Below are 55,690 nucleotides of genomic sequence, written 5' to 3'. Positions count from 1 at the left end.
CCTCCGCGCTGGTCGCGGTGGTGCTGGTGGCGGTGCTCGCCGGGCTCGCGGCGGCCGGGTACGCGCTGCTGGGCGACGACCACCCGCGGCGGATCCTCGGCGCCGCGCTGCTCGGCGCGCCCAACGGGGTGTGGCTGGCGATCCCGCTCGGCCTGCTCGTGCCGTGGAACGGGCATGCCACCGGGGCGCTGCTCAAGGTGCTCCCGGACCCCCTGGACAAGCTGCTCGCCGTCGACCGGGACCGGAGCGTGTCGCTCGGACGGCTGGCGGAGCTGGACGGGCGCGTGTGGCTGCTCGTGGTCGCGGGCGTGCTGATGATGCTGTACGCGGGGGTGCTCGCGGCGGCCCGCACGCCGGTGCGGGAGCTGACGCCGGGCGCCTTCGCCGCGCGCTGCGCGCTGGCGCTGGGCGCGGTGACGGCGCTCGCGCTGCCGCTGCTGGTGTGGCTGACGGGGGTGTCCGCCGACGCCTCGCTGTCGGTGCTCGGCTTCGACGCGTTCGGCGCGGGGATCGAGCTGCACGGGAACGGCGGGCTCGCGCTGGTCCTGGGCGCGCTGTGGGGTGCCGGGGCGGGCGGCCTCGGCGCGCTCCTCGCGTATGTGATGGGCGCGGCCGGGTGGCGGGCGGCGCCGCTCGCCGCCGCCTCCGCGCTGCCGCTCCGCTCCCGCGTCCCGGCCCCGGCGGCCCCCGGCGCGGAAGAGGTGTACCGGCGGCCCGGCCCGTACACCCCGTCCCCGGTCTACCGGCCCTCGCACGACGAGACCAACCCGTATCTGCGCCTCCCGGAGCAGCCCGAACGGCCGGGGCGGGCGGGTCCGACGGGGCGGGCGGGCGAGCGAGGGGCCGACGGCGAGCGGGGCGACCAGGGCCGGCAGGGCTACCAGGGGCCGCAAGGGGCGCCCGGGACACAAGGGGCGCCGGGTGTGCACGGGGCTCCCACGGTGGCGGGGCCGATGGCCCCTCCCCCGTACCGCCGGGGGCGCCCGGGTCCCCCGCCGCCGCCCGGGGAGCAGCCGCCGCCACCGCCGCCGGGGACGCCGCGCGGCAGGCGGTGAGCGGCGCACCGCCCACCCCTGGGTGACCGGGAGGTTGCGGTCCGCTGTCATCTTGCCGCGGGGCGGGGAAACGCTGTCCGGTGGGCGGGACGGGGCACCGGAGGCGTGGGCGCGGCCTATACGGTGGGATCACCATGAGCGCATCACAGCCCCCTCGCCCCGCTGGTCAGAACCCTGACGCGCCCCTCGGTGCGGCCACCGGCGCGGCCCGCCCCCCGGTCGACGCCGACGTCCCCACCCCCGACGCCGCCTCGGCCATGGACGCCGCGGTCGAGGCCGCCGATGTCCCCACTCTGCTCGTCAAGATCTTCGGGAAGGACCGGCCGGGCATCACGGCCGGCCTCTTCGACACCCTGGCCGCCTTCGACGTCGACGTCGTCGACATCGAGCAGGTCGTCACCCGTGGCCGCATCGTCCTGTGCGCCCTGGTCACCGAGCCCACCGTGAGCACCGAGGGCGAGCTGCGGGCGACCGTGCACAGCTGGGCCGACTCGCTGAAGCTCCAGGCCGAGATCATCTCCGGCATCGGCGACAACCGGCCGCGCGGCAGCGGCCGTTCGCACGTCACGGTGCTCGGGCATCCGCTCACCGCGGAGTCCACGGCGGCCATAGCGGCCCGGATCACCGCCACCGGCGGCAACATCGACCGGATCTTCCGGCTCGCCAAGTACCCGGTGACGGCGGTCGAGTTCGCGGTCTCCGGCGCCGAGACCGAGCCGCTGCGCACCGCGCTGGCCACCGAGGCGGCGGCCCTCGGCGTGGACGTCGCGGTCGTCTCGGCCGGGCTGCACCGGCGGGCCCAGCGGCTGGTCGTCATGGACGTGGACTCCACGCTCATCCAGGACGAGGTGATCGAGCTCTTCGCGGCGCACGCCGGATGCGAGGACCAGGTCGCCGAGGTCACCGCCCAGGCGATGCGCGGCGAGCTGGACTTCGAGCAGTCGCTCCACGCGCGCGTGGCGCTGCTCGCCGGGCTCGACGCGTCCGTGGTGGACAAGGTCCGCGCCGAGGTGCGGCTCACCCCCGGCGCCCGCACCCTGATCCGTACGCTCAAGCGGCTCGGCTACCAGGTCGGGGTGGTGTCCGGCGGGTTCACCCAGGTCACCGACGACCTGCAAGAGCGCCTCGGGCTCGACTTCGCCTCGGCCAACACCCTGGAGATCGCCGACGGGAAGTTCACCGGGCGGGTCACCGGGGCGGTCGTCGACCGGGCCGGGAAGGCGCGGCTGCTGCGGGAGTTCGCGGCGCAGGCGGGCGTCCCGCTCGACCAGACCGTGGCGATCGGTGACGGCGCCAACGACCTCGACATGCTCAACGCGGCCGGTCTGGGCGTCGCGTTCAACGCCAAGCCGGTGGTGCGCCGGGCCGCCGACACGGCGGTGAACGTACCGTTCCTGGACACCGTGCTCTACCTCCTGGGCATCACCCGGGAGGAAGTCGAGGCCGCCGACGGTCTGGTGGACGAGCCGCACTAGACGTACGGCGGACGGCTCCCCGGCGGATCCGCGGGCGGACCTTCCGGGGCGCTCCCCCGGGCCGGACTCCGTAGGGCCCGCCCCCGTGACGGCCCGCGGGAAACGGCGGAAGGCCCCGGCAGCGTCCATGCCGGGGCCCTTCTTGACGGATGGTCAGTCGTGCGGCGCCCAGAAGGCGGTCAGGGTGGCGGAGCCGAGCTCCAGCGACTTCCACGAGCCGTTGAAGGCGAGGACCGCGAAGGCGGCGGTCGGGAAGCCGCTCCGGTTCATCCGCACCAGCGCGTCGCCCTCGGTCCCGCCCGCGAGGCCGTCGGCCAGCCCGTGCGTCCCCGGGTTGTGGCCCACCACGAGGAGATCGGCGACGTCGTCCGGCGTCTCGTTCAGTACGGCGATGAGCTCGCCGACCGACGCCTCGTACAGCCGCTCCTCGTACACCGTCCTGGGGCGGTGGGGCAGTTCCGGCACCGCGAGCTTCCAGGTCTCGCGCGTACGGACCGCGGTCGAGCAGAGGGTCAGGTCGAAGGCGATCCCGGTGTCGGCGAGCCTGCGCCCGGCCACCTGGGCGTCCATGCGGCCCCGGTCGGCGAGCGGCCGGTCGTGGTCGGACACCTGGGGCCAGTCGGCTTTCGCATGCCGGAGGAGGACGATCCTGCGGGGTGTGTCGACGCTCATGCCCCACAGCTTCGCACGGATCCCGCCAAGGGGCGCAGGCTGTCGGGGAGCTCTCGCGCCAGGGTTGACAAGGGTGTTCACCGCGACAGGGAGTGCTGGATCCGGTCCATGAGGTGGCTGAGAGCGGGGCCTCCACCGGCGGCCTCGGCGTCGTGCGAGCCCGTGATGAGCACCAGCAGCACGACGAAGGCGACGGTGGGGAGCGCGATGCCCCACCAGGGGAGCCGGAAGTCGGCACCGGCGGTGGTCGGCCGGGAGGACCGGGTGTGCGTACGGGCCGACATGGCCGCCTCCGTAAATCCGTAAAGGTGAAGTACGCCGTCTCGCTGACGTACGTCGAACCTACGGACCGGGGCGTCCCGGGCCCATCCGGTGACCCACCCACTTCCCCCGGGGCTTTTCCCCCTAGGGGACAGGGGGGCCAGCACCACCATGGGGCACGTCGGGGCAGGTCAGGGGGTGGGCGCGGGGCCGCACATCAGGGGGCGCGGGGCCCTGGACGGGGGTGGGGTCAGGGGGAGGCGAGGGTCGCGATCACGGCGATGACCGCGGTGATCGCCAGCATCGCACCGAGCACGTAGAGGAGCTTCTTCTGACCGTTCTGGGGGTTCGGGTCGAGCACAGGCATGTGCTCAGTCTCGCATCCCCGCCTCGTCCTCCACCGTCCGGTCCCGGCCCGCCAGCGAACCGACCAGGATCTGCGGCACCATCAGGCCCGCCATCAGCGCGATCGGCAGGCCCCAGCCGCCGCTGCTGTCGTAGAGGGCGCCGACCAGGGTGGGGCCGGGGATGGAGATCAGATAGCCGGTGGACTGGGCGAAGGCGGAGAGCCGCACCACGCCCGAGCCGGTCCGGGTGCGCATGCCGATCATGGTGAGGGCCAGCGGGAAGGCGCAGTTGGAGATGCCGAGCAGCAGCGCCCAGGCCCAGGCGCCGGCGGCGGGGGCGAAGTAGAGGCCGGCGTATCCGGCCAGTCCGCAGGCGCCGAGGACCGCGACGATCGGGCCCTGGTTGCGCATCCGGGTCGCGACCCGGGGGATGACGAACGCCAGCGGCACGCCCATGACCATGGTCACCGCGAGCAGGACGCCCGCGGTGCCCGCGGAGACCCCGGCGTCCCGGAAGATCTGCGGCATCCAGCCCATGGTGATGTAGGCGGCGGTGGCCTGGAGGCCGAAGAAGCAGGCGAGCGCCCAGGCCGTACGGCTGCGGGTGATCTTGAAGGTGCCCTCGTCGTCGGCCTCGGCGCCCGCCCCGGCCGCGGCCCCGCGCACGGCGCCGGGCCGGGCGGAGCGGTCGCGGGCCAGCAGCAGCCACGGCAGTACGGCGACGGCCGCGAGCAGCGCCCAGACGCTGAGGCCGGTGCGCCAGCTGCCGCCGAGCCCGTGGGTGACCGGGACGGTCGCGGCGGCGGCCAGCGCGGTGCCGAGCGCGAGGGCCATGGAGTACAGACCGGTCATGGTGCCGACCCGGTCGGGGAAGTACCGCTTGACGATCACCGGCATCAGGACGTTGCTGACCGCGATGCCCATCAGCGCGAGCGCGCTGGCGGCGAGGAAGCCGGGGGTGCCGCCCGCGAACGGCCGCAGGGCCAGGCCCGCGGCTATCGCGGCCATGCCCGCGCAGACGACGACGGCGGGGCCGAAGCGGCGGGCGAGGCGGGGGGCGGTGATGCCGAAGACGGCGAAGCAGAGCGGCGGCACGGAGGTAAGGACGCCGGCGACGCTGCCGTTCATGTGCAGCCCGTCCCGCACCTCTTCGAAGAGGGCGCCGAGGCTGGTGATGGCGGGGCGCAGGTTCAGCGCGGCGAGGACCAGGCCGACGAGGACGAGGCGGGTGGTCCACTTCCCGGCCGCGGCGAGCGCACCCGTCTCGGTGGCCGGTTCGGCTGTCGGGGCGGGGGTGGGGGTGATCTGTGAGGTGTCGGCCATGGCACCATCATAGAATCATGGGATGATTGGTTGTCCAATCGCCCACTGGACCACTTGGTGAACAATGCCCGGGTGCCCGAGTCGAAGAACGTTGATGAACAAGGAGCGGCATGACGCTGAGCTCTCCCCGGCGGTCCCCCCTCGCCGACCAGGTGATCGCGCAGCTGCGCAACCAGATCACCTCCGGCGAGTGGCCGGTGGGATCGCGCATCCCCACCGAACCCGAACTGGTCGACCAGCTCGGGGTGGCGCGCAACACGGTCCGCGAAGCGGTCCGGGCGCTCGCGCACAACGGGCTGCTCGACATCCGCCAGGGCTCCGGCACCTATGTCGTGGCGACCAGTGAGCTGGCGGGCGTGATGCACCGGCGGTTCGCCGGGGCCGACCCCCGCCATGTGGCCGAACTGCGCTCCACCCTGGAGTCGTCGGCGGCCCGGCTCGCGGCGGAGCGGCGCACCGGGCGCGACCTGGCCCAGCTCGACGCGCTGCTCGCCCGGCGCGAGGAGGCGTGGGAGTCGGGCGACGCGGAGGCGTTCGTCGCCGTCGACTCGACGCTGCACCTGGCGATCGTCGCGGCCTCGCACAACGACGTGCTGACCGAGCTCTACGCCGACCTCGGCGATCTGCTGCGCGACTGGCTCCGCGACGACGTGGGCCGCGTGCTGCGGCCGGAGAACCACATGGACCACTCCCGGCTGGTCGAGGCGATCCGGGCGGGCGACGCGGAGACGGCGGCCACGGAGGCGGCCGGGTACGCGTTCTCCTGCCTGGCCGAACGGATCCAGGGCCCGGCCTAGGGCGTGGCCGCCCGGGGCGTGCCGTTCGGGGCCGGGCTCGCGTCCGCCCGCTCATGGGTGACCCAGACCGCCCGCACCTCTTTCCAGCAGCGGTCGGTCAGCCGTACCGTCTGCGCCGGGCCGACCTCCACGGGGGCCGCGTCCGCGTCGATGTCCCACCAGCGGGCGCACTCCGTGTGGAGCCGTACGCGGTCGACGCCGGGGTAGAGGTTGTGGCAGTACGCGATGACGTGCGAGCCGCGGACCAGGGTGCGGCAGTCGGCCCCGAAGGGCTCGGGCCGCGGGGACGGGGCGGGGTCGTCGGCGGTGGCGGACCGCACCACCGAGGGCAGGGCGAGCCCGCCGAGGGCCACCAGGAGCAGCGCCGCCAGGGCGACCGCCCGGCGCTGCGCCGTACGCAAGGGCCGCACCGCCCCACCTCCTCCCCGGCCGACTGCCCGACTTGTCCGCTTCGCTCAGTCTGCGGGGAAGTGGCCGGACACGCACGACGGCCGCCCTCCGTCCGCGCGGGGCGGACCGGAGGACGGCCGTCGGGGCAGGCTCAGCGGCCCGGAAGAGCGCGCTCAGGCACCCATCATGTGCACGCCGCCGTCGACGTGGACGATCTCGCCCGTCGTCTTCGGGAACCAGTCCGAGAGCAGCGCCACGACGCCGCGGCCGGCCGGCTCCGGGTCGGCCATGTTCCACTCCAGCGGGGAGCGGTGGTTCCACACGTCGGCCAGGTCCGAGAAGCCCGGGATGGACTTGGCGGCCATCGAGCCGAGCGGGCCGGCCGAGACCAGGTTGCAGCGGATGTTCTCCTTGCCCAGGTCGCGGGCGAGGTAGCGGCTGGTGGCCTCCAGGGCGGCCTTGGCCGGGCCCATCCAGTCGTACTGCGGCCAGGCGAACTGCGCGTCGAAGGTGAGGCCGACGACGGCCGCGCCCTCCGCCGGGAACAGCGGCTTGCAGGCCATGGTCAGCGACTTCAGCGAGAACGCCGAGACGTGCATGGCCGTCGAGACCGACTCGAACGGGGTGTTCAGGAAGTTGCCGCCGAGGGCGTCCTGCGGGGCGAAGCCGATCGAGTGGACGACGCCGTCGAGGCCGCCCAGCTCGTCGCGGACGAGCTGCTCCAGGCGGCCCAGGTGCTCGTCGTTGGTGACGTCGAGCTCAATCACCTTGACGGGCTTCGGCAGCTTCTTGGCGATGCGCTCGGTCAGGGTCGGCCGCGGCCAGGCGGTCAGGATGACCTCGGCGCCCTGCTCCTGGGCCAGCTTGGCGGCGTGGAAGGCGATGGAGGACTCCATCAGCACACCCGTGATCAGGATGCGCTTGCCGTCGAGAATTCCGCTCATGTGATCAGTGACCCATGCCCAATCCGCCGTCAACCGGGATGACGGCACCAGTGATGTACGAGGCGTCGTCCGAGGCGAGGAAGCGGACCGCGGCGGCGATCTCCTCGGGCTGCGCGTAGCGGCCCAGCGGCACCCCGGAGAGGATGGAGGTGCGCTGCTCGTCGGTGAGCACCTTGGTCATGTCGGTGTCGACAAAACCGGGCGCGACGACGTTGAACGTGATGTTGCGGGAGCCCAGCTCACGCGCGAGGGAGCGGGCGAAGCCGACGAGACCGGCCTTGGACGCGGCGTAGTTGGCCTGGCCGGGCGAGCCCATCAGGCCGACCACCGAGGAGATCAGCACGACGCGGCCCTTCTTGGCGCGCAGCATGCCGCGGTTGGCGCGCTTGACGACCCGGAAGGTGCCGGTGAGGTTGGTGTCCAGGACGGAGGTGAAGTCCTCCTCGGACATCCGCATCAGGAGCTGGTCCTTGGTGACTCCGGCGTTGGCGACGAGCACCTCGACGGGCCCGTGGGCCTCCTCGATCTGCTTGTACGCCTGCTCCACCTGCTCGGCGTCGGTGATGTCGCACTTGACGGCGAGGAACCCTTCCTGCGCCAAGGCGTCGGGGTCCCCGGAGCGGTAGGTGATCGCGACCTTGTCCCCCGTGGAGACGAAAGCGCGGGCGATGGCGAGGCCGATGCCCCGGTTTCCTCCGGTGACGAGAACCGAGCGGCTCAACGGATCACCCTTTCGATAGCGGTTTCGTACTTCCGCAAACTATCGGTCCCGGCCGTTGTACGGGGAATCGACCTGTGACAGTGGCTCACGGAATGCGCTGTCGGGTCCCTACAGAAAGGTGTAGGCAGGCGACCCCGAAGCGCGACATGATCGGGGCGACCGGTCTCACACGACAGGAGACATCCGTGCCTCATTCCCTCGACGCGGCCTTCACCGCCCTGCCGCTGCGGGCCCTCGCCGACGCGGCGCTCGCGCGGGCCCGCGCGCTCGGCGCCACCCATGCCGACTTCCGCCTGGAGCGGGTGCGCAGCGCGGCCTGGCGGCTGCGCGACGCCCGGCCCGCCGGCTCGTCCGACACCACGGACCTCGGTTACGCGGTCCGGGTGGTGCACGGCGGCGCCTGGGGCTTCGCCTCCGGCGTGGACCTCACCATGGACGCCGCCGCCAAGGTCGCCTCGCAGGCGGTCGCGATGGCGAAGCTGTCGGCGCGGGTGATCGCGGCGGCGGGCTCCGACGAGCGCGTGGAGCTGGCGCCGGAGCCCGTGCACGCCGACCGGACGTGGATCTCCTCGTACGAGATCGACCCCTTCTCCGTACCGGACGAGGAGAAGGGCGCGCTGCTCGCCGAGTGGAGCGGGCGGCTGCTGGCCGCGGACGGGGTGGCGCACGTGGACGCCTCGCTGCTGACCGTCCACGAGAACAAGTTCTACGCGGACACCGCGGGCACCGTCACCACCCAGCAGCGGGTGCGGCTGCACCCGCAGCTCACGGCGGTGGCGGTGGACGGCAAGAGCGGCGAGTTCGACTCGATGCGCACGATCGCGCCCCCGGCCGGGCGCGGCTGGGAGTACCTGACGGGCACCGGCTGGGACTGGGACTCCGAGCTGGAGCAGATCCCGGAGCTGCTGGCCGAGAAGATGCGCGCGCCGAGCGTGCGGGCCGGGTCCTACGACCTGGTGGTGGACCCGTCGAACCTGTGGCTGACCATCCACGAGTCGATCGGCCACGCCACCGAGCTGGACCGGGCGCTGGGCTACGAGGCGGCGTACGCGGGCACCTCGTTCGCCACCTTCGACCAGCTGGGGAAGCTGGCGTACGGCTCCTCGATCATGAACGTGACGGGCGACCGCACCGCCGAGCACGGGCTCGCCACCATCGGGTACGACGACGAGGGCGTCGAGGCGCAGTCCTGGGACCTGGTGAAGGACGGCACGCTGGTCGGCTACCAACTGGACCGCCGCATCGCCCACTTGACGGGCCTGGGCCGCTCCAACGGCTGCGCCTTCGCGGACTCCCCCGGGCACGTCCCGGTCCAGCGCATGGCCAACGTCTCGCTCCAGCCGGACCCGGGCGGGCTCTCCACCGAGGACCTGATCGGGGGCGTGGAGCGCGGCATCTACGTGGTCGGCGACCGCTCCTGGTCGATCGACATGCAGCGCTACAACTTCCAGTTCACCGGCCAGCGGTTCTTCCGCATCGAGAACGGCCGGCTGGCGGGGCAGCTGCGCGACGTCGCCTACCAGGCGACCACCACGGACTTCTGGGGCTCGATGGAGAAGGTCGGCGGCCCGCAGACGTACGTCCTGGGCGGCGCCTTCAACTGCGGCAAGGCCCAGCCGGGCCAGGTGGCGGCGGTCTCCCACGGCTGCCCGTCTGCCCTGTTCCGGGGCGTCAACATTCTGAACACCACGCAGGAGGCCGGGCGATGAGCTCCCGTACGACCGTCAAGCCGCACGAGATCGTCGAGCGGGCGCTGGCGCTCTCGACCGCCGACGGGTGCGTCGTCATCGCGGACGAGCACTCCTCCGCCAATCTGCGCTGGGCCGGGAACGCGCTGACCACCAACGGGGTGACCCGCGGGCGCACCCTCACCGTGATCGCGACCGTCGACGGGGCCGAGGGCGCGGCCTCGGGCGTGGTGTCCCGGGCCGCGGTGACCGCCGACGACCTGGAGCCGCTGGTGCGGGCCGCGGAGGCGGCGGCGCGCGGCGCCGGGCCCGCCGAGGACGCCCAGCCGCTGGTCGAGGGCGTACCGGTGGCGGCCGACTTCACCGACGCGCCCGCCGAGACCTCCTCGGCCGTCTTCACGGACTTCGCCCCGGCGCTGGGCGAGGCGTTCGCCCGGGCCCGCGCGGGCGGGCGCGAGCTGTACGGCTTCGCGCACCACGAGATGACCACCTCGTACCTGGGCACCTCGACGGGCCTGCGGCTCCGCCACGACCAGCCGACCGGCACGCTGGAGCTCAACGCCAAGTCGCCGGACCGGGCGCGCTCGGCCTGGGCGGGGCGCTCCACCCGGGACTTCAAGGACGTCGACCCGGGCGCCCTGGACGAGGAGCTCGCCGTACGGCTGGGCTGGGCCGAGCGCCGCATCGACCTGCCCGCGGGCCGCTACGAGACGCTGCTGCCGCCCACCGCCGTCGCCGACCTGCTGATCTACCAGCTGTGGTCGTCCAACGCGCGGGACGCCACCGAGGGCCGGACGGTGTTCTCCAAGCCCGGCGGCGGCACCCGGCTCGGCGAGCAGCTGGCCCGGCTGCCGCTGACGCTGCGCAGCGACCCGAACGAGCCGGGCCTGGAGTCCGCGCCGTTCCAGCTGGCGCACGCCTCCGGCGACGACGCGTCCGTCTTCGACAACGGTCTGGCGCTGGCCCCCACCGACTGGATGCGGGACGGGAAGCTGGAGCGGCTGATCACCACCCGGCACAGCGCGGCGCTCACCCGGTTGCCCGTGACGCCGTCGATCGGCAACCTGATCCTGGACGGCGGTGGCGAGCGCTCGCTGGCGGAGATGGTCGCCGCCACCGAGCGGGGCCTGCTGCTGACCTGCCTCTGGTACATCCGCGAGGTGGACCCGGCGACGCTGCTGCTGACCGGGCTCACCCGGGACGGCGTCTACCTGGTCGAGAACGGCGAGGTGGTCGGCGAGGTCAACAACTTCCGGTTCAACGAGTCCCCGGTCGACCTGCTGTCGCGGGCCACCGAGGCGGGCCGGACGGAGAAGACCCTGCCGCGCGAGTGGAGCGACTGGTTCACCCGTGCCGCCATGCCCGCCCTGCGGGTGCCGGACTTCAACATGAGCTCGGTCAGCCGGGGCGTCTGACCCCCATAGACTTGTCGCACACCGATACCCACAACCAAGGAGCTGTACGACCGTGACGGACATCGTCGATGAGCTGCAGTGGCGCGGGCTGATCGCCCTCTCCACTGACGAGGACGCACTGCGCAAGGCGTTCGCGGACGGCCCCGTCACGTTCTATTGCGGCTTCGACCCGACCGCGCCCAGCCTGCACCTGGGCAATCTGGTCCAGATCCTGACCATGCGCCGGATCCAGCAGGCGGGCAACCGTCCGCTGGGTCTGGTCGGCGGGGCCACCGGTCTGATCGGCGACCCCAAGCCGAACTCGGAGCGCACGCTGAACGCGCCCGAGGTCGTCGCGGGCTGGGTCGAGCGGCTGCGCGGCCAGATCGAGCGCTTCCTCGACTTCGAGGGCCCGTACGCCGCGACCATGGTCAACAACCTGGACTGGACGTCGGGCCTGTCGGCCATCGACTTCCTGCGGGACGTCGGCAAGTACTTCCGGGTCAACAAGATGATCGCCAAGGAGGCGGTCGCGCGCCGGCTGAACTCGGACGCGGGCATCAGCTACACCGAGTTCAGCTACCAGATCCTCCAGGGCATGGACTACCTGGAGCTGTACCGCCGGCACGGCTGCGTCCTGCAGACCGGCGGCAGCGACCAGTGGGGCAACCTCACCGCGGGCACCGACCTGATCCACCGGGTCGCCCCGGAGGCCGAGGTGCACGCGCTGGCCACCCCGCTGATCACCAAGGCGGACGGCACCAAGTTCGGCAAGACGGAGTCCGGCACGGTCTGGCTGGACCCCGAGCGCACCACGCCGTACGCGTTCTACCAGTTCTGGCTGAACGCGGACGACCGTGACGTCTCCAAGTTCCTGCGGATCTTCAGCTTCAAGTCCCGCGAGGAGATCGAGGAGCTGGAGAAGCTCACCGAGGAGCGTCCGCAGGCGCGGGCCGCGCAGCGCGCGCTGGCCGAGGAGCTGACCACGCTGGTGCACGGCGCCGACCAGTGCGCGGCGGTCGTCGCCGCGTCGAAGGCGCTGTTCGGCCAGGGCGAGCTGGCGGAGCTGGACGCTCCGACGCTGGCCGCGGCGCTCTCCGAGCTGCCGCGCGCCGAGGTCGCCGAGCTCGGCCTGGTGGTGGACCTGTTCGCCGAGGTGGAGCTGGTGGCGAGCAAGTCGGCGGCCCGGCGCACCGTGAAGGAGGGCGGGGCCTACGTGAACAACGCGAAGGTGACGTCCGAGGACGCGGTGGTCACGGCCGACGATCTGCTGCACGGCCGCTGGCTGGTGCTGCGCCGGGGCAAGAAGAACCTGGCGGCGATCGAGGTCAAGGGCGCCTGACCGGCGAGCACACGAGGGGCGGTCCCGTCAGGGGCCGCCCCTTCGCCGTGCCGCCCGGGCGCTCAGGCCCGCTGTTTGTTGCCGCGCAGCGCCATGTAGAGCATGTCGCCGAGGAAGACGATGACCACGGCCGCCGCGATCTGGAGGCCGTGGCGGCCCCAGTCGATGCCCTTGGTCTCGGCGATGCCGATCGCCCTGGCGATGGAGTTGCCGACCACACCGCCGATGATGCCGAAGATGGTGGTCAGCCAGAGGGGACTGTGCTGCTTGCCGGGCAGGATCGCCTTGGCGATCAGACCCAGCACGAACCCCACGATGATCGCCCACAACCAGCCCATGGCTGCCTCCTCTTCCGTCCGGCGGAGCATTCCGCCCGATATGAGCAGTCGCAGCCAGTGTTGACCCATCCGCCATACGGCGCATGTCGGACTCGCCCGTACGCGGTACGCACCGGGTCATTCACGCAGGCCGGACCCGACCCGGTCTCGAATGCGGCGGACCCCGGGCGTACCGTGTGAAGAGTCCGGACCGGGGAGAGTCCGGCATGGAGTCGGGTGGTGGAGCGTGATGCGGAAGCGGAGCGGAGCCGAGGTCTTCCGGATCACCGGGGCCCGGCAGGGACTCGCCGAGGACGTGCGGGGGCGCCAGCGGCGCTATGTGATCTCGATGTCGATCCGTACGCTGTCGGTCGTCCTGACGGCAGTCCTGTGGAACATCGAACGCCCTGTCGCAATCGTGACCCTGGTGTTGGGGGCCCTGCTCCCCTATGTGGCGGTGGTGATCGCCAACGCGGGCCGGGAGAACGTGCCCTCGCTGCCCTCGACGTACATCCCGGCACCGGCCCGGCCGATGCTCGGAGCGGCTCCGGTGGGCGGTCCGGCGGAACCCGCGGCGGGCCCCGGAGGCCCTGACCACGAACCGTGGTCACGCGAGCAGACCTGATCCGTCACAGTCTGCAAAGCTCAAGAAAAGCTCAGATCAATCATGAAGTTACGGTGCACCACACCGGGTCCCCCGTGACATACTGCGTAGGCGCTCCGCATCCCCCGTCGGAGCGACGGACCGACGCCGGGCAGCTCCCCCCGTGGCTGCTCGGCGTCGCCATGTCACCCCCCGCTCATGGCGCAGAATGTATCCGTGAGTGACGAGATCGCCGACGAGACGCCCACCTGCTCCGCCAAGGGCTGCCGCGCCGCGGCCATATGGGTGCTGGCCTGGAACAACCCGAAACTGCACACGCCGGAGCGGCGCAAGACGTGGCTCGCGTGCGACGAGCACCGCGAGCACCTCTCCCAGTTCCTCGGGGTGCGCGGCTTCCTGAAGGACGTGGTCCCGCTCGTGGAGTGGGAGTCAGCCGCCGATCGCTGACATCGGGCGGTCGGGCTGGAGGAAGGCCGGGTCGTCCAGACCGGATCCGGCCTTCTTTCCCCACATCGCCACCTGCCACAGCCGGGCGATCTCCTCGTCCGCCGCGCCCGAGCGCAGGGCCGCGCGCAGATCGGACTCCTCGCGGGCGAAGAGGCAGGTGCGCACCTGGCCGTCGGCGGTGAGCCGGGTCCGGTCGCAGGCCGCGCAGAACGGGCGGGTCACCGAGGCGATGACGCCGACCCGGTGCGGTCCGCCGTCCACCACCCAGCGCTCGGCGGGCGCGGAGCCGCGGGCGCCGTCGTCCTCGGGGGTGAGCGTGAACCTGGTGCGCAGCGAGGCCAGGATGTCGCCGGCGGTGATCATGCCGTCGCGCTTCCAGCCGTGCTGGGCGTCGAGCGGCATCTGCTCGATGAACCGCAGCTCATAGCCGTGCTCCACGGCCCAGGCCAGCAGGTCGGGGGCCTCGTCCTCGTTGAGCCCGGGCATCAGGACCGCGTTGACCTTGACCGGGGTGAGCCCGGCGGCGCGGGCCGCCTCCATGCCCTCGATGACGTCCTGGTGGCGGTCGCGGCGGGTGAGGGTCTTGAAGACCTCGGGCCGCAGGGTGTCGAGGGAGACGTTGACCCGGTCCAGACCGGCCGATTTCAGTGCGGCGGCGGTGCGCTTCAGGCCGATGCCGTTGGTGGTGATCGACATCCGGGGGCGGGGCTCCAGGGCCGCGCAGCGCTCCACGATGCCGACCAGGCCGGGCCGCAGCAGGGGCTCGCCGCCGGTGAAGCGGACCTCGGTGACCCCGAGGTCGCTCACGGCGATGCGGATCAGCCGGACGATCTCGTCGTCGGTGAGCAGATCCGGCTTGGCCAGCCACTGCAGGCCCTCTTCCGGCATGCAGTACGTACACCGCAGATTGCAGCGGTCCGTGAGTGAGACGCGCAGGTCAGTGGCCACACGGCCGTATGTGTCGATGAGCACTGTGGGCCCCCTCCCCCGATGAGCGGTTGGTGTATACGGCCGAGCCTACGCGAGAGGGGGGACAACAGCGGGGGCCGTTTGGCACGAGGTGCGGCGCGGTCGCGTCGTAGGGTCCTACGACGCGACCGCGGCCCGTACCGGTGCGGGGCGCCTAGTGGGCGCCGACTCCGGTGAGGGACTTGACCTCCAGTTCGGCGTACTTGCCGGCGTCCGGCTCCTCCTTGGACAGGAGCGATCCGATCACGCCGAGCAGGAAGCCGACGGGGATCGAGATCAGGCCGGGGTTCTCCAGCGGGAACCAGTGGAAGTCGACGCCCTTGAACATGGACGTCTTCGGGTTGCCGGAGACCACCGGCGAGAAGAGGACCAGGACGACGGCCGTGGTCAGCCCGCCGTAGATCGACCACAGCGCGCCCTGGGTGGTGAACCGCTTCCAGAAGAGGCTGTAGAGGATGGTCGGCAGGTTGGCGGAGGCGGCGACCGCGAAGGCGAGCGCCACCAGACCGGCGACGTTCAGATCGCGGGCGAAGGCGCCGAGCACGATGGCGACGGCGCCGATGAAGACGGTCGCCCAGCGCGCGGCCCGCACCTCCTCCTGCTCGGTGGCCTTCCCCTTGCGGATGACGTTGGCGTAGATGTCGTGCGCGAAGGAGGACGAGGAGGCGAGGGTGAGGCCCGCGACGACCGCGAGGATCGTGGCGAAGGCGACCGCCGAGATCACCGCGAGCAGGATCGCGCCCCCGTTGGAGCCGCTGCCGCCGCCGATCTCCAGGGCCGCGAGCGGCGCCGCCGTGTTGCCCGCCGGGTTGGAGGCGATGATGTCGGCGGGTTTCAGCAGGGCGGCGGCGCCGAAGCCGAGCACGATCGTCATCAGGTAGAAGGCGCCGATGATGCCGATGGCCCAGTTGACCGACTTCCGGGCGGCCTTGGCCGTGGGGACGGTGTAGAAGCGGATCAGGATGTGCGGCAGACCGGCGGTGCCCAGCACCAGCGCGATGCCGAGCGAGATGAAGTCCAGCTTGGAGGTACCGGTCTTGCCGTACTTGAGGCCGGGCTCCAGGAAGGCGCTGCCCTTGCCGCTGTTCTCGGCGGCCTTGCCGAGCAGGTCCGAGAGGTTGAAGTGGAACTTCAGCAGGATCAGGAAGGTGATCAGGATGGTGCCCGCGATCAGCAGGACCGCCTTGACCATCTGGACCCAGGTGGTGCCCTTCATCCCGCCGATCGTCACGTACACGATCATGAGCACACCCACCAGGGCGACGATCAGGATCTTGCCCGCGTCGCTGGTGATGCCGAGCAGCAGCGAGACCAGCACACCGGCGCCGGCCATCTGGGCCAGCAGGTAGAAGATCGAGACGACGATGGTGGAGGTGCCGGCCGCGGTCCGTACGGGCCGCTGGCGCATCCGGTAGGCGAGGACGTCGCCCATGGTGTAGCGGCCGGAGTTGCGCAGCGGTTCGGCGACCAGGAGCAGCGCCACCAGCCAGGCGACCAGGAAGCCGATGGAGTACAGGAAGCCGTCGTAGCCGAAGAGCGCGATGGCTCCCGCGATGCCGAGGAAGGACGCGGCGGACATGTAGTCGCCGGAGACCGCGAGTCCGTTCTGGAAGGCGGTGAACTGGCGCCCGCCCGCGTAGAAGTCGGCGGCGCTCCTGGTCTGGCGGCCCGCCCAGACGGTGATGACCAGGGTCGCGACGACGAACACCGCGAAGAGCGTGATGATCAGCGGCCGGTGCTCGCTGGTGGCGGTCGCCGCGAGCGGCAGCCGGGCGTACGGGGCGCTCATGCGTCGGCCTCCATGCGGGACTTGATCGCCTCGGAGCGCGGGTCGAGCTTGGTGGCCGCGTACCGCGAGTAGAACCAGGCGATGAGGAAGGTGGTGAGGAATTGGGCGAGGCCGAAGACGAGCGCCACGTTGATGTTGCCGAACAGCTTGTGGCCCATGAAGCCGTCCGCGTAGTTCGACAGCAGGACGTAGAGCAGGTACCAGCCGATGAAGGCGACGGTGAGCGGGAAGGCGAACCGGCGGTGGGTGCGGCGCAGTTCGGCGAACTCCTCGCTCGCCTGCACCTCGACGAACTTCTCGGTGGGGGGCTGGGCGGGGCGGGTGTCGATGCCGCCCTCGGGCGGTGGCGCGTCGGTGGCCACGGAGTCTCCTCGCGGTGCGGGTGCGGTGGGGATGGACGTCAAGGGGGACCTCACTGTCGGGGACGGGGTGATGGTGGTCCCCCTGACAACGGCACGGAGGGCGTCGCGTCTCGGTTCAGACCGGTCGTTTTTCTCCGCGCCCGCGCCCCGGGTTCCTTCACAGCGCTCGCACAACGTTCTCGGACCGAGACGTCCCAACTCGTTGATGAGCCAGCATGATCAGCGATAGCTTCGCTGGTCATGTACCCGTCCACCCGCGACCGCGGGCGGACGGCTCTGACGGATGATGTGGAGAACCCATGGCTCATCTGGGATCCGGACGGCGTCGGGCCCTCGCCCTCCCCGCCGGCCTCGCGCTCACGGCCTCGCTCGGCTTCCTGCCGGCGGGCACGGCCTCGGCCGCCCCGGCCGCCGCCGATGGCCCGAACCTGTCGTACGTGGTCAACACCACGGGCGGGCACGGCACTTCCGCACGGGTGCAGAAGGCGATAGCGAAGGCGGGCGGCACGGTCGTCGTCTCGTACGACCGGATAGGCGTGGTCGTGGCGCACTCCTCGAACCCCGCGTTCGCCCAGGAGATACGCCGGGCCAGGGGCGTCTCCTCGGCCGGCGCCACCCGCACCGCGCCCCTGAAGTCGCTGGCCACCACCGAGGAGGGCAGCACCCAGACCCTCACCCCGGCCGAGGCGGCCCGGGCCACGGCCGCCGCCGGGCCCGGCCAGGAGCCGCTGGAGGCCAACCAGTGGGACCTGCGGGCGATCGGCGCCGACAAGGCCGCCACGATCTATCCGGGCAGCCGCCGGGTCACCGTGGGCGTGATCGACACGGGTGTCGACGACACCCACCCGGACCTGGCGCCCAACTTCTCCGCCGCCCAGTCGGCCAACTGCGTGGGCGGCGTCGCGGACACCTCGCCGGGCGCCTGGCGGCCGTACGTGGGCGGCAGCGACCACGGCACGCACGTGGCGGGCGAGATCGCGGCGGCCCGCAACGGGATCGGCGTGGCCGGTGTCGCGCCGGGCGTCAAGGTGGCCGGGATCAAGGTCGCCGAGCAGGGCAGCGGGCTGTTCTTCACCGAGGCCGTGGTCTGCGGGTTCGTCTTCGCCGCCGAGCACCACATCGACGTCACCAACAACAGCTATTACGTGGACCCCTGGTACTTCAACTGCAAGAGCGACCCGGACCAGAAGGCGCTGCTCGACGCGGTGACCCGGGCCACCCGGTACGCCGAGCACAAGGGCGTCCTGAACGTGGCGGCGGCGGGCAACGAGAACTACGACCTGTCCAAGCACGCCATCACCGACACCAGCAGCCCGGACGACCAGCCCGCGCCGCACCCGCAGACCACCGTCGACCCGGCGCTCTGCCCCGACATCCCGGCCCAGCTGCCCGGGGTCGTCACGGTCTCCGCGACCGGCGTGCAGGGCATCAAGTCGTACTACTCCAGCTACGGCCTGGGGCAGGTCGACGTGGCGGCGCCCGGCGGCGACAAGTACCAGATCCCGGACACCCCGGACAAGAACGGCCGCATCCTCTCGACGCTCCCCGGCGGGCAGTACGGCTACAAGCAGGGCACCTCGATGGCCACCCCGCACGTGGTGGGCGTCGCCGCGCTGCTGAAGTCCAAGCACCCGTGGGCGTCCCCGGCCGAGCTGCGGCAGCTGCTCAAGGAGCAGGCCGTCAACCCGGGCTGCCCCACCGGCCTGTACGACCCGGACGGCAACGGGGTGCAGGACTCCACCTGTGAGGGCGGCAAGCGCGTCAACGGCTTCTACGGCCGGGGCGTGGTGAGCGCGCTCCACGCGGTCACCGAGTAGCGGCCCGCGGCCCCACCGCACGTTCCCGTACGTACCGAGACATCCGCCAACCACATGGAGCTTCCATGACGTTGCACTTCTCCCGTACGCACCGCGTGATCGCCGCATCCGTCGGCATGGCGACGATCACGGCCCTGGCCATCCTGCCGGGCGCGGCCTCGGCGGCGCCCGCCGCCGAGGCGGCCACCAGGGCGTCGGCCGCTCCGGCCGACGCGGCCACGCTCAGCTATGTCGTCAACCTCCGCGAGGGACAGGGGAATTCGTCCCGGGTCCGCAAAGCGATCGAGGCGGCCGGCGGGACGGTCGTGCAGGCGTACGACCGGATCGGGGTGGTCGTCGTCCACTCGGCCGACCCCGACTTCGCCAAGAAGCTGCGGGCGGTCCGGGGCGTGGCGTCGGCCGGGGCCACCAGGACCGCGCCGCTGCCCGCCCAGAGCACCACCGACGTGGGCGCGCCCAAGGAGCTCACCGCCGAGGAGGTGCGGGCCGCCTCCGCCGGGGCCGCCGCCGGTGAGGACCCGCTGGAGCCGCTCCAGTGGGACCTGAAGGCCATCAAGGCCGACAAGGCGCACGAGAAGACCCTGGGCAGCTCCAGGGTCACCGTGGGCGTGATCGACACGGGCGTGGACGACACCCACCCCGACATCGCGCCCAACTTCGACCGCGCCAAGTCGGTCAGCTGCATCGGCGGCAAGCCGGACACCAGCGACGGCGCCTGGCGGCCGTTCGCCACCGGCGGCTCCCCGCACGGCACGCACGTGGCGGGCGAGATAGCCGCGGCGAAGAACGGCGTCGGCGTGACCGGGGTGGCGCCCGGGGTGAAGGTCGCCGCCATCAAGGTCGCGACCCAGGGCGGCGGCTTCTTCTACACGGAGGCCGTCGTCTGCGGCTTCATGTGGGCCGCCGACCACGGCATCGACGTCACCAACAACAGCTATTACACCGACCCCTGGTACTTCAACTGCACGGCCGACCCGGACCAGAAGGCGCTGGTCGAGGCGATCACCCGGGCCAGCCGGTACGCCGAGTCCAAGGGCACGGTGAACGTGGCCGCGGCCGGCAACGAGAGCTACGACCTCGCGGCCGACTCGATCACCGACCCGGCCAGCCCCAACGACAGCACGCCCGGCGACCGCACGATCGACCCGAGCCGGTGCTTCGACATCCCGACCCAGCTGCCGGGGGTCGTCACGGTCGCCTCGACCGGGGCCAAGGGGCTGAAGTCCTCGTTCTCCAACTACGGCCTGGGCGTGATCGACGTGGCCGCGCCCGGCGGCGACTCCACCGCGTACCAGCCGCCGCAGGCCCCCGCCACCAGCGGGCTGATCCTGGGCCCGGTGCCCGGCGGCAAGTGGGCCTACATGGCGGGCACGTCGATGGCGACCCCGCACGTGGTGGGGGTGGCCGCGCTCCTGAAGTCGGCGCATCCGCACGCGCCCGCCTGGAAGATCAAGGCGCTGCTGGCGGCGGGCGCGGACCCGACCGCCTGCCCCGACCCGTACGACATCGACGGGGACGGCAAGGCGGACGCGGTCTGCGAGGGCGGCAGGCACCACAGCGGGTTCTACGGCGCGGGCGTCGTGAACGCCCTCAACGCCGTGCGCTGAACCGGCCGGACCCGGCCCGCCCACCGGGGCCGGGCGGACGGGGGCCGGGCGGATCACTCCGCCCGGCCCCACACCACGGGACCGCGGGCCCGGCCCGGCGGCCGTCCTACGGCTTGATCAGCACCTTCAGGGCGGTGCGCTCGTCCATCGCCTTGTATCCGGCGGGGACGCCGTCCAGGCCCGTCGTCAGGTCGAAGACCGGCGACGGGTCGACCGCGCCGGACAGCACGTCCGGGAGCAGCTCGGGGATGTAGGCGCGGACGGGGGCGACGCCGCCGCGCAGCGAGATGTTGCGGTCGAACATGAGGCCGAGGTCGAGACCGGTGCCGCTGCCGTGCGGGACGCCGACGTAGCCGATGGAGCCGCCGTCGCGGGTGATCTCCACGGCCGTGCGCATCGACTGCTCGGTGCCGACGGCCTCGATGACGGCGTGCGCGCCCTGGCCCCGGGTCAGCTCGCGCACCGCGTCCACGGCGGCCTCGCCGCGCTCGGCGACGACGTCGGTGGCGCCGAAGGTCCGCGCGATGTCGGTACGGACCTGGTGGCGCCCCAGCGCGATGATCCGCTCGGCGCCGAGCCGCTTGGCGGCCAGCACCCCGCAGAGCCCGACGGCCCCGTCGCCGACGACGGCGACCGTGGAGCCGCGCCCCACGCCCGCGCCGACGGCCGCGTGGTGGCCGGTGCCGAGCACGTCGGAGAGGGCGAGCAGGGCGGTCAGGAGGTGGTCGTCGGAGGCCGCCTCGGCGGGCAGCTTCACGAGCGTGCCGTCGGCGAACGGCACCCGCACCGCCTCGCCCTGGCCGCCGTCGAAGCCCACCGAGCCCCAGAACCCGCCCTGTGTGCAGGACGTCTGGAGGCCCTCGGCGCAGTACTCGCAGCTGCCGTCGGACCACATGAAGGGCGCGACCACCAGGTCACCGGCCCGGAAGCCGCTCACCTCGGAGCCCGCGTCCTCGACCACGCCGAGGAACTCGTGCCCGATCCGCTGCCCCGGCTGACGGGCGGCCTCGCCCCGGTAGGCCCACAGGTCGCTGCCGCAGATACAGGCCCGCAGCACCCGCACCACGGCGTCGGTGGGCAGCCGCACGGCGGCGTCGGCCACCTCCTCCACCCGGATGTCGTGCGGGGCGTGGATGACGGTGGCGCGCATGGGGCAGGTCCTTGCTGATCGATACGGGATGGTCCGGATCCGGCCGCACCGGTGTCCGGATCTCACCGTACGCCTGTGCCAGGAGCGGCTGCGCGCCGAGGACGGTCCGCCGTCCGCCGCGAGAGCGCCGGACCACCGGCGTAGGATTCCCCTCCTCCGGGGCCCTTGGAGGTCAACTGCCGTGTCAGGCATGGAAGTCGCACTCTTACGGCTGGCCGGCACGGTGGTCTCCACCGTCGCCAAGTCGCTGCTGAGCCCGAAGCCGGGGGCGGGCCTGGTGCCCGCCCCGGTCCGCCGGCTGCCGGGGCCCGCCTCGCCGGAACGGCTGGCGAAGGTGCTCGGGCGCCGCCTGGCGGCCGGGTACGGCCCGCTGCCGGAGCACGAGCGGACGGCGGCGGCGGACGCCGTGGCGGACGCGCTCGCGGCGGCGGGCGAGCTCACCCCGGAGTACCTGTTCTCGCTCGGCCTGGACCCCGAGCGGCTGCGGGACGCGCTGCGCCGCCCGCACCCGGGACCGGGCGGGGCCCTCTACGAGGAGCTGCTCGGGCTGTGCTGCGCCCATGTGGTGGAGCAGCTGACCGCGCACCCCGCGTTCGCCGCCCGGGCCGCGGTGGAGCAGGTGCGGGCGGCGGGGCGGACGTACGGGCTGGTGGCCGAGGTGCGCGACCGGCTCGGCCCGCGGCCGCAGGCCACGGCCCTGGGCTTCGAGGAGCGGTACGCGGCCTATGTGACCGAGACGCACGGACGCCTCGAACTCTTCGGGCTGACCCTCGGCCGCTCGCGCGGCGAGTGGGCGCTCGACACCGCCTACATCAGCCTCGCGGTGAGCGGCGAGCGCGGGGACTTCGGGCCCGCCCGCGGCGACCAGGTCGCCGTCAAGGCCGAGCAGGCGCTCGCGGGCGCCGACCGGCTGGTGCTGCGCGGCCCCGCGGGCTCCGGCAAGAGCACGCTGGTGCAGTGGCTCGCCCTGAACGCCGCCCGGCGCACCTTCACCGGGGAGCTGGCGGACTGGAACCGGTGCGTCCCCTTCGTGCTGCGGCTGCGCGCCTTCACCCACGCCGACGCGCTCCCGCTGCCCGACGACTTCCTCCGGGCGGGCGGGGTGCCGCTGCACGGGGCGGCGCCCGCCGGATGGGTCGAGCGGATGCTCGCCGACGGACGGGCGCTCGTCCTGGTGGACGGCGTCGACGAGGTCCCCACCCGGCTGCGCCACCGCACCGAGACCTGGCTGAAATCCCTGATCGCCGCCTACCCGAACGCCCGGTACGTCGTCACCACCCGCCCCTCGGCCGTCCCCGTGGACTGGCTCTCCCGGCAGGGCTTCGCCGCCCACTCGCTGCTGCCGATGGAGCGGGACGACATCCGCCGCTTCATCGGGCACTGGCACGACGCGGCGCGCGGCGAGTGCCTGGCCGACCCCGAGCGCGCCCAGCTCGCCACGTACGAGACCTCGCTGCGCCAGGCCGTCGGCAGCCGCCGCGATCTGGGCCGGCTCGCCACCAACCCGCTGATGTGCGCCCTGCTGTGCGCGCTCAACCGGGACCGCCGGATGCAGCTGCCGCGCGCCAGGAAGGAGCTGTACGACGCGGCCCTGGACATGCTGCTCGTACGGCGGGACACCGAACGCGAGATCACGGGCGTGGAGGGTGTCGAGCTCACCCGCGAGGAGCAGACCGCGCTCCTGCAGCGGCTCGCCTACTGGCTGATCCGCAACGCCCAGGTGGAGGCCGAGCACGGCGAGGCCAGGGAGATGATCGCCGACTGGCTCACGGCGATGCCGCAGGTGCGGGGCACCCCGGAGCAGGTCTTCGCCCACCTCCTGATCCGCAGCGGACTGCTGCGCGAACCGGCCCCGGGCACCGTGGGTTTCGTGCACCGCACCTTCCAGGACTACCTGGGCGCGAAGGCGGCGGTGGAGTCCCGCGACTTCGGCGTGCTCGCAGCCAACGCGCACGACGACACCTGGGACGACGTGGTCCAGATGGCGGTGGGCCACGCGCGCGCGGACGAACGGGCCCGGCTGCTCAAGCAGTTGCTCAGACGGGCCGACCGGGCCCCCAAGCTGCGGCACCGGCTGGTGCTGCTGGCGGCGGCCTGCCTGGAGCACGCGCCCGAGCTGGACCCGGCGATCCGCCAGTCCGTCCAGGCCCGCACCCGCGAACTGCTGCCGCCGCGCGGCCTGGACGACGCGGAGAAGCTGGCGAAGGTGGGCGAACTGGTCCTCGAACTGCTGCCGGGCCCGGACGGGCTGGACGAGTACGAGGCGGGGGCGGTGGTACGGACGGCCGCGGCGATCCGGGGGGACGCGGCGTTCGAGGTGATCTCGCGGTTCCGGGAGGACCGCCGGTGGCCCGTGGCCCTCCAGGTCTCGGCCGCCTGGGGAGCCTTCGACACCGAGGAGTACGCGCGCGAGGTGCTGGCGGCACGGTCGTGGGACATGGCGTTCCTGACCGCCACCACCGAGGAGCAGCTGTACGCCCTGCGGCTGGTGCCCCAGATCCGGCTGGTCCATGTGACCGGCAGCCACTCGGACCTCACCCCGCTGACCCTGGTCCCGGACGTGGAACGGGTCTCCCTCTACGGCAGTCTGGATCTCACCGACCTCACCCCGCTGGCCTCGCTCCGGCGGCTCAAACAGCTGGATCTGAACCGGTGTTCGGCACTGCGGGACCTGTCACCCGTCGCCAGGCCCGGTCTCGAACACATCTCCCTGCACATGCTCGATCCGGAGCTCTCGCTGGAGCCCCTGCGGGAGGCGACCGACATCAGGACCGTCGGGATCGGCCACCCCCTGCTCATCGAGAGCCTCGCCGAACTGCCCCTGGGGCCACGGCTGGCCGGGCTGCGGCTCGAACGCCAGATCCGGTACGCGAGCCTCGACGGGATCGACCGGTGGCCGCTCCTCACCGACCTCGCACTCTCCGGCCAGGCGCAGCTGCGGGAACTGAGCGAGCTGCCCGACCTGCTCGGACGGCTGACCCGGCTGGAGCTGCAAGAGATCGAATTCCTCGATCCGAGACTGTTCGCGGGCGCCACCGAGCTTCAGTCGCTGTCCCTGTCCGAGTGCGAACTCCCCTTTGGATTGGGGGCGTTGCGCGATTTCCCCCGGCTGACCAGAGTGTCGCTCTCCCGGTCGACGACGGCCGGGGGGCCGGTCGACCTGGCACCGCTGGGGGACCTGCCCGCGCTCACCGTCAGCGTGCCCGACGACCTCACCCTGACCGGCGCCGACCGCATCCCTCCGGAGCGGCTCAGGATCCAGCGGACCCGCCCCTGACCCTCACACCCCCGCCGCCCCCAGCAGCGCCCCCGCCGCATAGGTCACCCCCATGGCCACCGCGCCCCCGCCCACGTTCCGCAGCACCGCCGCCCCCACCGGGGCCGCGCCCAGGCGGGCGCTCCACCAGCCGGTGGCGGCCAGGGCGGCCAGGACCGAGCCGACCGTCACGTACAGGCGTGCCGAGGACGGCGGCAGGACGATGGCCAGCAGCGGCAGCAGGGCGCCCACCGTGAAGGCCAGGAAGCTGGCCGCCGCCGCGTGCCAGGGGTTGGCCAGCTCGTCGGGGTCGATGCCGAGCTCCACGCGCGCGTGGGCGCGCAGCGCGTCGCGCTCGGTGAGCTGTTCGGCCGCCTCGCGGGCCAGCTCGCCGCTGAGGCCGTGCCCCTGCAACAGCTCGGTCAGCTCGGCGAGTTCGGCCTCCGGGTCCTCGCGCAGCTCGCGCCGCTCCTGGGCGAGCGCGGCCTTCTCGGAGTCGCGCTGGGTGGAGACGGAGACGTACTCGCCGGCCGCCATCGACATCGAGCCGGCGAGCAGGCCCGCCAGGCCCGCCGTCAGCAGGGCCGAGCGGTCGTCGGTGGCGCCCGCCACGCCGACGACCAGGCCCGCCGTGGAGACGATGCCGTCGTTGGCGCCGAGGACGGCGGCCCGCAGCCAGTTCAGCCGGGCGCCGAGCGCGCCCCCGTGGGCCTCGTCGTGGCCCTCGGGGGAGCTCCCGGCGTCCGGCGTCCGTGCGTCCGTCATGCGGTGAAGGGTCTCACCCGCCGCGTCACCACACCCGTACCGACCCGCCCCGCGCGAAGACCGGGCTCGTGGCGTCCGCCGGGACCTCCTCCAGCGGTTCGGCGACCTCCTCGACGCCCGGGCCCACCCCGGCGGCGATCGTGTCCAGGAAGGGCAGGTCGAAGCCGTAGACGCGGGCCGCGTTGCCGCCCACCATCGCGGCCACCTCGTCCCGGGGCAGCCCGGCGTAGGCGATGCGCAGGCCCTCGCGGGAGTAGGGGGTGGTGCCCTCGTCGTGGGGGTAGTCGCTGCCCCACATGATCTTGTCCAGGCCGATCCGGTCGCGCAGCGGCACCTCGTGGGGGCGCATGAAGCTGGCGCCCACGTAGCAGTTGTCGCGCCAGACCTCGCCCGGTCCCCGGCCCATCGACTCGGCCAGGCCCGCGCCGAACTTGGACTCGGCCGTCGCCGCCCGGGTCGCCGCCGACACCAGCCGCTCGTGGTAGTAGTCGAGCATCTCGACGACGCCCGGGATCCAGCCCGAGCCCTGCTCGGTGAGGATGAGCCGCAGCGACGGATGGCGGTGGAAGGCGCCGCCGAAGATCAGGTGCCACAGGGCCCGGTGCGAGAACCAGGTCGTCTCCACCATGAAGACGGCCCGCGCGGCCGGCTCCTCCCCCAGCGGCGGGGAGGCGGATCCGCCGTGGTGGTTGACCGGGAGGCCGAGTTCGGCGCAGGCCGCCCAGATCGGGTCGTAGACCTCCGAGTACAGCTCGGGCACCCCCGAGCCGGGCGGGGCGCCGGGCAGCAGGACGCCGCCGGTCAGTCCCGCCTCCCGCACCCGGTGGATCTCCGCCACCGCCGCGTCGACGTCGTTCAGCAGGAGCTGCGCGACGCCCGCCCGACGGCCCGGCACCAGCGCGCAGAAGTCGGCCAGCCAGCGGTTGTGCGCCCGCAGCCCCGCCCAGCGCCGCTCCAGCTCCTCCCGGGTGGGGGTGGGGGCCAGCAGGGAGGCGGAGGGGAAGAACGGCGGGATGGTGTTGGGGAACACCACCTCCGCCACGATCCCGTCCGCCTCCAGCTCGGCCACCCGCCGGTCGGAGTTCCAGTTGCGGTCGGCGGTGTCGGCCAGCAGGTCCTCGTGCGGATTGACGTAGGTGGCGGCCCAGGCGTCGAAGTCGTCGTGGTACCGCTTCTCCAGGTACGGCTTGTAGTCGAGCAGGTCGGCGCCCGCGTGGCAGTCCGCCGAGATCACCGTGTAGCGGTCGCCGCTCATGACGCCCCCAGGACCGGGAAGTCGTGGTCGGTCAGCCAGTGGCGGCCCACGTCCCGCGAGCGCGCCCAGGACGCCTCCACGGCCCGCTGGTCCTCGCTCTGGCCCAGTTCGGCCGGGGTCGGTCCGATGCGCCGGGCCAGCGGGGCCAGCTTCGCGGTGTCGAAGCCGAACACCTCGGCCGCCGCGAGCCCCAGCATCCGGCGCGTCTCGGCGACCGGGATGTCGTGGAAGGTCTTGCGCAGCCACTCCCGGGTGTGCGGCCAGGTCCCCTCGGGGTGCGGGAAGTCGGAGCCCCACAGGATGTTGTCGACGCCGATCTCGTAGCGCTGGGCCAGCTCGCGGCGCTTGGTGTTGGTGGCGCAGACGAACAGCTGGCGGTCCAGGTACTCGCTGGGCGGGCGCTTCAGCTCGGCGAAGGGCGAGAGCTTCTTGCCGCCGTGCGCGCCGAGATAGAGCCGGTCCATGAACCACAGCAGGTTCGGCAGCCACCAGCAGCCCGACTCGGCGACCCCGAACCGCAGCCCGGGGTGGCGCTCGAAGACCCCGGACCAGAGCAGGAACCACAGCGGGCGGGCGGGCCACCAGGTGACCTCGCTGACGTAGATGCCGAGGTGGTCGCCGTACTCGTGGCGGGGGGCCGCGCCCGAGTGGGTGACCAGCGGCATCCCGGCCTCGGCCGCCGCCGCCCACACCGGGTCGTAGCGGCGGTCGTGGTACGGGGCCCGGTCCACCCACATCGAGGGGATCATCAGCGCGCCGAGACCGGACTCCCTGGCCCGGTGGATCTCCGCGACCACCCGGTCCACCTCGCCGGTGACCGGGAGCAGCGCGACCCCGCAGTGCCGTTCGGGGTGGTGGCCGACGAACTCGGCGAGCCAGCGGTTGTGCGCCTGCGCACCCGCCATGCCGAGGTCGGGGTCCTGGTCGCCGGAGAGGCCGAGTCCGACCCCGAAGGGCGCGGCGGTCCGGCTGTCGACGGCGTCCGCGTCGGGGAAGACGACCTCGGCCGCCACCCCGTCGCCGTCCAGCTCCTTGAGCCGCCGGTCTGGCTCCCAACCGCCCTTCAGGCCCTCTTCGTTGTCGGCGAACCACTGGTCGGCGAACGCCTCGTTGCGGATGCCCAGCCGGGTCATCTCCGCGCGGCGGCGGTCGCGCCCGTCGAGGAACTCGTCGAACTCCCGGTGGAAGCGGGAGTCCAGATAGGGCCGGTACCGCTCGGTCGGCAGCCCGGCGTGGCAGTCGGAGGAAACGATCAGGTACGGGTCGTTGTACGACATCGCTGAATCCCTCAGTCCAGAATGAAGTTCTCCAGGTACGACGGGGCGGCCCGGTCCAGCATCGACCGGGCCCTGGCCCTGATCTGGCGGTCGCTGTGCTCGCTCGGCGGGAGCATCCAGAAGCGGTCGGCGCGGATGCCGTCGACGACCTCCTCGGCGACCTCCTCGACCGGGGTGAACTCGATCTCCTGTCCCGCCGCGCGCATCGCCGCCTCCCACTGGCCGAGCGTGCGGTAGGGGGTGCGGCGCGGGCGTTCCTTCGCGTACTTGCCGGGCCGGTTGCGGTGCGACTCCCACAGTCCGGTGCGCAGCATGTGCGGGCCGGGGAAGAGCACGGACGCGCCCACGCGCGCGTGCTCCGCCTTCAGGTGCGCGTACAGCGACTCGGTCAGGGTGACGACGGCCGCCTTGGTGACCGCGTACACCGAGGCGGTCGGCAGGGGGGCGATGCCGCCGTCGGCGGAGGAGGTGTTGACGACGTGGCCGGGCTCGCCGGAGGCGATCATGCGGGGCACGAACGCCTGGACGCCGTGGAAGACGCCCCACACGTTGACCGCGAAGGCCCACTTCCAGTCGTTGACCTCGTGCTCCCACATGCGTCCCTCGGCGCCGGAGCCGACGCCCGCGTTGTTGCACAGGACGTGGACGGCCCCGAACCTCTCGTACGCCGCGTCGGCGAGCCCGCGCACCGAGGCGCGCTCGGTGACGTCGACCACGCGCGCGTGGACGTCGGCCCCGTCCTCGCGCAGCTCCCGCGCGGCCTTCTCCAGTGCCGCCTCCTCGACGTCGGCGAGGACCACCCGCAGCCCCTCGGCCGCGAACCGGCGGGCCATGGCGAGCCCGATGCCGCCCGCCGCGCCGGTGACGACGGCGACCTGCCCCTCGGTGAGCCGCATCACACGCTCCCGGCGGGCGGGGCGTCCAGGAGCTGGGCGGGGTCGTCGTACCGCTGGTGGATGTAGGGCAACAGGTCCCGCCCGCTGACCCGTTCGGCCACCCGGCCGCGCTGGTCGGAGGTCTTCTCGCCGATGGTGAGCTCCACCACACGGCGTACGGGCAGATCGGCGACCGGGTCGTACATCGACTCGCGCAGCACCACGTCGCCGGTGAGCCGCTCCAGCTTGCGGACCTTCTCGTTGCGGACGCAGTGCACCAGCACCGGGTCCGCGTCGAAGCCCGTACCGTCGACGGCGGGCAGGAACTTGAAGTAGAAGTCGACCTTCTCGCTCGGCTCCGGCGGCGTGAGCACGCTGTCGACGGCGCCGCGCACCTCGACGAAGGCGATGCCGTGCCGGGCCAGGGCCGCCCGGACGACCAGGCCGTCCCGCTCCACGGTGACCTCGCCGAGCTTCTTGGGCTCGCCGAACACCTCGCGCCCGCCGATCAGCGCCCGCTCGGTGGTCATCGGCATCACCAGCGGATACCAGCCGGGCACGCCGTCGTGGACGGCGGCCACCGAGACCGAGCCCGCGCCGAGCGGATGCCCGGGCAGGTCGACGCGGCTGATGTTCGCCCGTACGAGTGAATTCCCGGCGGGCATGAGGGGCGGTGGGAGCACCGCCGCCACCGCGTCGGGGTCGCTCTCCCAGACGGCCACCACTCCGGTGGACCAGATGTCGGGGAGGCGGGAGCTCGCGGTGCGCGCGGCCCGGATCTCCTCCTCGGTCCGTGCGCCGTACCGTACGCGTGCCATGGCGTACCACCCTTCCTGGGTCGTGCCTCGCAGTGCGTCCCCCGGGTCTGTAACACTGTTACACCGCGTTCCGATGAAGGTAAAGACCCGTGCGGGGAGGGGAGTCGAGGAGCCATGGCGCGTCCGTCGCTCAGCCGCGAGGAAGTCCTGGTCGCCGCCGCCGCGCTGGTCCGCGCCCACGGCCCGGCCGCGCTCACCATGCGCCGGCTGGCCGCCGAGCTCGGCACCGCCGTCACCTCGATCTACTGGCACGTCGGCAACCGCGAGTCGCTGCTGGACGCCCTGGTGGAGCGGACCGTGCGGGAGGTCGGCGAGATCGTGCCGCGCGGGGCGGAGCCCGCCGCCCGGATCGTCTCGGTGGCCCGCGCCCTGCGCCGCGAGCTGCGGGCCCGGCCGCACCTCGTCGCGATGGTCCACGAACGCGGGCTGACCGAGCGGATGTTCCTGCCCGCCCAGCGGGCGCTCGTCCACGAGATGCACGCGGCCGGGCTGCGCGGGGCGGGCGCGGCCGACGCCGTGCGGGCCGTCCAGTTCCATGTGGTCGGCCAGCTGCTGGTGGAGCGCAACCGGGAGCGCGCGCCGGTCCAGCACCCCGCCGAGGAGGAGCTGTGGCAGCCGGCCGGGCCGGAGTCCGCCGAGGGCGATCCGGCCCTGGCCCGGGCGCTGGCCCGGCCGGTGGACGAGGAGAGGCTGTTCACCCTCTCCGTACGGGCGCTCGTGGCGGGCCTGTTGGCACTCGGCGGGGACCCCGGCTGACCGGCCGCCGCCCACGCTGTCAGTGCGGCCCCGTATTCTCTGTGACCATGCTCGACGACCGTACGACAGCAGCGACGACGTGGCCGGCCGCCTACCCGCAGGGGTACGCGGTCGTCGACGTGGAGACCACCGGCCTCGCCCGCGACGACCGGATAGTGTCGGCTGCCGTCTACCGCCTGGACGCCCGGGGCAACGTCGAGGACCACTGGTACACGCTGGTCAACCCCGAGCGCGACCCCGGCCCGGTGTGGATCCACGGCCTGACGGCCGACGTGCTGGCGGACGCCCCGCTCTTCCCGGACATCGCCCAGGAGTTCGCCGAGCGCCTCGACGGCCGGGTCCTGGTCGCGCACAACGCGATCTTCGACTGGCAGATGATCGCCCGGGAGTACGCACGGGCCGAGCGGACCGCGCCGGTGCGCCAGCGGCTGTGCACCATCGCGCTCTCCAAGGAGCTCGCCCTGCCGCTGCCCAACCACAAGCTGGAGTCGCTGGCCGCGCACTTCGGGGTCGTCCAGCAGCGCGCGCACCACGCGCTCGACGACGCGCGCGTGCTGGCCGAGGCGTTCCGCCCGAGCCTGCACGAGGCGGCGCGGGTGGGGGCCCGGCTGCCGCTGCTCGAATGCCGCCCGCTCACCGAGTGGTCGGACCGGCCGGCCGCCCCGCGCATCGGCTACCAGGCGTCGGGGCCGTACGGCAGGGGCGCGTCGAGCTGGCGCCCCAGCCGCAAGCGCCCGGCGTGCCCGTACCCCAACCCCGGTCGTTACGAAGCGGACAAACCGCTCAAGCAGGGCATGCGGGTGGCGTTCTCCGGGGACACCTCCATAGACCGCGAACTCCTTGAGGACCGGGCGACCGAGGCCGGGCTGCACGTGGCGAGCAGCGTCTCCCGGCTGACCAGCCTGCTGGTCACCAACGACCCGGACTCGGCGACCTCCAAGACGGCCAAGGCCAGGTCCTTCGGCACCCCCGTCGTCGACGAGGCCGCCTTCACCCAGCTGCTGCGGGACGTGGCTCCGGCAGACGGGTGACCGCAGGGCGCGGCGCCCACCGATACCGTGCGGCGCGCCCCACCCTGTGGCGCATGGCACGTTGCGAGGTCTGCGGAAACGACTACGGGATGTCCTTCGAGGTGCACGCGCAGGGCGCGGTGCACGTCTTCGACTGCTTCTCCTGCGCCATCCACCGCATGGCGCCCATCTGCGAACACTGCCGGGTCCAGATCATCGGCCAGGGCGTCGAGGTCGAGGGCCACTGGTACTGCGGCGGGCACTGCGCCCGGGCGGAGGGCCGGGTGGGCATCGTCGACAAGGTCTGACCGCGCCAGTCCGCCCCCCTCCTGAACACCCCGCGACAGCGAGTTGTACCGTCGTGGGGTGTATCGCTTCCTGTTGTCCCGGCAGTGGGTGCTCGTCACCCTCCTGGCCCTCGTCCTCATCCCCACGATGATCGAGCTGGGCTTCTGGCAGCTGCACCGCCATCAGCACCGCGTCGCCCAGAACACCGTGATCGCGGACAATCTGAAGGCCGAGCCTGTCCCGGTGACCGAGCTCACCTCCCCCGGGCACACCGTCCCGCACGCCCAGTACTGGCGCCGGGTCACCGCGACCGGCAGCTACGACACGGCCCACGAGGTCGTGGTGCGCCGCCGGACCGCCGCCGACGGCCGCGTCGGCTACCACGTGCTCACGCCGTTCGACCTGAAGGGCGGGCCGACCGTACTGATCAACCGGGGCTGGGTGGCGGACAACGGCAGCCAGACCGAGTTCCCGAAGATCCCCGCCCCGCCCCGGGGCACGGTGACGGTGACCGGCCGGCTGATGGCCGACCAGACGACGGCGGCCAGCGGCATCAAGGACGTCAAGGGCCTGCCGCCGCGCCAGGTCATGCTGATCAGCAGCGCCCAGCAGGAGAAGGCGCTCGGCCGCCCGGTGCTCGGCGGCTACATCGAGCAGACCGCGCCCGAGGCGGACTCCCCCGAGCTGATCCCGGCCCCGGACCACTCCTCGATCGGCCCGCACATGGCGTACGCCGTGCAGTGGTGGCTGTTCACCGCCGGGGTGCCGGTGGGCTGGGTGATCCTGGTCCGGCGCGAGAAGCGGGACCGGGCCGAGGCCAAGGAGCAGGCCGAGACGGCCGAGCCCGCCCCCGCTGCCGCCTGACCGGGACCACCGCGCGAGCGCCCGACCGAACCCGCCCCGCGAGCGCCCGAACCCGCCCGCGCGACCGCCCGGCCGGGCCCGGACCCGGGCCGTCCGGATCCTGCGGGCACATCGGTCTGATTGACAAAACCGCCGGGCGGGAACACGCCTGAGCGTGACGCGACGTACCCAACGCATCGAGGACTACGCCCTCATCGGAGACCTCCAGACCGCCGCACTGGTCGGCCGGGACGGCTCCATCGACTGGCTGTGCCTGCCCCGCTTCGACTCGGCGGCCTGTTTCGCGGCGCTCCTCGGCGACGACGACAACGGGCACTGGCGGATCGCCCCGGCGGGCGCCGGCGACTGCACGCGCCGCGCCTACCTGGAGGACTCGCTCGTCCTGGAGTCCGTCTGGGAGACCAGGACCGGCACCGTCCGCGTCCTCGACTTCATGCCCCAGCGCGACACCGCCCCCGACCTGGTGCGGATCGTCGAAGGCGTCAGCGGCACCGTGGAGATGAACGCCGCACTGCGGCTGCGCTTCGACTACGGCCGGGTGGTGCCCTGGATAAGGCGCGCCGGGGACAGCCGCGTCGCGGTCGCGGGCCCCGACTCGGTGTGGCTGCGCAGCGAACCCCCCGTCAAGACCTGGGGCCAGCAGATGAGCACCCGCTCCTCGTTCACCGTCGGCGAGGGCGAGCGGGTCGCGTTCGTGATGACCTGGCACCCCTCGCACGAGTCCCGGCCCGCCCGGATCGACCCGTACGAGGCGCTGGAGCAGAGCCTGGCGGACTGGCGCGAGTGGGCGGGCAGGTGCCTGTGCCAGGGCCCCCACCGCGAAGCCGTGGTCCGCTCCCTGATCACCCTCAAGGCCCTGACCTACGCCCCCACCGGCGGCATCGTCGCGGCCCCCACCACCTCGCTGCCCGAGGAGATCGGCGGCGTGCGCAACTGGGACTACCGCTACTGCTGGCTGCGCGACTCGACGCTGACGCTGGAGGCCCTGGTCGCGGGCGGATACACGGAGGAGGCGGCGGCCTGGCGCGACTGGCTGCTCCGCGCGGTCGCGGGCGACCCGGCCGACCTCCAGATCATGTACGGCCTGGGCGGCGAGCGGCGGCTGCCGGAGACGGAACTGCCGTGGCTGAAGGGGTATCTGGACTCCAGCCCGGTCCGGATCGGCAACGAGGCCGTGACGCAGCTCCAGCTCGATGTGTACGGGGAGGTCATCGACTCGCTCCATCTGGCCCGCACCGAGGGCATGGCCGCCAAGCCGCACACCTGGAACGTCGAGCTCAGCCTGCTCGGCTTCCTGGAGGCCCGCTGGCGCGAGCCCGACGAGGGGCTGTGGGAGGTGCGCGGCCCCCGCCGCCACTTCGTCCACTCCAAGGTGATGGCCTGGGTCGCCGCCGACCGCGCGGTGCGCGCCCTGGAGTCCGACCCGCAGCGGCGCGGCGACGCGGAGCGCTGGCGGCGGATGCGGGACGAGGTGCACCGGGAGGTCTGCGAGAAGGGCTTCGACCCGGTCCGCAACACCTTCACCCAGTCGTACGGCTCGCGGCAGCTGGACGCGGCGACGCTGCTGATCCCCCGCGTCGGCTTCCTTCCGGGCGACGATCCCCGGGTGATCGGGACGGTCGACGCGGTCCGGGCGGAGCTGGGCCGCGACGGTTTCGTACGCCGCTACAGCATCGACGACAGCACGGTGGACGGGCTGCCCGGCGGCGAGGGGGCCTTCCTGGCCTGCTCGTTCTGGCTGGCCGACGCGCTGCGGCTGACCGGCCGCGAGAAGGAGGCGCGCGAGCTGTTCGAACGCCTGCTGGCGCTCCGCAACGACGTGGGGCTGCTGGCCGAGGAGTACGACCCGTCGAGCGGCCGTCAGCTGGGCAACTTCCCGCAGGCGTTCAGCCACATCGGCCTGGTGGCCACCGCGATGGGGCTGGGGGGAGGATAGGCGCATGGATCTTGGACTGAAGGACCGTGTCTACGTCGTCACCGGCGCCTCCCGCGGCCTCGGCCTCGCGGCGGCGCGGGAGCTGGCGGCGGACGGCGCGAAGGTGCTGCTGACCGGCCGCGACGAGAAGGCGGTGGCCTCGGCCGCCGAGGAGCTGGGCGCCGGGGCGCTGGGCGTGGCCGCCGACAACGCGGACCCGGCGACCCCCGCCCGGCTGATCGCCGCCGCCCGCGAGCGGTTCGGCCGCGTCGACGGCGTGCTGATCAGCGTCGGCGGCCCGCCGCCCGGCTTCCTCGCCGACAACACGGACGAGCAGTGGAGGGCCGCCTTCGACTCGGTGTTCCTGGGCGCGGTCCGGATGGCCCGGGCGGCGGCGGACGAGCTGGACGAGGGCGGTGTGATCGGCTTCGTCCTCTCGGGCTCGGTCCATGAACCGATCCCCGGTCTGACCATCTCCAACGGGCTGCGGCCGGGGCTCGCGGGCTTCGCCAAGTCGCTGGCCGACGAGCTCGGCCCGCGCGGCGTCCGAGTGGTCGGGCTGCTGCCGTCCCGGATCGACACGGACCGGGTGCGCCAGCTGGACGCGCTGTCGGGCGACGCGGAGGCGTCCCGGGCGTCCAACGAGTCGCGGATCCCGCTGCGCCGCTACGGCACGCCGGAGGAGTTCGGCCGCACGGCCGCGTTCCTGCTCTCGCCCGCCGCGTCGTATCTGACGGGCCTGATGCTGCCGGTCGACGGCGGGGCACGGCACGGGTTCTGAGGGATCACCACCGGCCCCGGGGCGCCGCGACGGGTCCCGGGACCCGCTGCCGGAGCACCGCCGGCCGACGCTCGGCGGGCTCGGCCCGGCGGCGGGGGCCGGTGGGCACCGGCCCGGCGGCGGGGGCCGCTTGTAGGCATCGGCCCGGCGACGGGGGCGCTGGTGAGCACCGGCCCGGCGGCGCGGGGGCCGCCAGTGAGCACCGGGTCGACGGCGCACGACCGCTAGTGGGCACCGGCCCGACGGGCAGGGGCCTCCGGCGGGCATCGGCCCGGTCTTGCGGGCCTCAATTCACCCGTCGCGCCCGGTGTTTGACGCCCCGCAGCCGAACGTCGGCCGGGAGCTCGGCCAGGCCCGCCGAGTCGCGGGCGTGTGCCAGGGCCTGCGAGACGAGCAGGGTGAGCGTCTCGGCCGGGGCCGCGTGGGGCTCCAGGGCCAGCGCGATCCGGGCCTCGGGCGTGGTGCGCCGCCCGTGCAGGGTGACATGGGCGCGCGCCACCCCGGGCAGCGACTCGGCCTCGCCCGCCAGCACCGCCTCCAGGGCCCGGCCCCGCAGCAGCGCGCCCGCGCCGTCGCCGGAGTCCACCAGGATCTCGGCCAGCCGGGCCCGGCGCAGCTGGGCGAGCAGCCACCACAGGGCGAGCAGCACCAGCACCGCGAGCGCGGCGATCACCACCGGCCACCACCAGCCGTGCTGGTGCCAGCGCTCCCGGCGGGCGTGGCTCAGCAGGACGTCGTGCCTGCCGTGCCAGGGCCACCACGAGGGGACGGCGAGGCCGGACCCGGCCGCGAGGGCCGCGCCGCCCGCCGCCACCAGGGCCAGCCCGGCGAGGCCGATCAGCACCCGGTTCACCGTCCTGAGCATGCGTGCCCCCTTCCCGGCGCCGGCACGGCTACCGCTTCCTGGCCGCGCGGCCGACGTGCACGGAGAGGCCGGGCCGTCCGGCCAGCCCGAGTTCCTTGATGCCCGCGCCGAGCGCGGCGTCCAGGTCCGCCCGTACGTCGTCGAGTTCGCGGAAGTGCGACTCGGCCCGTACGGCGACCTTGGCGCGGCCCATCCTGACCCGCGCCGACTGCACGCCCGGAACCTCCATCGCCCGGTCCCGCAGCACCAGCGCGGCGGCGGACCGGTCCAGTCCGGCCCGCACCCCGGCCGTGGTGCGGCGCATCGGGAGCACGTCCCGCAGCCCCGGCGTCAGCGCGAGCACGATCAGCCAGAGGCCCAGGAGCACCGCCGCGCCCGCGCCCGCCAGGACCACCGCGTCGTCCAGCGCGTGCACGGCCGACCAGTGCGCGAGCCGGCGGCGCCAGCGCATCGCGGGCCGGTCGGCGCGGACGGCCGCGATGTCGTACAGCAGGGGCCCGGCCAGCGCGAGCACGGCCAGCGCGACCAGGAGGGCGGGGCCGCGGCGCGCGGACCAGAAGCGGCCCGCGCGCTCGTCGGTGACGGTCGGCACGGGGTCGTAGGCGGCGGACGACCGGGACTGGTCGAGGCCGTCCTCGTCGCCGGGGAGCGGCCCGCCGGGGGTCTTCTCCAGGACGACGGGCAGCCGCCGGGTGCCGGCGCCGTCCCCTTCCCCGGTCCCGTACCCGGGCGCGCCGGGGCCGGTGCGCTCCGGTTCGGCCGGTCCGCCGGGCTCGCTCATCGGATCCTCCCCGGGTCCGTGCCGCGGGTGTGCGGGGAGTGCAGCCGCTCGATCTGCACCGCCACCTCGGGCACCTCCATGCCCGCCAACGCCCTTACCCGTTCGGCCACTTGCCGACGCACGGCCCCGCACTGGGCACCGATGTCGGAGGGGTAGCCGAGCTCCAGGCTGACGCGGACGCGGGCCACCTCCTGGTGGACCGTGACCGTGGCGTGGGGCGCGGCGCCGCCCTCGGGCGGTGCGCCCAGCGCCTCGCGCGCCGCCCGGGCCGCGATCTTCGCCACGACCCGGTCGGCGATCCGGGTCGCGCCGCGCTCGGCGGGCTCCACCCGCGCGGGCCCGGCGCGACCCGGATCGCCTCGCTCCGGACCCGGCGGATCCGGCTCCCTGCGGCCGGGGGCCGTCGACGACACCGTCATGGGGCGCGGTCACCGCCGCCGGTCGCCGCGGTCGCCCCGGGGCCGGAAGAAGTCGCCCGGTTCGAGATCGCCCTCCAGGAACCGGCCCACCACGAACCCGATCGCTCCTAGCGCCGCCACCAGCAAGAACGCTCCGAACCCGCCGAAGTATCCGGCGAATCCGAGCGCCATGCCGGCCACCATGCCGATCACCGCCATGCTCATCCTGAGCTCCTCAGTCGGGGGCCTGGTCTACTGGAGCCGCGACTCCGGCTCGTCCTCTTCCTCGTCCGGGAGTTTGACGTCGCTCACCGCGATGTTGACCTCGACGACCTCCAGCCCCGTCATGCGCTCGACGGCCGCGATCACGTTCTCCCGCACCGCGCGGGCCACATCGGAGATCGACACGCCGTAATCGACCACGATCTCCAGATCGAGCGCCGTCTGGACCTCGCCGACCTCGGCCTTCACCCCGCGCGCCACCGCGGCCTTGCTCGCACCGGGTACCCGGTCGCGGACCGCGCCGAACGTACGGGACAGTCCGCTGCCCATCGCGTGGACGCCCACGACCTCCCGGGCCGCGAGACCCGCGATCTTCTCCACCACGCCGTCGGCGATGGTGGTCCGGCCGCGGGTCCCCGGATCGCCGCCGCCGCGCCGGGCGCCGGACTTCCTGGCACCGCCCTCGGAGGTCTCCCTGCCGCCCTGGCCGGACGGTTCGGGGCGGCTGCGTTCTGCGGTGTCGCTCATGGCGTTCGTCCCTTTCGGATTCCCCCCGGCTGCCCACACTAAGTGTGGTTGCCCCATCCCGCGCCGGGGATGCGGCAGCCGGGGGCGCAACCCCCCGGGCGGAGCACGCTCAGTCCGACAGACCCGCCAGGTCCCGCAGCCGGCGCGCCTGAGCGGCCCGCTCGGCGACGCGCTGGTCCTCGTAACCGCGGTCGGCGACGCCCCGCAGCAGCGCCTTGGTCTCCACCACCGCGTCCCGGGGCGCGGCGAGCAGCGCGCCCGCCAAGTCCCGTACGGCCGCGTCGAGTTCCGCGCCCGGCACCGCGAGGTTGGCGAGGCCGGTGCGCTCCGCCTCCTCGGCGCCGACGAAGCGGCCGGTGGCGCAGATCTCCAGCGCGCGGGCATAGCCCACCAGGGAGACCAGCGGGTGGGTGCCGGTCAGGTCCGGCACCAGGCCCAGGCTGGTCTCGCGCATGGCGAACTGCACGTCGTCGGCGACGACGCGCAGGTCACAGGCGAGCGCGAGCTGGAAGCCCGCACCGATCGCATGCCCCTGGACGGCCGCGATGGACACGATGTCGTTGCGGCGCCACCAGGTGAACGCTTCCTGGTACTCGGCGATGACCGCGTCCAGCTCCGCGTCGGAGCCGCGCGCCAGGTCCAGGAAGGACGGCTCGCCGTCGAAGCCCTCGGGGGTGAAGGCCTGACGGTCGAGCCCGGCGGAGAAGGACTTGCCCTCGCCCCGCAGGACCACGACCCGGACGGACCCGGGGAGTTCCTGTCCGGCCGCCACCAACGCCCGCCACAGAGCGGGAGACTGGGCGTTGCGCTTGTCCGGATTGGTCAGGGTCACCGTGGCGACTGCGTCGTCCACGGTGAGCCGGACGCCGTCCTTGTCGAGTACGGGATCGGGCACGGCCATGGGGCACCTCCGGGTTACTGTGCGGTCAACAAGTGACTGCACAGTAACCACCCGGCCGACCGCACGGCCGACCGGGTGGCCACCGGGCCCGGCGGGCCGGTCGCCATGGCCCAGGTCAGGCCGAGGCGGTCTTCTTGCCGCGTGTCGCTCCGCCGCGTCCGCGCAGTACCACCCCGGACTCGCTGAGCATCCGGTGGACGAATCCGTAGGAGCGGCCGGTCTCTTCGGCCAACGCCCGGATGCTCGCACCGGAGTCGTACTTCTTCTTCAGGTCTGCCGCGAGCTTGTCGCGCGCGGCGCCGGTAACCCGGCTGCCCTTCTTCAGAGTCTCGGCCACCCGTGCCTCCTCATGGGAAGTGCGCTCTGGACTTCTCATGATCACCCCTCCCGGGCTTCCTGGCCACCCATTCGGCAAGGTCCATCCGACCGGGTTTCGGGGCGCGCCCTAGTGCGGCACGGGCGGAACTCAAGATTCCGGACGGCTCGGAAGTGACCTTTCGCCCAGACGCGCCAAGAAGTACCTGGTCAGGCGTGTGCGCCCGGTCACTCTCCGGAATGGTCCCGTACGGTACGTATCGGATCTTGATCCCGTGCATGACACGCCGGGGTACGAGACGCACTCACTCAGATTGAGGATCACGCGTAGGCCGAATGATCCATATGGAGTGGATCAGTCGCCCAGGGTCACGCCAGGGCGACCAGATCCGCGTAGTCCGGGCCCCACAGGTCCTCGACGCCGTCGGGCAGCAGGATGATCCGCTCGGGCTGGAGCGCCTCGACCGCGCCCTCGTCGTGCGTCACCAGGACGACCGCGCCCTTGTAGGTGCGCAGCGCGCCCAGGATCTCCTCACGGCTGGCCGGGTCGAGGTTGTTGGTCGGCTCGTCGAGCAGCAGCACGTTGGCGGACGAGACCACCAGCGTGGCCAGGGCCAGCCGGGTCTTCTCGCCGCCGGAGAGCACGCCGGCGGGCTTGTCCACGTCGTCGCCGGAGAACAGGAACGAGCCCAGCGTCTTGCGGACCTCGACCAGGTCCAGGTCGGGCGCCGAGGAGCGCATGTTCTCCAGGACCGTGCGGTCCGGGTCGAGCGTCTCGTGCTCCTGGGCGTAGTAGCCCAGCTTGAGGCCGTGGCCCGGGGTGACCTCGCCGGTGTCCGGGGACTCGGCGCCCGCGAGCAGCCGCAGCAAGGTGGTCTTGCCCGCGCCGTTGAGGCCGAGGATGACGACCCGGGAGCCCTTGTCGATGGCCAGGTCGACGTCGGTGAAGATCTCCAGCGAACCGTACGACTTCGACAGGCCCTCGGCGGTCAGCGGCGTCTTGCCGCAGGGCGCCGGGTCCGGGAAGCGCAGCTTGGCGACCTTGTCGGAGACCCGGACGGCCTCCAGGCCCGACAGGAGGCGCTCGGCGCGCTTGGCCATGTTCTGCGCGGCCACCGTCTTGGTCGCCTTGGCGCGCATCTTGTCGGCCTGCGAGTTCAGCGCGGCGGCCTTCTTCTCCGCGTTCTGGCGCTCGCGCTTGCGGCGCTTCTCGTCGGCCTCGCGCTGCTGCTGGTAGAGCTTCCAGCCCATGTTGTAGACATCGATCTGGGAGCGGTTGGCGTCCAGGTAGAACACCTTGTTGACGACCGTCTCGACCAGGTCGACATCGTGGGAGATCACGATGAAGCCGCCCCGGTACGTCTTGAGGTAGTCGCGCAGCCAGACGATCGAGTCGGCGTCGAGGTGGTTGGTCGGCTCGTCCAGGAGCAGGGTGTCGGCGTCCGAGAAGAGGATGCGGGCGAGCTCGACGCGGCGGCGCTGACCGCCGGAGAGGGTGTGCAGCGGCTGGCCGAGCACCCGGTCGGGCAGCCCGAGGGCCGCCGCGATGGTGGCGGCCTCCGCCTCGGCCGCGTACCCGCCCTTGGTCAGGAACTCGGTCTCCAGGCGCTCGTACTTCTTCATCGCCTTCTCGCGCGTGGCGCCCTTGCCGTTCGCCATGCGGTCCTCGTTCTCGCGCATCTTGCGCAGCACCTCGTCGAGGCCGCGGGCGGAGAGCACCCGGTCGCGGGCGAGGACGTCGAGGTCACCGGTGCGGGGGTCCTGCGGCAGATAGCCGACCTCGCCGGAGCGGGTGATGGTGCCGCCGGCCGGGATGCCCTCACCGGCCAGGCACTTGGTGAGGGTGGTCTTGCCTGCTCCGTTGCGGCCGACGAGGCCGATGCGGTCGCCCTTGGCGACACGGAAGGAGGCGTTCTCGATGAGGATGCGAGCGCCGGCGCGCAGCTCGATGCCGGTGGCGGTGATCACGGAAATACTCCAGGGCGGTGTGGACGGCGGGATGGACGGGGGTCGCGGACGATCGACGCCGTCTAATGCACAAGGAGAATTGCCATGCGGACAATTCTAGCGGGGGCGTGCAACTGCTTTTACGTGCGGTGATCCCTTGGCCGCGACCCGGTGGGCAGCTCGTTGCCGAGCGGCGTGCGGCCGGGCGCGATCCGCCCCAGGCCGTCCACCGCCACCAGCTCCTGGCTCCACGCGTCCCGGTCCCGGCAGGGCTGGGCGACGATCAGTACGCCCGCCACGCGCGCGGTCCGGTCCGGGTCGAAGGCGCAGCCGCGCCGGGCGGGCAGCGTCCAGCGAAGATCACCGTCGGCCGTGCGGTACGCGGCGATCCGCTCGGGGGTGAGCACCGCGAGCATGCCGCCCTCCCCCGCGCCCGGCCCGGGCCGCCCGAGCTCCTGGAGCACGCCCCCGGCCCGGCCGGGGCGGGCCGCCAGCCAGCCCGCGAGGCCCGGCACGGCCCGGTGCCAGCGGACCGCGCCGACCGAGAGCACGCGCGCGGAGTCGGTGACCAGACCGTCGCTCCACAGCGCGAAGGCGTGCCCGGGCGCGGTGCGCACGGCGAGCGGACGCCGCCCCTCGCGCCGGTAGGTCCAGCCGCGCGCCCCGCTCCCCGGGGCGTACGCCTCCACGGCCGCACCCCGTACGCGCACGTACGCGCGCGCGTACGGAGCGGCCGGCGGCACGGTGAGGCGGTCGCCGTAGGGCGCGGGCCGGGCGTGCTGGGCGGCGGCGACCAGGGGCAGGGCCAGCACGGCGGCGCCGAGCGCCAGCGCGAGACGGTTCCGGTCCATGAGGCGCCGAGCGTATCGGCCGCCGCGTCAAAACGGGCGCGACGCACTGTCCTGTTCGATACTCGGGGTGACATCGGCGAGCGGAGGGTGAGCGACCCATGCAGTTCGACGACGACGCCGATCTGGACACGTCCGAGGTCAAGGACGTACGCGGCAGTCGTGTCCCGGGCGGCCGGGCCACCATCGGCGGCGGCATCGCCGGGATCATCGCCCTGGTCCTGGGGCTCCTCTTCGGCGTGGGCCCCGAGCAGCTGGGGCTCTCCTCCGGCGACTCCCAGCCCGCGACCTCGGTCTCCGCGCAGGGGCAGGTGCAGGCGAGCTGCCGCAAGGGGCGGGACGCCAACACCAAGGAGGACTGCCGGATCCTCGCGGTGGTCAACAGCGTGCAGGACTACTGGGGCCAGGAGTTCCCGCGCCGGGGCGGGCGCTACTCCCGCGCCCAGACCGTCTTCTTCACCGGCCGGGTCCCCACCGCGTGCGGCAACGCGACGTCGGCGGTCGGGCCGTTCTACTGCCCCGGCGACCGCCAGGTCTATCTGGACCTCGGCTTCTTCGAGGAGCTGCGGACCAAGTTCGGCTCCAGCGGCGGCCCGTTCGCGCAGGCGTACGTGGTGGCGCACGAGTACGGACACCACATCCAGAACCTGATGGGCACCCTCGCCAAGTCGCAGGACGGCCGCCAGGGAGCGAACAGCAACGCGGTGAAGGTCGAGCTCCAGGCCGACTGCTACGCCGGGGTGTGGGCGCACCACGCGACCACCACCCCGGACGAGCGGACCGGACGCCCGCTGCTGACCCGGCTCACCCAGCAGGACATCGACGACGGCCTGGACGCGGCGGCGGCCGTGGGCGACGACCGCATCCAGGAGAAGTTCCAGGGCCGGGTCACCCCGGAATCCTGGACCCACGGCTCGGCCCAGCAGCGCCAGCAGTGGTTCACCACGGGATTCCGCAGTGGCGACATGGGGCGGTGCAATACGTTTGCGGGGTGAGGGGTGAGGGGTGACGGGGGTCGGGTGGCAGATGGCGGGTGACAGCGGTCGGCTGACGGGTGGCAGGTGACGGCGGTCAGCGGTCAGATGACAGATGTCGGCTGACGGCTGACGGCTGACGGCTGACGGCTGACGGCTGACGGCTGACGGCTGACGGCTGACGGCTGACGGCTGACGGCTATCAGCTGTCGGTCCGCCACTGGCAACTGTCGGATGACGACTGGCAGATGTCAGATATCAGACGCCGACTGGCAGATGGCAGCTGACAGCTGACGACTAACCACCACCCACCAGCCCCACCACCCCCACTCCCCCGCCCTACACCCCGCCCGTATGCACCTGGAAGGCCGCCCGGCGGACCGCCTTGGCGAGGGCCGGGTCCGGGTGGGCCGCTGCCAGGGCGACCAGGACCTGGACGGTACGGGGGTGGCCCACCACCCTCACCTCGTCCAGCAGCGCCGCCACGGTGCCCTGCACCGCCGAGTCGAGGTGACGCACCATCAGCTCCACCTCGCCGTGGTCGGCGACGGCCGCCGCCGTGTCCACCCACAGCCAGGTCGACTCCTCCCGGGTGAGGACGGAGGTGGCGTCCTCCGGGTCGGTGCCCTCGTGCTCGGCGAGCCAGAGCAGGGCATACGGCCGCAGGAAGACCTCGTCGGTGGCGGCGCGCACCTCGGGCTCGGCGGGGGCGCCCACCACCCGCAGGGCCTCGAAGGCGAGTCCGCGCACCAGGGCGTCCTCGCCCCGCGCGGCGTCGAGCAGTTCGGTGACCGCGCTGCCGACGGGCCGCGCGGCGAGCCAGGCGCGGTACTCGGCACGGGCCGGACCCGGGGTGAGCCGGGCGCAGCCGCGCAGCATGTCATCGGCGGACTGCTCGATGTTGCCCGCCGGGCTCTGCGCGGCGACGCAGATCTGTTCCAGCTTGACCCAGACCGCCCAACTGCCGAGCGGGGTGAGCGTCGCCGAGCCCCGGCCGAGGGTGAGCGCGCCGACGGCGGCGAGCGCGGCGAGCACCCAGTCGAGCAGCAGGGAGAGGAAGGCGAGGGCGGCGGGCGGGTCGCCGGCGCCGTCCGCGTCGCCCCCGTACGGCACTTCGCAGCGCTCGTCGCGGAGTTCGGCGACGCGCTGGCCGAGCAGGTCCAGCAGGGCCGGTACGAGGACGGGCCCGGCCGAGAGCTGGAGCAGCGAGAGCACCTGCGGGACGGCCTCGACGACCTCGGCCACGGCGGCGGGCGCGATGGCGGCCGGGGCGGGGTGGACGATCGACCAGGCGTCGAAGAGGGCGACCCAGCCGCGCAGCACGGCCGCGTCGTCGCGGTCCCAGGCGCGCAGCCGCCAGCCGGGGCGGGCGGTGCCGCCGTGCAGTTCGATCAGTCCGGCGAGCCGGGCCCGGTCCCAGCCCTCGCGCACCTGGCCCGGCGTCAGGTCCAGGGTGGCGGCGGCCAGTTCGGCGGCGGCGCCGGACAGGCTGCCGGTCGGGGCGGGGCGCGGTGCGCCGCCCCGGGCGCGCTCGGCGTCGGCCCAGCGGGCGACCCGGACGGCGTCGGCGAGCACCGCTCTGGCCTGGCGGGCCAGTTCGGCCGCGGCCGGGGTGCCCTCCGGTGGGCGGGAGGCCGGCCTGGCGCGCCGGTCCGTCACGGCGCGGCGGGCGGTGGCGAGCGGGCGGGCATCCTTCGCGTGCGGTGCGCGGACAAGCCGCAGTCTGGAGTCTCGCGGCAACTTCTCTTCAGGCTTCCGGGACGTCACGGGTGCAGTCTTCCCGCTGACGGGCCGAAAGCCCAAACGGAATGCGGTCCGCTGGTTCCGGGGGGCCGGGAAAGGTGCCCGGCCGTCCCTCCTACATCAGGGGCGTCAGGAAGCGCCGCAGTGCCTCCTCGTACCTGGCGGGGTCCGCGTTCCACATCGAGGCGTGCGGGGCCTGCGGGACGGTGTGCAGGGTGACCAGGTCGGGGCGGCGGGCCGCGAGGGCGCGGGTGGGGTGCCAGGGGGCCAGGGTGTCGTCGGGGCCGTGGAAGACCAGGGCCGGCACGCGCAGGGCGGCCGGGTCGACCGCCTCGCGCAGGTGGTCGCCGTGCGGGCCGGTGCGGCCCTGGGCGGCCCGTACGGCGAGCGGCAGCAGGGCGGCCGGGGCCCCGTTGGCGACGGCGAGGGCGCGCAGGGTGCCTTCCCAGTCGAGGACCGGCGAGTCCAGGACGACGCCCGCGACGCGGTCGCGCAGCGCCGAGCCGGTGGTGGTGTGCAGCGCCATGGTGGCGCCGGTGGACCAGCCGTGCAGGATGACGCGCCGGGCGCCGCGCCGGACCGCGTAGCGGACGGCGGCGTCCAGGTCGCGCCACTCGGAGTCGCCGAGGTGGGCGAGGCCGTCGGGCGAGCGGGGCGCGCCCTCGTCGCCCCGGTAGGCGGGGACGAGGACGGGGAGGCGGTGGCGGTGCAGGAAGCCCGCGATGTTCAGCGCGTGCTCGCGGGTGGTGCCGATGCCGTGCACGGCGATGACCCAGGTGTCCCGGACGCCCTCCACCAGCCAGGCGGGCAGCGAGCCCAGTTCGGACGGGATCTCCACGTCCTCGTAGGACAGGCCGAGGGTGGCGGGGGTGCCGCGGTGGATCTGCGGGGTGAGCCGGACCCGGTCCCCCGCCGCCGGGGTGCCTTCGGTGACCCGTTCCAGGCGGCGCACCACGGTGTCGGCCGGGTGCGGCGCGTCCTCGACGACGGGTCCGACCACGGCGTGGATGCCGGGGCCCTCGATCGCGTACACGCCGGGGCGTTGCGCGGCCAGGCAGCGGGTCAGGGTGATCCGGCCGGGCGCGGTGGCGTGCACGGTGAGTTCGGGGTCGGCGGGCAGGGGGCGGCCCGGCGGCGCCTTGAGGGCGGCGTCGCTCGCGTACCGTCCGGCGGCCACCGCTGCCGCGCCGACGCCGATGAGTGTGGTGACGGCCGCTGCCGTCGCTGTTGCCGGGCGCACCGCTCCAGTGTGGGCAGCCGTCGCGCGCGCGGCCAGTGGACGGGGTCCTACCGGGTCACTCCCCCGGCCCGGCCCCGGGCTGTCCGTACCCCCGGAACTGCTCGGCGGCCCGGTCCAGGTCGGCCGGGGAGAGCAGGGAGGGGGTGCGGCCGGGGATCGCGGAGGCGGTGAGCCAGAGGCGGCACATCCACTCCAGCTGGGCGGTGCGGTCGTACGCCTCGGAGAGGGTGGTTCCGTAAGTGATCGTTCCGTGGTTGCGCAGCAGGCAGGCGGTGCGGCCCTCCAGTGCGCGCACCATGTTTCGCGCCAGTTCCTCGGTGCCGTACAGCGCGTACGGCGCGACCTGGACCGGACCACCGAGGGCGGCGGTCATGTAGTGGACCGGCGGCAGCTCGTCGACCAGGGTGGAGACGGCGGTGGCGTGCACGGCGTGGGTGTGGACGACGGCGCGGGCGGCGGTGTTCGCGTGCACGGCGAGGTGCACGGGCAGCTCGCTGGTGGGGCGGAGCGTGCCGGTCACCTGGCGGCCGGTGAGGTCGACGGCGACGGTGTCGTCGGGGCCGAGGCGGTCGTAGGGGACGCCGCTCGGGGTGACCAGGACGAGGTCGCCCACGCGTACCGAGACGTTGCCGGAGGTGCCCACGACCAGGCCCTCCTCGGCGGTGCGGCGCGCGGTGGCGGTCAGTTCGGCCCAGGCGGCGGCGATCGTTTCGCGGTCGTTCGGCTCTCCCATGGGGCGATCCTCGCAGGCCGTGCGGCGGGCGCCAGAGGGTGACCAGTATCTCTTTCTCTGGGGCATTTGAACGCTTGAAGGCGTTTGTCAGGGCCTGCACACCGCAAAAAGCGGTCAGATACACCGCAGGGCCGGACCCAGTTCACCTTCCGTTCATCCAGGTTACTTACGTTCATCGCAACACTGACGTCGAACGATTGCCTGGGTAAATGGAACACATCACGCTGCTGCTCGCCATTGTGGTCGTGACAGCTCTAGTGTTCGATTTCACGAACGGTTTCCATGACACCGCCAACGCGATGGCCACCACCATCTCGACCGGCGCACTGAAGCCCAAAGCCGCGGTGGCCATGTCCGCCGCGCTCAACCTGGTCGGCGCGTTCCTGTCGGTGGAGGTCGCCAAGACGATCTCCGGCGGGATCGTCAACGAAAAGGGCATCAGAACCGAAGTGATCTTCGCGGCCCTGGTCGGCGCCATCCTGTGGAACCTGGTGACCTGGCTGCTCGGTCTGCCGTCCAGCTCGTCCCACGCCCTGTTCGGCGGTCTGATCGGCGCGGCCGTGATGTCGGCCGGCTGGTCCTCGGTCAACGGCTCCACCGTCGTCACCAAGGTGCTGCTGCCCGCCGTCGCCGCCCCGATCGTCGCGGGCGTCGCCTCGATGCTGGCGACCCGCCTCACGTACCGGATCAACCGCAACACGGACGAGAAGGCCACCGCCAAGGGCTACCGGGCCGGACAGATCGCCTCCGCCGGTCTCGTCTCGCTCGCCCACGGCACCAACGACGCGCAGAAGACCATGGGCATCATCACCCTGGCCCTGGTCACCGGCGGTGTGCTGCACCCGGGCGCCAACCCCCCGATGTGGGTCATCGTCTCGGCCGGCCTGGCCATCGCCATGGGCACCTACCTCGGCGGCTGGCGCATCATCCGCACCATGGGCAAGGGCCTGACCGAGCTGGCGCCGCCGCAGGGCTTCGCCGCCCAGTCCGGTGCCGCCACCGTCATCCTGGCCTCCTCGCACCTCGGCTTCTCCCTCTCCACCACCCAGGTCTGCTCCGGCTCCGTCATGGGCGCGGGTCTGGGCCGCAAGGGCGGTGTGGTCCGCTGGTCCACCGCGACCCGGATGTTCGTGGCGTGGGGCCTGACCCTGCCGGCCGCCGGTCTGGTGGGCGCGGGCGCCGAGTTCCTCACCGGCCAGGGCACCTGGGGCGTCGTCCTCGTGGCGATCCTGCTGGTCGCGGGCTCCGGCTTCATCTGGAAGCTGTCGCGCCGCGAGCCGGTCGACCACAACGACGTCACCGCCGCTCCCGCCGCCACCGAGACCCCGGCCGAGCCCGCGGGCGTGGTGACCACCGCCATGGCCGCCGTCACCCCGCCCCCGACCGCCGCCGCCGTGGCCGTGGCCGCCGACCTGACGGCGACCATCGCGGCCCCGGCCCCGGTGGCCCCCGCCGACCCGCCCCGCCCGGCCACGGTCTGACGGCCGCCGCGCACCCGAAGGAATCGTCATGCACATCGACTGGGCAGCTCTCGGCACCGTCTTCGGTGTCAGCCTCATCGTCACCGTCGGCCTGGTGGGCCTGTTCACCGTCGGCATCGTCGGACTCAGCAAGCAGCAGTCCGCGGCGGCCGGCAAGGGCAACGTCACGGTGGCCCGCACCACCGCCTACCTCTGCTTCGCGCTCTGCGCTGCGGCCGTCGCGTACGGCATCAACCTGATCGTCGGCAAGTAGCGCCGCACGCGTCGCACGCACCACCGGAACCGCCCCGCGGCACGGCCGCGGGGCGGTTCTCTGTGTGCCCCAACACACTCTCCCGTCGCAGGTCAGCAGCGAGTTGACGGGCGTTCCCCGGCGTGGTGGACTGCCCGAGCCATTTACGGCGGCAGAAGAGGAAGCCGGTGCGAATCCGGCGCGGTCCCGCCACTGTCACCGGGGAAGCATCCCCGTGAGCCAGGAACTCTCACCGCCGGTCGACGTCGTACCAGGGCGCGGACACCCTGAGTGAGGACACACCGCCATGCGCGCCTGCCAGTTCTCGGCACCCCCCACCCGTACCGGAGTTCCTCGCGGCGTTGCGAAGGGCTGACCCCGATGCGTGCCGACCGCACCTTCGCGTACGGCGCCACCGCCGGGCTCCTCGGTGACCTGCTCCTCGGCGACCCGCGCCGGGGCCACCCGGTCGCGGCGTTCGGCCGGGCCGCCGCCGCCGTCGAGCGCGCGCTGTGGCGCGACCACCGGGGCTGGGGCGCGCTGCACACCGCCGTGTGCGCCGGGGGCGCCGCGGGCGCCGCACTGCTCGCCACGCGCGCGGTGCGCGGCCGGCCGGCCGCCTCCGCCGCCCTGACCGCCGCCGCCACCTGGGCCGTCGTCGGCGGCACCTCGCTCGGCCGGGAGGCCCGCGCGATCGGCGCCGCCCTCGACGCGGGGGACGTCGAGGCGGCCCGCGCGCGGCTGCCCCATCTGTGCGGGCGCGACCCGCAGACCCTGGACGCGCCCGGCATCGCGCGCGCCGTCGTCGAGTCCGTCGCCGAGAACACCTCCGACGCCGTGGTCGGCGCCCTGGTGTGGGGGGCGCTCGCGGGGGTGCCCGGCCTGGTGGCGTTCCGCGCCGTCAACACCCTGGACGCGATGGTCGGCCACCGCTCGCCGCGCCACCTGCGCTACGGCTGGGCCTCGGCGCGCCTGGACGACGTGGCGGGCTGGCCCGGCGCCCGGCTCACCGCCGCCCTCGCGGTGGCCGCCGGGGGCTCCCCGCGCGCGGCCACGCGCGCGTGGCGGGCGGACGCGGCCAAGCACCCGAGCCCCAACGCGGGCCCGGTGGAAGCGTCGTTCGCGGGTGCGCTCGGCGTCCGGCTGGGCGGCACGCTCTCGTACGGCGGACGGGTCGAGCACCGGCCCGTCCTCAACGGCCCAGGCCGGGCCGTCGAGGTCGGTGACATCGAACGAGCGGTGCGGCTGTCGCGGCGGGTGGGCTGGCTGGCCCTGGGCGTCGCTGTCGCGGTGAGGAAGGTACGTACATGAGCGGCGGTCTGCTGATCGCGGGCACCACGTCCGACGCCGGGAAGAGCGTCGTCACCGCGGGCATCTGCCGGTGGCTGGTGCGCCAGGGCGTGAAGGTGGCGCCGTTCAAGGGACAGAACATGTCCCTCAACTCGTTCGTCACGCGCGAGGGCGCGGAGATCGGCCGGGCGCAGGCGATGCAGGCGCAGGCGGCGCGCGTCGAGCCGTCCGCGCTGATGAACCCCGTGCTGCTCAAGCCGGGGAGCGACCGTTCGAGCCAGGTCGTGCTCATGGGCCGGCCGGTGGGCGAACTGAGCGCCCGCGGCTACCACGGCGGACGCCAGGAAGCACTCCTGGGCACCGTTCTGGACTGTCTGGAGCGGCTGCGGGGCACATATGACGCCGTGATCTGCGAAGGGGCGGGCAGCCCGGCCGAGATCAATCTGCGGCGCACCGACATCGTGAACATGGGCATCGCGCGGGCGGCGAAACTGCCGGTCGTGGTGGTCGGCGACATCGACCGGGGCGGGGTGTTCGCCTCGTTCTTCGGCACGACCGCGCTGCTCAGCCCGGAGGACCAGGCCCTGGTGGCGGGGTACATGGTCAACAAGTTCCGCGGCGACGTCACGCTCCTGGAACCGGGCATCGACATGCTGCACGGCCTCACCGGGCGGCACACGTACGGGATCCTGCCGTACGCGCACGGGCTCGGCATCGACGAGGAGGACGGGCTGCGGGTCTCGCTGCGCGGCACCGTGCGCGAGTCCGTGGTGGCGCCGCCGGTCGGCGAGGACGTGCTGCGCGTGGCGGTCTGCGCGGTGCCGCTGATGTCCAACTTCACCGATGTCGACGCGCTCGCCGCCGAGCCGGGCGTGGTCGTGCGGTTCGTGGACCGGCCCGAGGAGCTCGTCGACGCGGATCTGGTCGTCGTGCCGGGAACCCGGGGCACGGTCCGGGCGTTGGAGTGGCTGAGGGAACGGGGGCTGGCGCGGGAGCTGGCGCGCAGGGCGGCCGAGGGGCGTCCGGTGCTGGGGATCTGCGGCGGGTTCCAGGTGCTCGCAGAGCACATCGAGGACGAGGTCGAGTCGCGGGCGGGCTCCGTGACGGGTCTCGGACTGCTGCCCGTGCGGGTGCGGTTCGCGGCCGAGAAGACACTTGCACGGCCGACCGGTGAGGCGCTGGGCGAGCGCGTGGAGGGATACGAGATCCACCACGGCGTCGCCGAAGTGCTGGGCGGGGAAGCCTTCTTGGACGGATGCCGGGTCGGTGCGGTCTGGGGGACGCACTGGCACGGGTCACTTGAGAGCGACGGATTCAGGCGGCGGTTCCTGGAGCGGGTCGCGAGCGCCACCGGACGGCGTTTCGTGCCCGCCCCCGACACGTCGTTCGGTGCGCTGCGCGAGGAGCAGCTGGACCGCCTCGGGGACCTCATCGAAGAACACGCGGACACGGACGCCCTCATGCGGCTCATCGAGCAGGGGGCTCCGGTCGGACTTCCCTTCATCGCACCAGGAGCGCCCGCATGAGCACTGTGCTGTTGCTGTCGACCGCCGACACCGACCTCCTGGCGGCCCGGGCCTCCGGGGCGCCCTACCGGATCGGCAACCCGACCCGTCTCGACGTGGCCGAGGAGCTGCCCGCCCTGCTCGACGGGGCGGCCGTCGCCGTGGTGCGCCTGCTCGGCGGCAAGCGCGCCTGGGAGGACGGGCTGGCGGCGCTGCGGGCCGCCGGGATCCCCACCGTGCTGCTGGGCGGGGAGTCGGTGCCGGACGCCGAGCTGATGGCCGAGTCGTCGGTGCCCGCCGGTGTGGTCGCCGAGGCCCTGCGCTATCTGGTGGAGGGCGGCCCGGGCAATCTGGTGGAGCTGGCCCGCTTCCTCTCCGACACCGTGCTGCTGACCGGCGTCGGCTTCGCCGAGCCGCAGCCGATGCCCGAGTGGGGCGTGCACGGCAGGCGCGCGCGGCTCGCGGACCGGCCGACCGTGGGCGTGCTCTTCTACCGCGCGCACGAGCTGTCCGGCAACACCGCGTTCGTCGACGTCCTGTGCGACAGCATCGAGGCCCACGGCGCCAACGCCCTTCCGGTGTACGTGGGTTCGCTGCGCGGTGCCGAGCCCGCGCTGTACGAGACGCTGGGCCGGGCCGACGCGCTGGTCGCCACCGTCCTGGCGGCGGGCGGCGCCACCGCCGCGCGGGCCAGTGCGGGCGGCGACGAGGACGCCTGGGACATCGGCGCCCTGGCCGAGCTGGACGTGCCGGTGCTGCAAGGGCTCTGCCTCACCTCCGCCAAGGCCGTCTGGGAGGCGTCGAACGCGGCGGTCTCCCCCATGGACGCGGCGATGCAGGTGGCCATCCCCGAGTTCGACGGCCGGCTGATCACGGTCCCGTTCTCCTTCAAGGAACAGGGCCCGGACGAGGTGCCGGTCTATGTCGCCGACCCCGAGCGGGCCTCCCGGGTCGCCGGGATCGCGGTGCGCCACGCCCGGCTCAGGCACAAGCCCAACGCGGAGAAGAGGATCGCGCTGGTCTTCACCGCCTACCCCACCAAGCACTCCCGGGTGGGCAACGCGGTGGGCCTGGACACCCCCGCCTCCGCCGTCCGCGTCCTGGACGCCCTGCGCGACGCGGGGTACGCGGTGGAGGGCCACCCGGACGACGGGGACGAGCTGATCCACCGGCTGATCGCGGCGGGCGGCCACGACGTGGAGTGGCTCACCGAGGAGCAGCTGGCCGCCGCCCCCGCGCGCGTACCGCTCGCCGACTACCGCTCCTGGTTCGAGGAGCTGGCGCCCGAGCTGCGCGCGAGCATCCGGGAGCACTGGGGCGAGCCCCCGGGACAGCTGTACGTGGACGGCGACGAGATCGTGCTCGCCTCCCTCCGGTTCGGCAACGTGGTGGTGATGATCCAGCCGCCGCGCGGCTTCGGCGAGAACCCGATCGCGATCTACCACGACCCCGACATGCCGCCCTCCCACCACTATCTGGCGGCCTACCGCTGGCTGGAGACCCCGGTGTCGCGGGGCGGCTTCGGCGCCGACGCCGTCGTGCACATGGGCAAGCACGGCACCCTGGAGTGGCTGCCCGGCAAGGGCCTCGGCCTCTCCGCGGGCTGCGGCCCGGACGCGGTCCTGGGCGAACTGCCGCTGGTGTACCCGTTCATTGTCAACGACCCGGGCGAGGGCACCCAGGCCAAGCGGCGCGGCCACGCCACCGTCGTGGACCATCTGGTCCCCCCGATGGCCCGCGCCGACACCTACGGCGACCTGGCCAAACTGGAGCAACTCCTCGACGAGTACGCCCTGGTGAGCGATCTCGACCCGACGAAGGCCCCGGCGGTGCGGGCCCAGATCTGGACGCTGGTCAAGGCCGCCGAGCTCCACCACGACCTGCACCTCGACGAGCAGCCGGACGACGGCGACTTCGACGAGTTCGTGCTGCACATCGACGGCTATCTGTGTGAGATCAAGGACGTGCAGATCCGTGACGGGCTGCACGTCCTGGGCGGCGGCCCCGAGGCCGGGCCCCGGGTCAACCTGGTGCTCGCGGTGCTGCGCGCCTCCCAGGTGTGGGGCGGCGAGGCGGACGCGCTGCCGGGTCTGCGCGCCGCGCTGGCCGAGCACTTCGGGCTGGCCGAGAAGGAGTTGCTGGCCGAGCCGGGCGCCCCGGTCAAGGTGGCGGCGGAGCTGACGGAGCTGGTGGCGGGCCCGGCCCGCAGCGCGGCCGACGCGATCGACCTCCTGGAGCAGCTGTGCCGCCGGCTGGCGGAGGGCATGGAGGAGCGCGGCTGGGACGCGGCGCAGTGTCCGGGCCTGGTGGCCGAGGTGCTGGGCGGCCCGCTCCCGGCCGCGGTGGCGGTGCTGGAGTTCGCCTGCCGCGAGGTGGTGCCGCGCCTGGCGCGCACCAGCGACGAGATCGGGCACGTCCTGCACGCCCTGGACGGCGGTTACGTCCCGGCGGGCCCCTCGGGCTCCCCCACCCGCGGCCTGGTCAACGTGCTGCCCACCGGGCGGAACTTCTACTCGGTGGACCCCAAGGCCATCCCGTCCCGGCTGAGCTGGGAGGTCGGCCAGGCGCTCGCGGACTCGCTGGTGGCGCGCTACCTCGCGGACACGGGCGCGTACCCGAAGTCCGTGGGCCTCACCGTCTGGGGCACCTCGGCGATGCGCACCCAGGGCGACGACATCGCCGAGGTCCTGGCGCTGCTCGGCTGCCGCCCGGTGTGGGACGACGCGTCGCGGCGCGTCACCGGCTTCGAGGTGGTGCCCGCCGCCGAGCTCGGCCGTCCGCGCATCGATGTCACGGTCCGCATCTCCGGCTTCTTCCGGGACGCGTTCCCGCACGTGGTGGGGCTGATCGACGACGCGGTGCGGGCGGTGGCGGAGCTGGACGAGCCGGCCGCCGCCAACTACGTGCGGGCGCACGTGGACGAGGACACCGCCGAGCACGGCGACCGCCGCCGCGCCACGGCCCGTATCTTCGGCTCCAAGCCGGGGGCGTACGGGGCGGGGCTGCTCCCGCTGATCGACGCCCGCAACTGGCGCTCCGACGCGGACCTCGCCGAGGTGTACGCGGTGTGGGGCGGCTACGCGTACGGACGGGGGCTGGACGGCCGGGCGGCCCGGGGCGACATGGAGACGGCGTTCCGGCGGATCGCGGTGGCGGCGAAGAACGTCGACACCCGCGAGCACGACCTGGTCGACGCCGACGACTACTTCCAGTACCACGGCGGCATGGTGGCCACGGTGCGGCATCTGACGGGGACGGGCCCCGAGGCGTACGTGGGCGACTCGGCCACGCCCGACCAGGTCAGGACGCGCACCCTCGGCGAGGAGACCCACCGGGTCTTTCGCGCGCGCGTGGTCAACCCGCGCTGGATGGCGGCGATGCGCCGCCACGGCTACAAGGGCGCGTTCGAGATGGCGGCGACCGTGGACTACCTGTTCGGGTACGACGCGACGGCGGGCGTGGTCGACGACTGGATGTACGAGAAGCTCGCGTCCGAGTACGTGTTCTCCGCCGAGAACCAGGAGTTCATGCGCAGGTCCAATCCCTGGGCCTTGCGCGGCATCACCGAGCGGCTGCTGGAGGCCGCCGACCGAGGTCTGTGGGCGGAGCCCGAGGCGGCGACGCTGGAGCGGCTGCGCGCGACCTATCTGCAGCTTGAGGGCGATCTGGAGAGTGACAACGCATGAGTACGCCGTATCCGTTCAGCGCGATCGTCGGTCAGGACGACCTACGGCTGGCCCTCCTGCTGAACGCGGTGTCGCCGCAGGTGGGAGGGGTCCTGGTGCGCGGCGAGAAGGGCACCGCGAAGAGCACCGCGGTGCGGGCGCTCTCGGCGCTGCTGCCCGAGGTCGACGTCGTCACCGGGTGCCGGTTCTCCTGTGACCCCGCGGGCCCCGATCCGGCCTGCCCGGACGGGCCGCACGAGGCCGGGGCCGGGGCGCCGCGCGCCGCGCGCATGGTCGAGCTCCCCGTCGGCGCCTCCGAGGACCGGCTGGTGGGCGCGCTCGACATCGAGCGGGCGCTGGCGGAGGGCGTGAAGGCGTTCGAGCCGGGTCTGCTGGCCCACGCCCACCGCGGGATCCTGTACGTGGACGAGGTCAACCTCCTCCACGACCACCTCGTGGACCTGCTGCTCGACGCCGCCGCGATGGGCGCCTCGTACGTGGAGCGCGAGGGCGTGTCCGTCCGGCACGCGGCGCGGTTCCTGCTGGTGGGGACCATGAACCCCGAAGAGGGCGAGCTGCGCCCGCAGTTGCTGGACCGGTTCGGGCTGACCGTGGAGGTGAAGGCGTCCCGGGAGCCGGACCAGCGGGTCGAGGTGGTCCGCCGGCGCCTGGCCTACGACGACGACCCGGC

At 73.3% G+C, this 55,690-nt stretch carries 53 protein-coding genes and 1 riboswitch (2 of these 54 running past the window's edge); of the genes, 24 read left to right on the top strand and 29 right to left on the bottom strand.

Going from position 1 to position 55,690, the window contains the following annotated elements; all coding sequences use genetic code 11:
* Together AB5J87_RS27185 and serB are read left to right on the top strand one after the other, a co-directional pair.
* Positions 1-1,055, top strand: partial view of a streptophobe family protein gene (locus tag AB5J87_RS27185; protein WP_369380151.1) — the 3' portion only. 790 nt of this gene lie to the left of the window's left edge; 1,055 of the gene's 1,845 nt are visible here — the last part of the coding sequence; its start codon lies off the left edge, out of view; it ends in the stop codon at positions 1,053-1,055.
* Positions 1,056-1,189: 134 nt separating this feature from the next.
* Entirely contained in the window at positions 1,190-2,530 is a 1,341-nt protein-coding gene (gene serB / locus AB5J87_RS27180) for a phosphoserine phosphatase SerB (RefSeq protein ID WP_369380149.1), read from the top strand.
* A 153-nt stretch (positions 2,531-2,683) separates the two neighbouring features.
* Here serB and AB5J87_RS27175 read toward each other — a convergent pair whose 3' ends face one another.
* The 4 genes from AB5J87_RS27175 to AB5J87_RS27160 all read right to left on the bottom strand — a co-directional run bounded on the left by AB5J87_RS27175 (position 2,684) and on the right by AB5J87_RS27160 (position 5,133).
* Positions 2,684-3,202, bottom strand: a complete 519-nt coding sequence (locus AB5J87_RS27175) for a histidine phosphatase family protein (RefSeq protein ID WP_369380146.1) — start codon at positions 3,200-3,202, stop codon at positions 2,684-2,686.
* 77 nt (positions 3,203-3,279) lie between these two features.
* Positions 3,280-3,486 (bottom strand): hypothetical protein, encoded by a 207-nt coding sequence (locus tag AB5J87_RS27170; protein ID WP_369380145.1) that lies wholly within the window; start codon positions 3,484-3,486, stop codon positions 3,280-3,282.
* Positions 3,487-3,713: 227 nt separating this feature from the next.
* Positions 3,714-3,830, bottom strand: coding sequence for an SGM_5486 family transporter-associated protein (locus AB5J87_RS27165; protein WP_369380143.1), 117 nt, complete (start codon positions 3,828-3,830; stop codon positions 3,714-3,716).
* A gap of 4 nt (positions 3,831-3,834) precedes the next feature.
* Positions 3,835-5,133, bottom strand: a complete 1,299-nt coding sequence (locus AB5J87_RS27160; protein ID WP_369380141.1) for a CynX/NimT family MFS transporter — start codon at positions 5,131-5,133, stop codon at positions 3,835-3,837.
* A gap of 110 nt (positions 5,134-5,243) precedes the next feature.
* Here AB5J87_RS27160 and AB5J87_RS27155 point away from each other — a divergent pair, with 110 nt between their 5' ends.
* Complete coding sequence (locus tag AB5J87_RS27155) at positions 5,244-5,930, top strand: FadR/GntR family transcriptional regulator (protein WP_369380140.1); 687 nt, start codon at positions 5,244-5,246, stop codon at positions 5,928-5,930.
* Here the strand turns inward: AB5J87_RS27155 and AB5J87_RS27150 are convergent.
* The 3 genes from AB5J87_RS27150 to fabG all read right to left on the bottom strand — a co-directional run bounded on the left by AB5J87_RS27150 (position 5,927) and on the right by fabG (position 7,985).
* Positions 5,927-6,262, bottom strand: a complete 336-nt coding sequence (locus AB5J87_RS27150) for a hypothetical protein (protein WP_369383685.1) — start codon at positions 6,260-6,262, stop codon at positions 5,927-5,929. The genes AB5J87_RS27155 and AB5J87_RS27150 overlap by 4 nt on opposite strands.
* Positions 6,263-6,493: 231 nt before the next feature.
* Positions 6,494-7,264, bottom strand: a complete 771-nt coding sequence (fabI, locus tag AB5J87_RS27145) for an enoyl-ACP reductase FabI (RefSeq protein ID WP_369380138.1) — start codon at positions 7,262-7,264, stop codon at positions 6,494-6,496.
* 4 nt (positions 7,265-7,268) lie between these two features.
* Positions 7,269-7,985, bottom strand: coding sequence for a 3-oxoacyl-[acyl-carrier-protein] reductase (gene fabG, locus AB5J87_RS27140; protein WP_369380136.1), 717 nt, complete (start codon positions 7,983-7,985; stop codon positions 7,269-7,271).
* A gap of 185 nt (positions 7,986-8,170) precedes the next feature.
* On the opposite strand from fabG, the gene AB5J87_RS27135 reads away from it, so the two are divergent.
* The 3 genes from AB5J87_RS27135 to tyrS are packed head-to-tail and all read left to right on the top strand — an operon-like array spanning position 8,171 to position 12,409.
* Entirely contained in the window at positions 8,171-9,694 is a 1,524-nt protein-coding gene (locus AB5J87_RS27135; protein ID WP_369380134.1) for a TldD/PmbA family protein, read from the top strand.
* A complete protein-coding gene (locus AB5J87_RS27130; RefSeq protein WP_369380131.1) occupies positions 9,691-11,088 on the top strand; it encodes a metallopeptidase TldD-related protein in 1,398 nt (465 codons plus the stop codon). Before AB5J87_RS27135 ends, AB5J87_RS27130 begins: the two co-directional genes overlap by 4 nt.
* A gap of 52 nt (positions 11,089-11,140) precedes the next feature.
* On the top strand, positions 11,141-12,409 hold the full coding sequence (tyrS, locus tag AB5J87_RS27125; RefSeq protein ID WP_369380130.1) for a tyrosine--tRNA ligase: 1,269 nt from the start codon (positions 11,141-11,143) through the stop codon (positions 12,407-12,409).
* Positions 12,410-12,471: 62 nt separating this feature from the next.
* On the opposite strand, the gene AB5J87_RS27120 is transcribed toward tyrS, so the two are convergent.
* The gene (locus AB5J87_RS27120; protein ID WP_190093609.1) at positions 12,472-12,747 is read right to left on the bottom strand and encodes a GlsB/YeaQ/YmgE family stress response membrane protein; all 276 of its coding nucleotides are present in this window, start codon (positions 12,745-12,747) and stop codon (positions 12,472-12,474) included.
* 229 nt (positions 12,748-12,976) lie between these two features.
* Here AB5J87_RS27120 and AB5J87_RS27115 point away from each other — a divergent pair, with 229 nt between their 5' ends.
* Positions 12,977-13,351: a DUF3099 domain-containing protein gene (locus AB5J87_RS27115; protein WP_369380126.1), complete on the top strand. Its 375-nt coding sequence runs from the start codon at positions 12,977-12,979 to the stop codon at positions 13,349-13,351.
* Positions 13,352-13,528: 177 nt separating this feature from the next.
* On the top strand, positions 13,529-13,777 hold the full coding sequence (locus tag AB5J87_RS27110; protein WP_369380125.1) for a hypothetical protein: 249 nt from the start codon (positions 13,529-13,531) through the stop codon (positions 13,775-13,777).
* On the opposite strand, the gene moaA is transcribed toward AB5J87_RS27110, so the two are convergent.
* From moaA to AB5J87_RS27095, 3 genes are all read right to left on the bottom strand, one after another.
* Positions 13,760-14,749: a GTP 3',8-cyclase MoaA gene (gene moaA, locus AB5J87_RS27105; protein ID WP_369380123.1), complete on the bottom strand. Its 990-nt coding sequence runs from the start codon at positions 14,747-14,749 to the stop codon at positions 13,760-13,762. The two genes, AB5J87_RS27110 and moaA, sit on opposite strands and share 18 nt — an antisense overlap.
* A gap of 151 nt (positions 14,750-14,900) precedes the next feature.
* Complete coding sequence (locus tag AB5J87_RS27100; protein ID WP_369380120.1) at positions 14,901-16,535, bottom strand: cation acetate symporter; 1,635 nt, start codon at positions 16,533-16,535, stop codon at positions 14,901-14,903.
* Positions 16,532-16,897 (bottom strand): DUF485 domain-containing protein, encoded by a 366-nt coding sequence (locus AB5J87_RS27095; protein ID WP_369380118.1) that lies wholly within the window; start codon positions 16,895-16,897, stop codon positions 16,532-16,534. Before AB5J87_RS27095 ends, AB5J87_RS27100 begins: the two co-directional genes overlap by 4 nt.
* Before the next feature lie 299 nt (positions 16,898-17,196).
* Here AB5J87_RS27095 and AB5J87_RS27090 point away from each other — a divergent pair, with 299 nt between their 5' ends.
* Together AB5J87_RS27090 and AB5J87_RS27085 are read left to right on the top strand one after the other, a co-directional pair.
* Positions 17,197-18,714 (top strand): S8 family serine peptidase, encoded by a 1,518-nt coding sequence (locus AB5J87_RS27090; RefSeq protein WP_369380116.1) that lies wholly within the window; start codon positions 17,197-17,199, stop codon positions 18,712-18,714.
* 65 nt (positions 18,715-18,779) lie between these two features.
* Positions 18,780-20,321, top strand: a complete 1,542-nt coding sequence (locus AB5J87_RS27085; protein WP_369380114.1) for a S8 family serine peptidase — start codon at positions 18,780-18,782, stop codon at positions 20,319-20,321.
* A gap of 106 nt (positions 20,322-20,427) precedes the next feature.
* Here AB5J87_RS27085 and AB5J87_RS27080 read toward each other — a convergent pair whose 3' ends face one another.
* Positions 20,428-21,471 (bottom strand): zinc-dependent alcohol dehydrogenase family protein, encoded by a 1,044-nt coding sequence (locus AB5J87_RS27080; protein WP_369380111.1) that lies wholly within the window; start codon positions 21,469-21,471, stop codon positions 20,428-20,430.
* Positions 21,472-21,661: 190 nt separating this feature from the next.
* Between AB5J87_RS27080 and AB5J87_RS27075 the strand changes: the two genes are divergently transcribed.
* Complete coding sequence (locus tag AB5J87_RS27075; RefSeq protein WP_369380109.1) at positions 21,662-24,748, top strand: NACHT domain-containing NTPase; 3,087 nt, start codon at positions 21,662-21,664, stop codon at positions 24,746-24,748.
* 3 nt (positions 24,749-24,751) lie between these two features.
* Here AB5J87_RS27075 and AB5J87_RS27070 read toward each other — a convergent pair whose 3' ends face one another.
* The 5 genes from AB5J87_RS27070 to AB5J87_RS27050 are packed head-to-tail and all read right to left on the bottom strand — an operon-like array spanning position 24,752 to position 29,717.
* Entirely contained in the window at positions 24,752-25,492 is a 741-nt protein-coding gene (locus tag AB5J87_RS27070; protein WP_369380107.1) for a VIT family protein, read from the bottom strand.
* 25 nt (positions 25,493-25,517) lie between these two features.
* Positions 25,518-26,747 (bottom strand): amidohydrolase family protein, encoded by a 1,230-nt coding sequence (locus AB5J87_RS27065; protein ID WP_369380104.1) that lies wholly within the window; start codon positions 26,745-26,747, stop codon positions 25,518-25,520.
* Positions 26,744-28,024: an amidohydrolase family protein gene (locus AB5J87_RS27060; protein ID WP_369380103.1), complete on the bottom strand. Its 1,281-nt coding sequence runs from the start codon at positions 28,022-28,024 to the stop codon at positions 26,744-26,746. The genes AB5J87_RS27065 and AB5J87_RS27060 overlap by 4 nt, the downstream gene beginning before the upstream one ends.
* 11 nt (positions 28,025-28,035) lie before the next feature.
* The gene (locus tag AB5J87_RS27055) at positions 28,036-28,920 is read right to left on the bottom strand and encodes an SDR family NAD(P)-dependent oxidoreductase (protein WP_369380101.1); all 885 of its coding nucleotides are present in this window, start codon (positions 28,918-28,920) and stop codon (positions 28,036-28,038) included.
* Entirely contained in the window at positions 28,920-29,717 is a 798-nt protein-coding gene (locus AB5J87_RS27050) for an acetoacetate decarboxylase family protein (protein WP_369380099.1), read from the bottom strand. The genes AB5J87_RS27055 and AB5J87_RS27050 overlap by 1 nt, the downstream gene beginning before the upstream one ends.
* A 114-nt stretch (positions 29,718-29,831) precedes the next feature.
* Between AB5J87_RS27050 and AB5J87_RS27045 the strand changes: the two genes are divergently transcribed.
* The 6 genes from AB5J87_RS27045 (at position 29,832) to AB5J87_RS27020 (ending at position 35,331) form a co-directional block, all read left to right on the top strand.
* Positions 29,832-30,473: a TetR/AcrR family transcriptional regulator gene (locus AB5J87_RS27045; RefSeq protein WP_369380096.1), complete on the top strand. Its 642-nt coding sequence runs from the start codon at positions 29,832-29,834 to the stop codon at positions 30,471-30,473.
* 47 nt (positions 30,474-30,520) lie between these two features.
* Complete coding sequence (locus AB5J87_RS27040; RefSeq protein ID WP_369380093.1) at positions 30,521-31,504, top strand: DEDDh family exonuclease; 984 nt, start codon at positions 30,521-30,523, stop codon at positions 31,502-31,504.
* A gap of 53 nt (positions 31,505-31,557) precedes the next feature.
* A complete protein-coding gene (locus AB5J87_RS27035) occupies positions 31,558-31,791 on the top strand; it encodes a hypothetical protein (RefSeq protein ID WP_152894276.1) in 234 nt (77 codons plus the stop codon).
* Between the two features lie 58 nt (positions 31,792-31,849).
* Positions 31,850-32,635 (top strand): SURF1 family protein, encoded by a 786-nt coding sequence (locus AB5J87_RS27030; RefSeq protein ID WP_369380091.1) that lies wholly within the window; start codon positions 31,850-31,852, stop codon positions 32,633-32,635.
* 154 nt (positions 32,636-32,789) lie between these two features.
* The gene (locus AB5J87_RS27025) at positions 32,790-34,571 is read left to right on the top strand and encodes a glycoside hydrolase family 15 protein (protein ID WP_369380090.1); all 1,782 of its coding nucleotides are present in this window, start codon (positions 32,790-32,792) and stop codon (positions 34,569-34,571) included.
* Positions 34,572-34,575: 4 nt separating this feature from the next.
* On the top strand, positions 34,576-35,331 hold the full coding sequence (locus AB5J87_RS27020) for an SDR family oxidoreductase (protein ID WP_369380088.1): 756 nt from the start codon (positions 34,576-34,578) through the stop codon (positions 35,329-35,331).
* A gap of 286 nt (positions 35,332-35,617) precedes the next feature.
* Here AB5J87_RS27020 and amaP read toward each other — a convergent pair whose 3' ends face one another.
* From amaP to AB5J87_RS26975, 9 genes are all read right to left on the bottom strand, one after another.
* A complete protein-coding gene (gene amaP, locus AB5J87_RS27015; protein ID WP_369380087.1) occupies positions 35,618-36,196 on the bottom strand; it encodes an alkaline shock response membrane anchor protein AmaP in 579 nt (192 codons plus the stop codon).
* A 28-nt stretch (positions 36,197-36,224) separates the two neighbouring features.
* The gene (locus AB5J87_RS27010) at positions 36,225-36,977 is read right to left on the bottom strand and encodes a DUF6286 domain-containing protein (protein WP_369380085.1); all 753 of its coding nucleotides are present in this window, start codon (positions 36,975-36,977) and stop codon (positions 36,225-36,227) included.
* Positions 36,974-37,396 carry an Asp23/Gls24 family envelope stress response protein gene (locus AB5J87_RS27005; RefSeq protein ID WP_369380083.1) on the bottom strand — a complete coding sequence of 141 codons (423 nt, stop codon included), beginning with the start codon at positions 37,394-37,396 and terminating at the stop codon, positions 36,974-36,976. The genes AB5J87_RS27010 and AB5J87_RS27005 overlap by 4 nt, the downstream gene beginning before the upstream one ends.
* Positions 37,397-37,405: 9 nt before the next feature.
* Entirely contained in the window at positions 37,406-37,600 is a 195-nt protein-coding gene (locus tag AB5J87_RS27000) for a hypothetical protein (RefSeq protein ID WP_369380082.1), read from the bottom strand.
* 27 nt (positions 37,601-37,627) lie between these two features.
* Complete coding sequence (locus AB5J87_RS26995) at positions 37,628-38,125, bottom strand: Asp23/Gls24 family envelope stress response protein (protein WP_369380079.1); 498 nt, start codon at positions 38,123-38,125, stop codon at positions 37,628-37,630.
* A gap of 109 nt (positions 38,126-38,234) precedes the next feature.
* Positions 38,235-39,026, bottom strand: a complete 792-nt coding sequence (locus AB5J87_RS26990; RefSeq protein ID WP_369380077.1) for an enoyl-CoA hydratase/isomerase family protein — start codon at positions 39,024-39,026, stop codon at positions 38,235-38,237.
* A gap of 115 nt (positions 39,027-39,141) precedes the next feature.
* Complete coding sequence (locus tag AB5J87_RS26985) at positions 39,142-39,363, bottom strand: helix-turn-helix domain-containing protein (RefSeq protein ID WP_067157635.1); 222 nt, start codon at positions 39,361-39,363, stop codon at positions 39,142-39,144.
* A 347-nt stretch (positions 39,364-39,710) separates the two neighbouring features.
* A complete protein-coding gene (locus AB5J87_RS26980) occupies positions 39,711-41,309 on the bottom strand; it encodes an ABC-F family ATP-binding cassette domain-containing protein (RefSeq protein WP_369380074.1) in 1,599 nt (532 codons plus the stop codon).
* Positions 41,310-41,428: 119 nt separating this feature from the next.
* Positions 41,429-42,139: a hypothetical protein gene (locus AB5J87_RS26975; protein WP_369380073.1), complete on the bottom strand. Its 711-nt coding sequence runs from the start codon at positions 42,137-42,139 to the stop codon at positions 41,429-41,431.
* A gap of 98 nt (positions 42,140-42,237) precedes the next feature.
* On the opposite strand from AB5J87_RS26975, the gene AB5J87_RS26970 reads away from it, so the two are divergent.
* A complete protein-coding gene (locus tag AB5J87_RS26970) occupies positions 42,238-43,131 on the top strand; it encodes a neutral zinc metallopeptidase (RefSeq protein ID WP_369380070.1) in 894 nt (297 codons plus the stop codon).
* A gap of 318 nt (positions 43,132-43,449) precedes the next feature.
* Here the strand turns inward: AB5J87_RS26970 and AB5J87_RS26965 are convergent, their stop codons facing one another.
* The 3 genes from AB5J87_RS26965 to AB5J87_RS26955 all read right to left on the bottom strand — a co-directional run bounded on the left by AB5J87_RS26965 (position 43,450) and on the right by AB5J87_RS26955 (position 46,826).
* Complete coding sequence (locus AB5J87_RS26965; protein WP_369383684.1) at positions 43,450-44,850, bottom strand: hypothetical protein; 1,401 nt, start codon at positions 44,848-44,850, stop codon at positions 43,450-43,452.
* A 118-nt stretch (positions 44,851-44,968) separates the two neighbouring features.
* Entirely contained in the window at positions 44,969-46,093 is a 1,125-nt protein-coding gene (locus tag AB5J87_RS26960) for an alpha/beta hydrolase (RefSeq protein ID WP_369380069.1), read from the bottom strand.
* 55 nt (positions 46,094-46,148) lie between these two features.
* Positions 46,149-46,826, bottom strand: coding sequence for a class II aldolase/adducin family protein (locus tag AB5J87_RS26955; RefSeq protein ID WP_369380066.1), 678 nt, complete (start codon positions 46,824-46,826; stop codon positions 46,149-46,151).
* Positions 46,827-47,035: 209 nt separating this feature from the next.
* On the opposite strand from AB5J87_RS26955, the gene AB5J87_RS26950 reads away from it, so the two are divergent.
* The 6 genes from AB5J87_RS26950 to AB5J87_RS26925 all read left to right on the top strand — a co-directional run.
* Positions 47,036-48,307, top strand: a complete 1,272-nt coding sequence (locus AB5J87_RS26950; RefSeq protein ID WP_369380064.1) for an anion permease — start codon at positions 47,036-47,038, stop codon at positions 48,305-48,307.
* Between the two features lie 28 nt (positions 48,308-48,335).
* A complete protein-coding gene (locus AB5J87_RS26945; protein ID WP_369380061.1) occupies positions 48,336-48,560 on the top strand; it encodes a hypothetical protein in 225 nt (74 codons plus the stop codon).
* A gap of 109 nt (positions 48,561-48,669) precedes the next feature.
* Positions 48,670-48,812: riboswitch (cobalamin riboswitch) on the top strand.
* 108 nt (positions 48,813-48,920) lie between these two features.
* The gene (locus tag AB5J87_RS26940) at positions 48,921-49,850 is read left to right on the top strand and encodes a cobalamin biosynthesis protein (RefSeq protein WP_369380058.1); all 930 of its coding nucleotides are present in this window, start codon (positions 48,921-48,923) and stop codon (positions 49,848-49,850) included.
* Positions 49,847-51,355 (top strand): cobyric acid synthase, encoded by a 1,509-nt coding sequence (locus AB5J87_RS26935; RefSeq protein ID WP_369380057.1) that lies wholly within the window; start codon positions 49,847-49,849, stop codon positions 51,353-51,355. Before AB5J87_RS26940 ends, AB5J87_RS26935 begins: the two co-directional genes overlap by 4 nt.
* On the top strand, positions 51,352-55,020 hold the full coding sequence (gene cobN / locus AB5J87_RS26930) for a cobaltochelatase subunit CobN (RefSeq protein ID WP_369380054.1): 3,669 nt from the start codon (positions 51,352-51,354) through the stop codon (positions 55,018-55,020). The genes AB5J87_RS26935 and cobN overlap by 4 nt, the downstream gene beginning before the upstream one ends.
* Positions 55,017-55,690 carry the beginning of a putative cobaltochelatase gene (locus AB5J87_RS26925; protein ID WP_369380052.1) on the top strand. It continues 1,333 nt past the right edge of the window, so only the first 674 of its 2,007 coding nucleotides appear in the window; the start codon lies at positions 55,017-55,019; its stop codon lies off the right edge, out of view. Before cobN ends, AB5J87_RS26925 begins: the two co-directional genes overlap by 4 nt.

The organism is Streptomyces sp. cg36 (assembly GCF_041080675.1).
Classification (GTDB): Bacteria; Actinomycetota; Actinomycetes; order Streptomycetales; family Streptomycetaceae; genus Streptomyces.
The sequence above is the reverse complement of the archived record's forward strand: the minus strand, read 5'-3'. Positions and strand labels throughout refer to the sequence as shown.

What these genes read in the sequence shown, in the direction of transcription:
- AB5J87_RS26940 (WP_369380058.1), top strand. Translation starts at nt 48,921, where the DNA reads ATGCGTGCCGACCGCACCTTCGCGTACGGCGCCACCGCCGGGCTCCTC.
- amaP (WP_369380087.1), bottom strand. Translation starts at nt 36,196, where the DNA reads ATGCTCAGGACGGTGAACCGGGTGCTGATCGGCCTCGCCGGGCTGGCC.
- AB5J87_RS27020 (WP_369380088.1), top strand. Translation starts at nt 34,576, where the DNA reads ATGGATCTTGGACTGAAGGACCGTGTCTACGTCGTCACCGGCGCCTCC.
- cobN (WP_369380054.1), top strand. Translation starts at nt 51,352, where the DNA reads ATGAGCACTGTGCTGTTGCTGTCGACCGCCGACACCGACCTCCTGGCG.
- AB5J87_RS27070 (WP_369380107.1), bottom strand. Translation starts at nt 25,492, where the DNA reads ATGACGGACGCACGGACGCCGGACGCCGGGAGCTCCCCCGAGGGCCAC.
- AB5J87_RS26995 (WP_369380079.1), bottom strand. Translation starts at nt 38,125, where the DNA reads ATGAGCGACACCGCAGAACGCAGCCGCCCCGAACCGTCCGGCCAGGGC.
- AB5J87_RS27040 (WP_369380093.1), top strand. Translation starts at nt 30,521, where the DNA reads ATGCTCGACGACCGTACGACAGCAGCGACGACGTGGCCGGCCGCCTAC.
- AB5J87_RS27120 (WP_190093609.1), bottom strand. Translation starts at nt 12,747, where the DNA reads ATGGGCTGGTTGTGGGCGATCATCGTGGGGTTCGTGCTGGGTCTGATC.
- serB (WP_369380149.1), top strand. Translation starts at nt 1,190, where the DNA reads ATGAGCGCATCACAGCCCCCTCGCCCCGCTGGTCAGAACCCTGACGCG.
- AB5J87_RS27165 (WP_369380143.1), bottom strand. Translation starts at nt 3,830, where the DNA reads ATGCCTGTGCTCGACCCGAACCCCCAGAACGGTCAGAAGAAGCTCCTC.
- AB5J87_RS27050 (WP_369380099.1), bottom strand. Translation starts at nt 29,717, where the DNA reads ATGGCACGCGTACGGTACGGCGCACGGACCGAGGAGGAGATCCGGGCC.
- AB5J87_RS27155 (WP_369380140.1), top strand. Translation starts at nt 5,244, where the DNA reads ATGACGCTGAGCTCTCCCCGGCGGTCCCCCCTCGCCGACCAGGTGATC.
- AB5J87_RS26990 (WP_369380077.1), bottom strand. Translation starts at nt 39,026, where the DNA reads ATGGCCGTGCCCGATCCCGTACTCGACAAGGACGGCGTCCGGCTCACC.
- AB5J87_RS27045 (WP_369380096.1), top strand. Translation starts at nt 29,832, where the DNA reads ATGGCGCGTCCGTCGCTCAGCCGCGAGGAAGTCCTGGTCGCCGCCGCC.
- AB5J87_RS27060 (WP_369380103.1), bottom strand. Translation starts at nt 28,024, where the DNA reads ATGTCGTACAACGACCCGTACCTGATCGTTTCCTCCGACTGCCACGCC.
- AB5J87_RS27115 (WP_369380126.1), top strand. Translation starts at nt 12,977, where the DNA reads ATGCGGAAGCGGAGCGGAGCCGAGGTCTTCCGGATCACCGGGGCCCGG.
- AB5J87_RS27100 (WP_369380120.1), bottom strand. Translation starts at nt 16,535, where the DNA reads ATGAGCGCCCCGTACGCCCGGCTGCCGCTCGCGGCGACCGCCACCAGC.
- AB5J87_RS27065 (WP_369380104.1), bottom strand. Translation starts at nt 26,747, where the DNA reads ATGAGCGGCGACCGCTACACGGTGATCTCGGCGGACTGCCACGCGGGC.
- AB5J87_RS27000 (WP_369380082.1), bottom strand. Translation starts at nt 37,600, where the DNA reads ATGAGCATGGCGGTGATCGGCATGGTGGCCGGCATGGCGCTCGGATTC.
- AB5J87_RS27175 (WP_369380146.1), bottom strand. Translation starts at nt 3,202, where the DNA reads ATGAGCGTCGACACACCCCGCAGGATCGTCCTCCTCCGGCATGCGAAA.
- AB5J87_RS27090 (WP_369380116.1), top strand. Translation starts at nt 17,197, where the DNA reads ATGGCTCATCTGGGATCCGGACGGCGTCGGGCCCTCGCCCTCCCCGCC.
- AB5J87_RS27110 (WP_369380125.1), top strand. Translation starts at nt 13,529, where the DNA reads ATGGCGCAGAATGTATCCGTGAGTGACGAGATCGCCGACGAGACGCCC.
- AB5J87_RS27035 (WP_152894276.1), top strand. Translation starts at nt 31,558, where the DNA reads ATGGCACGTTGCGAGGTCTGCGGAAACGACTACGGGATGTCCTTCGAG.
- AB5J87_RS27005 (WP_369380083.1), bottom strand. Translation starts at nt 37,396, where the DNA reads ATGACGGTGTCGTCGACGGCCCCCGGCCGCAGGGAGCCGGATCCGCCG.
- AB5J87_RS26975 (WP_369380073.1), bottom strand. Translation starts at nt 42,139, where the DNA reads ATGGACCGGAACCGTCTCGCGCTGGCGCTCGGCGCCGCCGTGCTGGCC.
- AB5J87_RS27080 (WP_369380111.1), bottom strand. Translation starts at nt 21,471, where the DNA reads ATGCGCGCCACCGTCATCCACGCCCCGCACGACATCCGGGTGGAGGAG.
- AB5J87_RS27160 (WP_369380141.1), bottom strand. Translation starts at nt 5,133, where the DNA reads ATGGCCGACACCTCACAGATCACCCCCACCCCCGCCCCGACAGCCGAA.
- AB5J87_RS27170 (WP_369380145.1), bottom strand. Translation starts at nt 3,486, where the DNA reads ATGTCGGCCCGTACGCACACCCGGTCCTCCCGGCCGACCACCGCCGGT.
- AB5J87_RS26945 (WP_369380061.1), top strand. Translation starts at nt 48,336, where the DNA reads ATGCACATCGACTGGGCAGCTCTCGGCACCGTCTTCGGTGTCAGCCTC.
- AB5J87_RS27010 (WP_369380085.1), bottom strand. Translation starts at nt 36,977, where the DNA reads ATGAGCGAGCCCGGCGGACCGGCCGAACCGGAGCGCACCGGCCCCGGC.
- AB5J87_RS26970 (WP_369380070.1), top strand. Translation starts at nt 42,238, where the DNA reads ATGCAGTTCGACGACGACGCCGATCTGGACACGTCCGAGGTCAAGGAC.
- AB5J87_RS26955 (WP_369380066.1), bottom strand. Translation starts at nt 46,826, where the DNA reads ATGGGAGAGCCGAACGACCGCGAAACGATCGCCGCCGCCTGGGCCGAA.
- AB5J87_RS27085 (WP_369380114.1), top strand. Translation starts at nt 18,780, where the DNA reads ATGACGTTGCACTTCTCCCGTACGCACCGCGTGATCGCCGCATCCGTC.
- AB5J87_RS26950 (WP_369380064.1), top strand. Translation starts at nt 47,036, where the DNA reads ATGGAACACATCACGCTGCTGCTCGCCATTGTGGTCGTGACAGCTCTA.
- AB5J87_RS27075 (WP_369380109.1), top strand. Translation starts at nt 21,662, where the DNA reads ATGGAAGTCGCACTCTTACGGCTGGCCGGCACGGTGGTCTCCACCGTC.
- AB5J87_RS26935 (WP_369380057.1), top strand. Translation starts at nt 49,847, where the DNA reads ATGAGCGGCGGTCTGCTGATCGCGGGCACCACGTCCGACGCCGGGAAG.
- fabI (WP_369380138.1), bottom strand. Translation starts at nt 7,264, where the DNA reads ATGAGCGGAATTCTCGACGGCAAGCGCATCCTGATCACGGGTGTGCTG.
- AB5J87_RS27130 (WP_369380131.1), top strand. Translation starts at nt 9,691, where the DNA reads ATGAGCTCCCGTACGACCGTCAAGCCGCACGAGATCGTCGAGCGGGCG.
- AB5J87_RS27055 (WP_369380101.1), bottom strand. Translation starts at nt 28,920, where the DNA reads ATGCGGCTCACCGAGGGGCAGGTCGCCGTCGTCACCGGCGCGGCGGGC.